At 66.2% G+C, this 43,001-nt stretch carries 42 protein-coding genes; 19 read left to right on the forward strand and 23 right to left on the reverse strand.

Annotated elements, in window-relative coordinates; translation table 11 throughout:
• From PO768_RS11930 to PO768_RS11945, 4 genes are all read right to left on the reverse strand, one after another.
• Positions 1-209, reverse strand: a 209-nt coding sequence (locus tag PO768_RS11930; protein WP_272646241.1) for a DUF4880 domain-containing protein, incomplete at its 3' end; no start/stop codon positions are given.
• Entirely contained in the window at positions 206-754 is a 549-nt protein-coding gene (locus PO768_RS11935; RefSeq protein ID WP_272646242.1) for a sigma-70 family RNA polymerase sigma factor, read from the reverse strand. The genes PO768_RS11935 and PO768_RS11930, both read right to left, overlap by 4 nt.
• 171 nt (positions 755-925) lie before the next feature.
• Positions 926-3,154, reverse strand: a complete 2,229-nt coding sequence (locus PO768_RS11940) for a PhoX family protein (RefSeq protein WP_272646243.1) — start codon at positions 3,152-3,154, stop codon at positions 926-928.
• Between the two features lie 178 nt (positions 3,155-3,332).
• Positions 3,333-5,735: a UvrD-helicase domain-containing protein gene (locus PO768_RS11945; RefSeq protein WP_272646244.1), complete on the reverse strand. Its 2,403-nt coding sequence runs from the start codon at positions 5,733-5,735 to the stop codon at positions 3,333-3,335.
• A 65-nt stretch (positions 5,736-5,800) separates the two neighbouring features.
• Between PO768_RS11945 and PO768_RS11950 the strand changes: the two genes are divergently transcribed.
• On the forward strand, positions 5,801-6,754 hold the full coding sequence (locus PO768_RS11950; protein WP_272646245.1) for a bifunctional helix-turn-helix transcriptional regulator/GNAT family N-acetyltransferase: 954 nt from the start codon (positions 5,801-5,803) through the stop codon (positions 6,752-6,754).
• Between the two features lie 5 nt (positions 6,755-6,759).
• On the forward strand, positions 6,760-7,158 hold the full coding sequence (locus tag PO768_RS11955) for a YchJ family protein (RefSeq protein WP_272646246.1): 399 nt from the start codon (positions 6,760-6,762) through the stop codon (positions 7,156-7,158).
• On the opposite strand, the gene PO768_RS11960 is transcribed toward PO768_RS11955, so the two are convergent.
• On the reverse strand, positions 7,151-7,282 hold the full coding sequence (locus PO768_RS11960; RefSeq protein ID WP_262969680.1) for a hypothetical protein: 132 nt from the start codon (positions 7,280-7,282) through the stop codon (positions 7,151-7,153). The two genes, PO768_RS11955 and PO768_RS11960, sit on opposite strands and share 8 nt — an antisense overlap.
• Positions 7,283-7,469: 187 nt before the next feature.
• Between PO768_RS11960 and PO768_RS11965 the strand changes: the two genes are divergently transcribed.
• Positions 7,470-8,195, forward strand: coding sequence for a pseudouridine synthase (locus PO768_RS11965; RefSeq protein WP_272646247.1), 726 nt, complete (start codon positions 7,470-7,472; stop codon positions 8,193-8,195).
• Here PO768_RS11965 and PO768_RS11970 read toward each other — a convergent pair.
• Positions 8,174-9,259, reverse strand: a complete 1,086-nt coding sequence (locus PO768_RS11970; RefSeq protein WP_272646248.1) for a WD40/YVTN/BNR-like repeat-containing protein — start codon at positions 9,257-9,259, stop codon at positions 8,174-8,176. The genes PO768_RS11965 and PO768_RS11970 overlap by 22 nt on opposite strands.
• A 5-nt stretch (positions 9,260-9,264) precedes the next feature.
• A complete protein-coding gene (locus tag PO768_RS11975) occupies positions 9,265-9,534 on the reverse strand; it encodes a MoaD/ThiS family protein (RefSeq protein ID WP_272646249.1) in 270 nt (89 codons plus the stop codon).
• A 159-nt stretch (positions 9,535-9,693) separates the two neighbouring features.
• Between PO768_RS11975 and rarD the strand changes: the two genes are divergently transcribed.
• On the forward strand, positions 9,694-10,596 hold the full coding sequence (gene rarD, locus PO768_RS11980; protein ID WP_272646273.1) for an EamA family transporter RarD: 903 nt from the start codon (positions 9,694-9,696) through the stop codon (positions 10,594-10,596).
• Positions 10,597-10,704: 108 nt separating this feature from the next.
• Here rarD and PO768_RS11985 read toward each other — a convergent pair whose 3' ends face one another.
• From PO768_RS11985 to ahpC, 4 genes are all read right to left on the reverse strand, one after another.
• A complete protein-coding gene (locus PO768_RS11985) occupies positions 10,705-11,601 on the reverse strand; it encodes an HNH endonuclease (protein WP_272646250.1) in 897 nt (298 codons plus the stop codon).
• Positions 11,598-13,154 (reverse strand): AAA family ATPase, encoded by a 1,557-nt coding sequence (locus PO768_RS11990; protein WP_272646251.1) that lies wholly within the window; start codon positions 13,152-13,154, stop codon positions 11,598-11,600. The genes PO768_RS11985 and PO768_RS11990 overlap by 4 nt, the downstream gene beginning before the upstream one ends.
• Positions 13,155-13,506: 352 nt before the next feature.
• The gene (ahpF, locus tag PO768_RS11995; RefSeq protein WP_272646252.1) at positions 13,507-15,060 is read right to left on the reverse strand and encodes an alkyl hydroperoxide reductase subunit F; all 1,554 of its coding nucleotides are present in this window, start codon (positions 15,058-15,060) and stop codon (positions 13,507-13,509) included.
• 160 nt (positions 15,061-15,220) lie between these two features.
• Entirely contained in the window at positions 15,221-15,784 is a 564-nt protein-coding gene (gene ahpC, locus PO768_RS12000; protein WP_272646253.1) for an alkyl hydroperoxide reductase subunit C, read from the reverse strand.
• A gap of 606 nt (positions 15,785-16,390) precedes the next feature.
• Here ahpC and PO768_RS12005 point away from each other — a divergent pair.
• The gene (locus PO768_RS12005; RefSeq protein ID WP_272646254.1) at positions 16,391-17,584 is read left to right on the forward strand and encodes a trypsin-like serine protease; all 1,194 of its coding nucleotides are present in this window, start codon (positions 16,391-16,393) and stop codon (positions 17,582-17,584) included.
• 5 nt (positions 17,585-17,589) lie between these two features.
• Here the strand turns inward: PO768_RS12005 and lysA are convergent, their stop codons facing one another.
• Positions 17,590-18,831, reverse strand: coding sequence for a diaminopimelate decarboxylase (gene lysA / locus PO768_RS12010; protein ID WP_272646255.1), 1,242 nt, complete (start codon positions 18,829-18,831; stop codon positions 17,590-17,592).
• A gap of 107 nt (positions 18,832-18,938) precedes the next feature.
• Between lysA and PO768_RS12015 the strand changes: the two genes are divergently transcribed.
• Positions 18,939-19,844, forward strand: coding sequence for a LysR family transcriptional regulator (locus tag PO768_RS12015; RefSeq protein WP_272646256.1), 906 nt, complete (start codon positions 18,939-18,941; stop codon positions 19,842-19,844).
• Here the strand turns inward: PO768_RS12015 and dxs are convergent.
• The 3 genes from dxs to PO768_RS12030 are packed head-to-tail and all read right to left on the reverse strand — an operon-like array spanning position 19,841 to position 22,920.
• The gene (gene dxs, locus PO768_RS12020) at positions 19,841-21,733 is read right to left on the reverse strand and encodes a 1-deoxy-D-xylulose-5-phosphate synthase (protein ID WP_272646257.1); all 1,893 of its coding nucleotides are present in this window, start codon (positions 21,731-21,733) and stop codon (positions 19,841-19,843) included. The genes PO768_RS12015 and dxs overlap by 4 nt on opposite strands.
• A gap of 42 nt (positions 21,734-21,775) precedes the next feature.
• The gene (locus PO768_RS12025) at positions 21,776-22,663 is read right to left on the reverse strand and encodes a polyprenyl synthetase family protein (protein ID WP_272646258.1); all 888 of its coding nucleotides are present in this window, start codon (positions 22,661-22,663) and stop codon (positions 21,776-21,778) included.
• 2 nt (positions 22,664-22,665) lie between these two features.
• Positions 22,666-22,920 (reverse strand): exodeoxyribonuclease VII small subunit, encoded by a 255-nt coding sequence (locus PO768_RS12030; protein ID WP_137941672.1) that lies wholly within the window; start codon positions 22,918-22,920, stop codon positions 22,666-22,668.
• A gap of 329 nt (positions 22,921-23,249) precedes the next feature.
• Here PO768_RS12030 and PO768_RS12035 point away from each other — a divergent pair, with 329 nt between their 5' ends.
• The 4 genes from PO768_RS12035 (at position 23,250) to PO768_RS12050 (ending at position 26,798) form a co-directional block, all read left to right on the forward strand.
• Entirely contained in the window at positions 23,250-24,365 is a 1,116-nt protein-coding gene (locus PO768_RS12035) for an aromatic ring-hydroxylating oxygenase subunit alpha (RefSeq protein WP_272646259.1), read from the forward strand.
• Between the two features lie 168 nt (positions 24,366-24,533).
• Positions 24,534-25,427: a DMT family transporter gene (locus tag PO768_RS12040; protein WP_272646260.1), complete on the forward strand. Its 894-nt coding sequence runs from the start codon at positions 24,534-24,536 to the stop codon at positions 25,425-25,427.
• Positions 25,424-26,269, forward strand: a complete 846-nt coding sequence (locus PO768_RS12045; RefSeq protein ID WP_272646261.1) for a sulfurtransferase — start codon at positions 25,424-25,426, stop codon at positions 26,267-26,269. Before PO768_RS12040 ends, PO768_RS12045 begins: the two co-directional genes overlap by 4 nt.
• Before the next feature lie 94 nt (positions 26,270-26,363).
• The gene (locus tag PO768_RS12050; protein WP_137941668.1) at positions 26,364-26,798 is read left to right on the forward strand and encodes a universal stress protein; all 435 of its coding nucleotides are present in this window, start codon (positions 26,364-26,366) and stop codon (positions 26,796-26,798) included.
• Positions 26,799-26,831: 33 nt separating this feature from the next.
• Here PO768_RS12050 and PO768_RS12055 read toward each other — a convergent pair whose 3' ends face one another.
• The gene (locus PO768_RS12055) at positions 26,832-27,608 is read right to left on the reverse strand and encodes a ZIP family metal transporter (RefSeq protein WP_137941667.1); all 777 of its coding nucleotides are present in this window, start codon (positions 27,606-27,608) and stop codon (positions 26,832-26,834) included.
• 73 nt (positions 27,609-27,681) lie between these two features.
• Positions 27,682-28,557, reverse strand: coding sequence for a dienelactone hydrolase family protein (locus PO768_RS12060; RefSeq protein WP_269840617.1), 876 nt, complete (start codon positions 28,555-28,557; stop codon positions 27,682-27,684).
• Between the two features lie 96 nt (positions 28,558-28,653).
• Here PO768_RS12060 and ppx point away from each other — a divergent pair, with 96 nt between their 5' ends.
• Complete coding sequence (gene ppx, locus PO768_RS12065) at positions 28,654-30,162, forward strand: exopolyphosphatase (protein WP_272646262.1); 1,509 nt, start codon at positions 28,654-28,656, stop codon at positions 30,160-30,162.
• A gap of 74 nt (positions 30,163-30,236) precedes the next feature.
• Here ppx and ppk1 read toward each other — a convergent pair whose 3' ends face one another.
• Both ppk1 and PO768_RS12075 read right to left on the reverse strand, forming a co-directional pair.
• On the reverse strand, positions 30,237-32,303 hold the full coding sequence (gene ppk1, locus PO768_RS12070; RefSeq protein WP_137941664.1) for a polyphosphate kinase 1: 2,067 nt from the start codon (positions 32,301-32,303) through the stop codon (positions 30,237-30,239).
• A complete protein-coding gene (locus PO768_RS12075; protein ID WP_269840619.1) occupies positions 32,300-33,166 on the reverse strand; it encodes a UDP-2,3-diacylglucosamine diphosphatase in 867 nt (288 codons plus the stop codon). Before PO768_RS12075 ends, ppk1 begins: the two co-directional genes overlap by 4 nt.
• A gap of 87 nt (positions 33,167-33,253) precedes the next feature.
• Between PO768_RS12075 and PO768_RS12080 the strand changes: the two genes are divergently transcribed.
• From PO768_RS12080 to PO768_RS12095, 4 genes are all read left to right on the forward strand, one after another.
• Complete coding sequence (locus tag PO768_RS12080) at positions 33,254-34,183, forward strand: hypothetical protein (protein WP_272646263.1); 930 nt, start codon at positions 33,254-33,256, stop codon at positions 34,181-34,183.
• Positions 34,180-35,925, forward strand: a complete 1,746-nt coding sequence (recJ, locus tag PO768_RS12085) for a single-stranded-DNA-specific exonuclease RecJ (RefSeq protein WP_272646264.1) — start codon at positions 34,180-34,182, stop codon at positions 35,923-35,925. The genes PO768_RS12080 and recJ overlap by 4 nt, the downstream gene beginning before the upstream one ends.
• A gap of 119 nt (positions 35,926-36,044) precedes the next feature.
• Positions 36,045-36,296, forward strand: coding sequence for a type II toxin-antitoxin system Phd/YefM family antitoxin (locus PO768_RS12090; protein WP_272646265.1), 252 nt, complete (start codon positions 36,045-36,047; stop codon positions 36,294-36,296).
• A complete protein-coding gene (locus PO768_RS12095; protein WP_272646266.1) occupies positions 36,293-36,547 on the forward strand; it encodes a Txe/YoeB family addiction module toxin in 255 nt (84 codons plus the stop codon). Before PO768_RS12090 ends, PO768_RS12095 begins: the two co-directional genes overlap by 4 nt.
• A gap of 90 nt (positions 36,548-36,637) precedes the next feature.
• Here PO768_RS12095 and PO768_RS12100 read toward each other — a convergent pair whose 3' ends face one another.
• Positions 36,638-37,096: a GNAT family N-acetyltransferase gene (locus PO768_RS12100; protein WP_272646267.1), complete on the reverse strand. Its 459-nt coding sequence runs from the start codon at positions 37,094-37,096 to the stop codon at positions 36,638-36,640.
• Between the two features lie 59 nt (positions 37,097-37,155).
• Here PO768_RS12100 and PO768_RS12105 point away from each other — a divergent pair, with 59 nt between their 5' ends.
• Entirely contained in the window at positions 37,156-37,284 is a 129-nt protein-coding gene (locus PO768_RS12105; protein WP_272646268.1) for a hypothetical protein, read from the forward strand.
• Positions 37,285-37,366: 82 nt separating this feature from the next.
• On the opposite strand, the gene PO768_RS12110 is transcribed toward PO768_RS12105, so the two are convergent.
• Positions 37,367-38,200, reverse strand: coding sequence for a hypothetical protein (locus tag PO768_RS12110; RefSeq protein ID WP_272646269.1), 834 nt, complete (start codon positions 38,198-38,200; stop codon positions 37,367-37,369).
• 452 nt (positions 38,201-38,652) lie between these two features.
• Here PO768_RS12110 and PO768_RS12115 point away from each other — a divergent pair, with 452 nt between their 5' ends.
• The 3 genes from PO768_RS12115 to PO768_RS12125 are packed head-to-tail and all read left to right on the forward strand — an operon-like array spanning position 38,653 to position 41,108.
• A complete protein-coding gene (locus PO768_RS12115; protein ID WP_272646270.1) occupies positions 38,653-39,534 on the forward strand; it encodes a 3',5'-nucleoside bisphosphate phosphatase in 882 nt (293 codons plus the stop codon).
• Positions 39,531-40,472 (forward strand): DMT family transporter, encoded by a 942-nt coding sequence (locus PO768_RS12120; protein ID WP_336297764.1) that lies wholly within the window; start codon positions 39,531-39,533, stop codon positions 40,470-40,472. The genes PO768_RS12115 and PO768_RS12120 overlap by 4 nt, the downstream gene beginning before the upstream one ends.
• A gap of 9 nt (positions 40,473-40,481) precedes the next feature.
• On the forward strand, positions 40,482-41,108 hold the full coding sequence (locus tag PO768_RS12125; RefSeq protein ID WP_137945841.1) for an L-threonylcarbamoyladenylate synthase: 627 nt from the start codon (positions 40,482-40,484) through the stop codon (positions 41,106-41,108).
• Here the strand turns inward: PO768_RS12125 and PO768_RS12130 are convergent, their stop codons facing one another.
• Together PO768_RS12130 and PO768_RS12135 are read right to left on the reverse strand one after the other, a co-directional pair.
• Positions 41,109-42,581: an NAD-dependent succinate-semialdehyde dehydrogenase gene (locus PO768_RS12130; protein ID WP_272646271.1), complete on the reverse strand. Its 1,473-nt coding sequence runs from the start codon at positions 42,579-42,581 to the stop codon at positions 41,109-41,111. It lies immediately after the preceding gene.
• A gap of 10 nt (positions 42,582-42,591) precedes the next feature.
• Positions 42,592-43,001: isocitrate/isopropylmalate family dehydrogenase (locus PO768_RS12135; RefSeq protein WP_272646272.1), on the reverse strand; the 410-nt coding region annotated here is incomplete at its 5' end.

The following is a 43,001-nucleotide window of genomic DNA, read 5'->3' on the forward strand; positions in this document are numbered from 1 at the left end:
AAGGCGTCAAGCGAGCGCCAGTCGCCCTGCCAGCGCGCCAGCGCCGCCGCATGGGCGGCATCGGCCGCCAGCCAGGCCTGCAAGGCCGCCCGCTCGGCCGCGTCCAGCGGCGTGCCGCCGGCGCTGCGCACGAACCAGTGCAGGGCAAGGCGCTCGATCTCGGCCAGCGGCGGATCGGCTGGCAAGGAAGCTGGCAGCTCGGTTCTCATGGCGTGCTTTTTTTCTTCGGCAGCGGCGCCTTGGCCCGCAAGTCCTGACCCTCGCGGCAGCGCCGGCAGGCCTGCAGGGCCAGCGCAATATGCTGCTCCACCATCTTGCGCGAGATGCCCATGCGCTGCGCCACCTCGGCATGAGGCAGGCCGTCGAACTTGTGTAGCACAAAGGCCTCGCGGCAGCGCAGCGGCAGGTTTTCGATGGTGGCCAGCAAGGCCTCGACCGCCTGGCCCGAGGCCAGCACGGTCTCGGGCTCGCAAGCCGTCGGCGCGGCGAACTCCCTCGTCGGCTCGTCGGCCTCGTCCACGGCCTGCCATGTGCTGCTCAACTCGGCGCGCACCGCGCCGCGCCGGTGCTGGTCGATCTGCAGATTGCGCGCCGTGCGGTAGAGCAAGGCACGCGGCTCGGGCACCGGCTGGCCGGACTGCTGGAGGGCCAGCACCCGGGCATAACTTTCCTGCACCAGATCGGCGGCGGCCTCACGGTCGCGCAAGGCACGGGTGCAGAAATTCAGCAGTTCTTGGTAGTAGCGCTCGAACACGGCTCGACCATGGATTGACGGAGGCCCTGGCAGACGGGCGTCAAGGTATGGCGGCGGCGAACCTGATGCAATTAACAATAATTCTCATTATTAATCAAGCGAGCGACAGAAATAAGAAAGCCCTCGGGTCCCGACCCGAGGGCTTTCTTCATTGCAATCGATGTTGGCCGCTCAGCTGCCGATCACCCCGCCGTCGGGCTTGGTGATCACGATGGTGGCGGAGCGCGGGCGGGCATTCGGACCGCCGGCGCCGTAGCCGGCATTGCCGGGCCAGTGGCTCAGGTACTTGGCTGGATCGCTCACCGTGGCCGATGTGATGGTCTCGCCCGGGTGCTGGATGTTGACGAACAAGGCCTTGCCATCGGGCGTCTCGGCGCAGCCGGTGATCTCGCAATCGCGTGGGCCGACCAGGAAGCGCTTCAGCGTATCGGCCGTCGGCGCCTTGCCGATATAGGTGTCAACTTTCTTGCTGGTGTAGTCCAGGGTCTTCTTGGCACCGTCGCCGACGCTGCCGGGGATGCCGGCCAGCATCATGCAGTTGCTCTTGTCGGTAAAGGCGCCATCGTCGGTCTGGATCCAGCACAGGCCGGTGGCGCGGCTGAACCACAGGCCGTCGGGGCTGGACATGTCCTGGTCTTCGGTCAGCGAGGACAGATTGACCAGGCCCTTGTCGGCGCCAGCCTCGGCACCGAACAGATAGACGTCCCACTTGAAGCTGGTGGCTGCGGCGTCGCCGGCGACTTCGGCCACACGGATGATGTGACCGTTGATGTTGCCTGGAGAGCCTTGGGCACCACCGTTGTAACTGTCGCTGTAGACGCGCGGATTGGCTGAATCAACGCCAAATTCCTTGTCATCCTTGGGTTGCACCTTGCGATGGCTGTTATTGGTCAGCGTGAAGTAGACCTCGCCGGTGACCGGGTGGCTGGCGCACCACTCGGGGCGGTCCATCTTGGTCGCGCCCACCGCGTCGGCGGCCAGGCGGGCATTGACCACCACATCGGCCTGGTCGGCGAAGGCGTAGTTGGTCGCGGCCTTGATCACGGCGTTGCCGATCGCCAGTTCGATCCACGTGCCCGTACCGTCGGCGTTGAACTTGGCGACGTAGAGCTTGCCGGCGTCCAGGTACTTGTCGCCGGTGGCGATGCGGTCGGTCGGGTTGGCATCTGCGGCGGCCCAGTTGGCGGCCGACACCCATGTGTAGATGTACTCGCCGCGCGAGTCGTCACCCATATAGACGGCCAGGGGCTTGCCCTCGACCAGCTTGCTGAAGGCCGCGCTCTCGTGCGCGAAGCGGCCCAGGCTGGTGCGCTTCTTGATGGCGCTGGTCTTGCTGTAGGGATCGATCTCGACCAGGTAGCCGAAGGTGTTCAGCTCGTTGCGGTAGTCGTCCGTGCCGTCGGCGGAGGCACCCTTTTTCGAGATATCCCAGCGCGCGTATTTGTCGTCGGCGCCGCCGGTCTCCCAGCCATGGCGGCTCGCGGCGCCCTGGTTGCGGCCATAGCGCTTCAGCGAGGCAACGCTCTTGTCATTGCCGCGCGCCGCATCGTCCGCTGCGCCACGGGTGAAGTAAAGAGACCAGTTCTCTTCGCCGGTCAGCGTCGTGCCCCAGGGGGTGGAGCCGGTGCCGCAGTTGTTCAAGGTGCCGCGTGCGGTCTTGCCGTCGGCCGAGTACTTGGTCTTCATCAGGCCCGAACCGGCGCCCAGGCCGGACAGCGTGACCGGGGTCAGCGGCGTGATGCGGCGGTTGAAGGCCGAGTCCTTCACATAGGCGAAGGCGGCGCCGTTCTTCCTGACCTCGACGACCGAGACGCCGTGCAGCGGCACTTCGCGGTCCACCTCGGCGGCCGGGCGCGGCAGCGTGTTGGTGCCGCCGTTGATGTGAACAAAGGCCGAGGCGCGCTCATTGTTGTTGTGGCTGGTCGCTTCATGGTTCATCACCAGCAGGCCGCGGGCCGAGGCCTTGGCATCGGGCTTGCCGTCGGCGGACAGGCCGTAGTACTCCATGCCGTCGTGGTGGTCGCCGGCGCGGTTCTCGAAGTCGGCATCGCTGCCGTCGTTCTTGTAGGCGGTGGCGGTGGCGGTCAGCGGATCGCCCAGCGCATAGATCACGCTGGCGGTGTAGCCGGCGGGCACGACCACCTGGTCGGCCAGGCTCTTGGCCGCGGCGGTAAAGCCCAGCTTCTCCAGCGGCTTCAGCGGTGCTGGTTCATCATCGTCGCCACCGCCACAGGCCGACAGCGTGATGCCGCCGAACACCGCCGTTGCCGCGCTGCCGATGGCGCCGCGCAGGATGGAGCGGCGCGCCAGGCGTGCCTGCAGCACGCTCTGGAAGCTCTCGTTGGCGCTGTTGTTGTGGTCGATCTCGTCGGGGTCGACGTAGCGGGTGTCTTGGGACATGGGGGACTGCCTCTGGTGCTTGCTTGAAGCCGCGCAGTCTGATCATGGCCGGTGAAAATTCCGTGACATATCAAAGACTCGACTGTGACAGCACGACGCGGCGCAGGCCCCGATCCGGACTTGGCCGGCAAAGGCGGGGCTCAGACCAAGCAGCGCGCGTGCGCCCAGCGCCCAGCCCTCAATCGATAGGCGTCAGCTTGGCCACGCTCAGCGCCAACCACTTCATGCCATGCCGCCCGAAATTGACCTGGGCGCGCGCATCCTGGCCGCTGCCCTCCAGGGTCACCAGCACGCCCTCGCCGAACTTGGTGTGGAACACGCCCTTGCCGACCTTCAGGCCGCCGTGTTCCTTGTCTTCCTTCTTCTGCATCGAAGGGGGTACCGGTGGCTGGGCCCAGGCGGCCTTCTCGTGGTTGACACGACCGGCGCCGACCATGGACTTGAGCCCCGAGCCGCGCGACCAGGCGTCCTGGTATTCCTTCGCAAAGCCCGAGCCGAAGCCCTGGTTGCGTGGCGTCAGCCATTTCAGCGCGGCCTCGGGCAGCTCGTCGAAGAAGCGGCTCTTGACGTTGTAGCGGGTCTGGCCGTGCAGCATGCGGGTCTGGCTGAAGCACAGGTACAGGCGCTGGCGCGCCCGCGTGATCGCCACATACATCAGGCGCCGCTCCTCCTCCAGGCCGTCGCTGTCGGACAGCGAGTTCTCGTGCGGGAACAGGCCCTCTTCCAGCCCGGTGATGAAGACCGCATCGAACTCCAGGCCCTTGGCCGAGTGCACGGTCATCAGCTGCACCGCGTCCTGGCCGGCCTGGGCCTGGTTGTCGCCGGCCTCCAGCGAGGCATGGGTCAGGAAGGCCGCCAGCGGCGACATGATTTCGCCGGTCTCGGCATCGGGCGTGAAATTGGCCGGGGCCACCGCTGCGGGCAGGCCTTGCGCGATCGCTCCGGGCGCCAGTTCGTCGACCGGCAGCGCCACCGCATCCTTGCCAAAGCCCTCCTGCGTCACGAAAGCCTCGGCCGCGTTGATCAGTTCGCCCAGATTCTCCAGCCGCTCGGCGCCGTCCTTGTCGTTGCGATAGAACTCGTTCAGGCCCGAGACCTCAAGGATCTGCTCGATGATCTCGCGCAGGGTCAGGCCTTGCGTAGAAAAGCGGGTCGAGTCGATCAGCGCCGTGAAGCCCTGCAGATTGCTGCCGGCCTTGCCGGCCACCGCGCTGACGCTCTGGTAGAGGCTGCGGCCCGAGGCCCGCGCCGCATCCTGCAGGAGCTCGATCGCCCGCGCACCGATGCCGCGCGTCGGGAAGTTGACGACGCGCAGAAAGCTGGTGTCGTCGTTCGGGTTCTCCAAGAGGCGCAGGTAGGACAGCGCATGCTTGACCTCGGCCCGCTCGAAAAAGCGCAGGCCACCGTAGACGCGGTACGGGATGCCGGCATTGAACAGCGCCGACTCGATCACCCGCGACTGCGCATTGCTGCGGTAGAGCACGGCGATTTCCTTGCGCTCAATGCCACCGCGATGCATGGCCTGGGCCTCCTCGATCAGCCACTGGGCCTCGGCGAAATCGCTGGCCGCCTCGTAGACGCGCACCGGCTCGCCGGGGCCTGCGTCCGTACGCAAATCCTTGCCCAGGCGCTTGGTGTTGCGGCTGATCAGCTCGTTGGCCGAGTCCAGGATGTTGCCGAAGCTGCGGTAGTTCTGCTCCAGCTTGATCACGCGCTTGACGCGGTACTCACGCTCGAAGTCGGCCATATTGCCGACCCGCGCGCCACGGAAGGCATAGATGCTCTGGTCGTCATCGCCGACCGCCAGCACGCTCTGTCCCCGCCCCGGCGGCGCAAACATCTTCAGCCAGGCGTACTGCAGCTTGTTGGTGTCCTGGAACTCGTCGACCAGGATGTGCTGGAAACGGCGCTGGTAGTGCTCGCGCACCGCCTGGTTGTCGCGCATCAGCTCATAGGAGCGCAGCATCAGCTCGGCGAAGTCGACCACGCCCTCGCGCGCGCACTGGTCCTCGAAGGCCTGGTAGATCAGGACCTGGGTCTTCATCTGCTCGTCGTAGGCTTCGATGTCCTTCGGCCGCAGCCCGTCCTCCTTGGCGCCGGCGATGAACCAGCTGACCTGCTTGGGCACGTAGCGCTCCTCGTCCAGCTTCATCGCCTTGATGACCCGCTTGATCGCCGAGACCGTGTCGCTGGAATCGAGGATCTGGAAGCCCTGCGGCAGGCCGGCCAGCTTCCAGTGCGCGCGCAGGAAACGGTTGCACAGGCCGTGGAAGGTGCCTATCCACATGCCGCGCACATTGACCGGCAGCATCGCCGACAAGCGCGTCTGCATTTCCTTCGAGGCCTTGTTGGTGAAGGTCACCGCCATCACGCCGCCCGGCGAGACCTGCCCCGTCTGCATCAGCCAGGCGATGCGGGTGGTCAGCACCCGGGTCTTGCCCGAACCGGCGCCGGCCAGTATCAGGGCCGGCTCGGCCGGCGCGGTGACGGCCGCGTACTGCTCGGGGTTGAGGTTCTTCAACAGTCCGCCGGCCGCCTCGGGCGGCGGCGCGAACAACTCGTCTTGGGGGTGCTGACTCATCGTGGCATTCTAGTTGTCCGACCAGATACTTGCCAAAAGCAAGTATCTGGTCAATCATAGCCGCCATGGACACAAGCTTGACCGAGCCCGCCGGCGCCGTGCGCGCCTTCAACCGTTTCTACACCCGCCGCATCGGCGTGCTGGACGAGGGCCTGGCCCATAGCGAGTTCTCGCTGACCGAGGCCCGCGTGCTGTGGGAGCTGGCGCATCAGCCCCAGCTCAGCGCCGTCGAGCTGAGTCGCGAGCTGCGCCTGGACGGCGGTTATCTGAGCCGGCTGCTGCGCGGTCTGCGCGAGCGTGGTCTGGTCAAGGCCCGCGCCAACCCGGCCGATGCGCGTCAGAGCCTGCTGAGCCTGACGGCGGCCGGCCGGCGCGCTTTCGCGCCCTTGGACCAGGGCTCGCAGGCGCAGACGGCCGAGATGCTGGGCAAACTCAACAGCGCCCAGCAGGCGCGGCTGCTGCGGGCCATGGGCGAGGTGCAGCACTTGCTGGAGGGCGGTCCCACCGCAAGCCCCCGGCTGCGTGCGCTGGTGCCCGGCGATCTGGGCTGGGTGGTATCACGCCACGGCGCCCTCTATGCGCAGGAATTCGGCTGGGATCTGAGCTTCGAGGCCATGGTGGCTCGCATCGCCGCGCAATTTGTCGAGCAATGGCAGCCGCAGCGCGAGCGGGGGTGGATTGCCGAACGCGAGGGCGGCGAGGGCCAGCGCCTGGGCTGCGTCTTCCTGGTCCAGGCCCGCGACGAGCAGGGCGCCGAGCGGCCCGGCGTGGCCCAGCTGCGCCTGCTGCTGGTCGAGCCCGAGGCGCGCGGCCTGGGTCTGGGCAAGCAGTTGGCGCAGGCCTGCACGGCCTTTGCTCGCGAAGCCGGCTACCGGCGCATCACGCTGTGGACCAATCAGCGGCTCAGCGCCGCGCGCGGCATCTACCAGGCCGAGGGCTACCGGCTGACGCACAGCGAAACCCATCACAGCTTCGGGCATGATCAGGTCGGAGAGACCTGGGAGCTGGATCTGGAATGACGAGCATGGCCGCTGATGACCGCTGCCCCTGCGGCAAGAACTCGAACTATCAAGACTGCTGCGGCCGCTGGCACGCCGCATTTGCCGCCGGCCAGGGCCTGCAGGCGAGCGATGCCGAGGCCTTGATGCGCTCGCGCTACAGCGCCTATGTGCGCGGCCTGAGCGCCTATCTGCTGGCCAGCTGGCACGCCGACAGCCGGCCGGCGGCGCTGGCGCCCGATGAGCCGGGGCTCAAATGGCTGGGCCTGGAAGTGAAAAAGCATCTGCGGCAGGACGCCGACCATGCGACAGTGGAATTCGTCGCCCGCAGCAAGCTGGGCGGCCGCGCCCATCGCCTGCATGAAACCAGCCGCTTCGTGCGCGAGCACGGCGCCTGGTACTACCTGGACGGTGAGCTCAGCTGAGCAGGGAGCGGGTCACGCGCTGCCGCGGCGGCCAGGCCTCCGGCTCACGACCCAGTTTTTGCAGCAGCCAGGCCCGGGCCGAGGCAAGCAGCGAGCGGTGTCCGACGGGCAGGATTTGCGGCATGGTGAACTCCAGGAGGCTGGCGGTAGATCAATGATGAAGACAAGCAATGACAGAATTCTTTCGAGGACCCTCCTCGCTGTCATGCCCCCCTTTTGGGGTTAATCCTAGTAAGCGACCGTTTCTCGCCCGAATCAATGCCTTGTGCCCCGCAAGCCGGGGACAAGCGCGAACTCCATCACGCCTCTTGATGTTGCAGATCCTCCACATCGACGAGCACCTCGTCGCCATCGACAAACCGGCCGGCCTGCTGGTGCACCGCACGGCGCTCGATGCGCAGGAGCAGCGCTTTGCGCTGCAGATGCTGCGCGACCAGTTGGGCCGGCCCGTCTGGCCGGCGCACCGGCTGGACAAGGGCACCTCGGGCCTGCTGCTGTTCGCGCTCTCCGGCGAGATGGCCTCGCTGCTGGGCCAGGCCTTCGAGAGCGGGGCGATGAAGAAGCGCTATCTGGCCCTGGTGCGGGGCTGGCCGGCCGAGCAAGGGCTGATCGACCACGCGCTGGCGCGCGACCCCGAGCGCGCCTCGGCCGGCCAGGAGCTGCTGGCGGCGCGCACCGGCTGGCAGCGGCTGGCCCGGGTGGAATGGCCGCTGGCCGTCGATGCCCGTTTCCCGAGCAGCCGCTATGCGCTGGTCGAGGCCCATCCCGAGAGCGGCCGGCGCCACCAGATCCGCCGCCACCTGAAGCACATCGCCCATCCCATCATCGGCGACGCCACCCATGGCAAGGGCCCGTTGAACCGCGCGGTGGCCAGCTTCATCGGTCTGCAGCGGCTCTGGCTGCACGGGCTGGAGCTGCGCTTCAGCCACCCCATCAGCGGTGAGACGCTGTGCCTGCAGGCGCCGCCAGGGCCGGATTGGCAGGCCCTGCGCGAGCGCGGCGACTGGCTCGTCGATCAGCCGAAGCGCAGCGCGTAGATAGTCGGCAGTCCACGCGAGACCTCGGTCCAGCTGTCGCCGGCGTTATCGCTGGACCACAGGCCGCCGGTGGTGCTGCCCATCAGCAGGCGGCTGCCGCTGTCATCCACCGCCAGACCATGGCGGTAGATCAGCTCGTAGCAATGGGTTTGCGGCAGGCCCTCGCGCAAGACCTCGAAGCTCTTGCCGCCGTCGCGGGTGCGGGTTACGCACAGCGCGGCATCGACCGGCACGCGCTGCTCGTCTTTGACGGCCGGCACGAACCAGGCCGTGCCCGGATCCTGCGGATGGGCCGCGACCGCGAAGCCGAAGCTGGAGGGCCGGGCCTTGAGCTCCTGCCAGGAGGCGCCGTTATCGGCCGAGCGCCAGATGCCGCAGTGATGCTGGCACCACAGCACCTCGGGTGCGCCCGCGCAGCGCTGGATGCGGTGCGGGTCCTGGATGTTCTGCTCGTCCAGGCGTTCGGGCGGCATGAAGTCGGCCCGCATGCCGGCGGCGCGCAGATCCCAGTTCGCGGCGCCGTCGGTGGTGCGCCAGGCGCCGCCGCAGGAGATGCCCAGCAGCAGCTCCTCGGGCCGGCCGGGATAGGGGCAGATCGAGTGGATGCCCGGCGAGTCGTAGCCGCCACCGAACCACTCCAGGCGCTCGGGCCGGTTCCACAGCGACTCGACCAGCTGCCAGCTCGCCCCCTCGTCATCGCTGCGGAACAGCCCGCCGGGATTGGTGCCGGCCCACAGGGTGCCGCCGACCCGCTCCAGCGACCAGATCTGCTGCAGCTTCCATGCCGGACCCTCGGCGCCCTCGGGCTGGGGCGGGTAGCTCGGCACGGCCAGCTCGGTCCAGGTCTTGCCACCATCGTCCGAGCCCTGCAGCTTGGTGCCGAAATGGCCCAGATTCAGCGCCGCGAACATGCGGCCACCGCCGGGGGCTGGCGGCAGCAGCATGCTGACCGGCTCGGCCAGAAAGCTGATCCGCGCGATCTCCCAACGGCGGCCGCTGTGGCGCAGCTCGAACAGGCCTTTGCGGGTAGCGACCCAGGCACGATCACTGGTGGCATGACTCATGGCGACTAACCTCCGGACAGGGCTTGAAACACATGGACCTGGCTGGCCGGCCCCAGCGGATCACTGAGGGCCTGCAGATCGCGCAGCCGCCGGCCATCGATGAAGATCGTGACATTGGCGCGCAGATGGCCCTGCTCGTCCAGCACATAGCCGCGCAGCCGCGGGTTCAGCGCAAACGCCGCCTCCAGCCCCTCGCGCAGGCTGGTGGCATCGGTCTGGACCTCGGGCGCATCGACAAAGCGGCGCAGCTGGGGGGTGAAGACGATATGGGCCATGGCCTGCATGGTGCGCCTGCCGGACGGGTCGCAACAGAGGGAAGATGGGGAGGAAATAGCATGATGCGGCTGTCGAAAAGCGGCTGGCTGAAACGTGTACCGCCCTGGCGCGACAGCTCGAACCGAGCAGACACGCGCACCCACAAGGAATCTCACCCGATGAATCCCGGCATCGTCTACGCCGCCCTCGCCTATCTGTGCTGGGGGCTGTTTCCGCTCTACTTCAAGCAGTTGGTCGAGGTGCCGGCGCTGGAGGTGGTGGCTCACCGCACGCTGTGGTCACTGTGCTTTGTGGCCCTGCTGCTGACCGGGCTCAGGCGCTGGGCCTGGGCGCCGCAGGTGCTGCGCCAGCCGCGGGTGCTGGGCACCTTCGCGCTGTCGGCTGCACTGCTGCTGGTCAACTCGCTCACCTATGTGTGGGCGATCCAGCATGGCCGCGTGCTGGAGGCCAGCCTGGGCTACTTCATGAATCCGCTGGTCAATGTGGCGCTTGGCTTTGTGTTCCTGCGCGAGCGGCCACGGCCGCTGCAGTGGGCAGCCGTGGCGCTGGCCGCTTTTGGCGTGCTGTGGGTGACAACGCACACCGGCCAGGCCCCCTGGCTGGCGCTGATCATCGCGCTGAGCTTTGGCTTCTACGGCCTGGTGCGCAAGACCGCGCCGCTCGGCGCGCTGGAAGGACTGACCCTGGAAACCCTGCTCGTCGCCCCGCTGGCCGCCGGCGCACTGCTACTGTGGACCGCGCAAGGCCATAGCGCTTTTGCCGTCGGCTCGCCCTCGTTGATCGCCTGGCTGCTGCTGGCCGGTCCGCTGACAGCGATCCCGCTGCTGCTGTTCGCCGCCGGTGCCCGGCGCCTGCCCCTGACGACGCTGGGCCTGGTGCAATACATCTCGCCGTCAATGCAGTTCGCGCTGGGGGTGTGGCTGTTCCGCGAGCCGCTGGAGCCGGCGAGGCTGGTGGCGTTTGGGTGTATCTGGGCGGGGTTGGCGGTTTACAGCATGGAGGGGGTGTGGCGGAGCAGGCGGGTGGCGGCGATGGCTGAGGCTGGGGCAGACAGTGGCTGACTTGAGTGGCTGTTGCAGGCTGATTGCGGCCGTTCGCAGATGCGCCGGCCACTGGCAACTTCGGTCCCCTTACATGTCCCGGCCTACGTCGCTCTAGCAGATTCGATCCTATGCCGACGGTGGCCGCCTTCCTTGCCGCGCGGCCAGGGCATCGAGGTGATCTGCCCACTCCACCGCGCCTCCAGCGACGAACCATTCCGAAGCGGCCAATGCTCGATACAGTGCCGCAGCCCACGAATGCGGATCCCCTTTAGCGCGGGACGCGGCCTGCCGCTCCAAATAAGCCTTCAGTCCCTTGTACCCGTAGATCTTGAATTCATCGCGAGAATAGTCAGCAATCTGCGAAAGTTCGGAGGACGCTTTCGCGATGTAGACATCGTTGAGTCCAAACGCGATGAAATGATTCTTGACGCGCTCTTGGAGTCCAGCGTCCCAATGAGTTGGCGGCGTTGCATGAAAGGCAGCCGACAACTTGACACCCTCCACGATCTCCGCGGACAGCCACGGCTGATCGGTCGGCAGCACGTCGTAGTACGGATGAAACGTCTGCGCTACCAGCGAATCTGCCACGCCGGAAAGTTTGATCTTGTTGCAAGCTTCGCAGGCTGGAACTAGGTTGAGCGGGGTCAGGACGTAGTCTGCATGCTTGGCTTGCGGCAGGTAGTGATCGAGAGTGCCAACCACCCGCGAGTTGCAAAGCGGACACATCTTTGCTCCGCGACGCAACTCGTCATAGATTTCACGACACGGCTGCCCCAGCTTGGAGAATTTGTTTTTGTATAGCCACTTCATTTCCTCTCGTGCGACGAGACTGGCAACGTCTATGGACTCTGCAATCGAGAACAGCTGAGAAGCCTGCGCCAACGCGTGATAGCCCGTCTCCTTACCAGCCAGATGAACCTCAATCGCAATGACGCGGTTGGCAAGATCCTGATTCTCGACGTTTGAGACGCAAAGGCGTGCGGCCTGGACGACGCCCTGATTGGGCTTCGGAAGGGAGATCATCCTCGCGCCGCTTTCGTCTTCGCCGCTTCCGCGGCTACAAGGCCGCGGGCAAGAAGGATGGCCTCAGTCCCAAGCTGACCGTCAAAATGCGCAAGTACCTCTTCGAACGTCTTGCCCGACTTCACCTGGGCGCTAACGAGCGCGTGGAATCCTGAGTAGGTCACCTCCAAACCAAAAACGTCTCGAGTTAGGCGGCCGACGGCTTCGCCGAACGTCTCCACGGGTGGCCTGTCGATACTGCTGTATCTGCCATTTCTACTCAAGATTGAGACACACGATGCCGGCACCTCTTGGAGCACAACAGGCGAATGAGTGGCAATAATGGCCACGCCGTTGCGCCGAATCAGCAGGTCGCTAACGGCGCGAATGAAGGCCGACAACAACGGCGGGTGAAGATGACCCTCAGGTTCGTCAAGCACTACCAACGTTCGCTCATCGACAAGTTCGACAAGCCGGGTCGTTGTCAGCAACACGATCGCATGCCCTGAACTAAGCCGCTTGAAGAGGGAAAGTGCTTGTTCCCGCCAGTCGTCGCCGCTATCGAGAAGCCCCAAGATGTCCGCATCTCGAAACATTGGATCGGAACAGAGGGTCTCCACCGCTCGACGCCATCTTTCGGCGCGCAATCCTGTTCTGCAGTGTTCCAAACTCTCGGAGAACTTTTCTCCGAGAACTGCCTTCAGTCGCTTCTCCTGGCTGTCGCCAGGCTTGAAATTGATGTCTGACAACCCTACAAACGTGCCCTTGACGCCGCCCTGACGTTCCACAGGAGGAAATGCAAAGCTATCAAACGCACTAAATGCGACATGTACAAGGCCAGAAAACGCCCACTCGCCTGCGTTCGGCCCGATTTTCCTCAAGGTCCCTCGTACTACATCAGCTAGATCCAGATCGAGGGCGGCTGCAGTGAGTCCCTGAATGGATCGAGACTTGCCCACTCCGTTCCTACCGATGAGTACGTGCACATTTGTTGGTGGATCAGAATGCGGGCTCACTGAGAAATCGATGATCGGCCCCGGATCGTCTCCCTGCACTGGAATTTCGTACTGGAAATGGAAGCGTGTGAGGATCAAATTTCCGTGCGCGAGCCGGTGAAAGCGAAACCTAAGGTTCTCCTCGGTGACATAACGCATAAGCGATGACGTCATTACGGATTCCCGCCGGTGCCTTTCGTAGCGCGCAAGATCGTAGGCACAGTCGCGCATTCCCTCGAGAACTTCAATCCGCGCCTTAGCAGGCATCGTGTTCAGCGTCTCGTAGTAGTCATCACCTTGTCCGACCGAAAAAAAGTCCTCAGAGAGACTTCCGCTGTTGTCGAACGCGAGGGCTGGCGTACGAGTCGGCGGCGATGTCTTGACTTCGCGGCCTCCCAGAAGACCGATTTGACCGACCTTCACACTTCCGCATGCATATCGCTTGCCGGCTTCATCGAATGCCACCAAGTTGAAGCGAGTGTCGAAATCGAACCAGTCGTCCCAGTGATCAGGAATCAGGAAGGCCTGCGATGTCGCATGCTGCGGCAACTGCACAGCTGATATCAAGCTGAATTTCACGAGATTGCTCCCTGAGCGAGTTGAGGACGCTCTTCTATGGCGCGAGATGCTACCTGCTGTTTGACGGCACCTGACCTGTCCCCGGGGAATCGCAGAGCCCCCTGGATTGATTCACGTGATCGCTGCCGGACGGTGGGAACCGACGGTCGCTTTGCCTTCGACGCCTCTTCACTGCCCTGCGCTGACAGGCGAGCCAACGACGGCTTCAGGCTCCAGACCGTGAGCTCGAATCCCAACCGCGTACGACCGCTGCAAAAAAGCCAGTCCCGCATCCTACGACAAACAGGCCGACCGATACAAATCGGCCGGCCTGCGGCGAGGAAAGATGTCGCGGCGTAAAGCCGCCCCGATCTCAGCTGCGCATCAGGTGATCAAAAGCTCCCAGCGCCGCCTTGGCGCCATCGCCGGCGGCGATGATGATCTGCTTGAAGGGCACGGTGGTCGCATCGCCGGCGGCGAACACACCCGGCACCGAGGTCTGACCCTTGGCGTCGACGATGATCTCGCCGTGCTTGCTGAGCTCGACCACGCCCTTGAGCCACTCGGTATTGGGCACCAGGCCGATCTGCACGAACACGCCCTCGAGCTCGATGCGCTTGGCCTCGCCGCTGGCGCGATCGATGTAGTTCAGGCCGCCCAGCTTACCGGCCGCGCCGGTGAATTCGCTGGTCTGGGCCTGCTTGATGATGGTGACATTGGCCAGGCTCTCCAGCTTCCTGACCAGCACCGCATCGGCACGCAGCTGATCGCCAAACTCAAGCAGCGTGACATGGGCGACGATGCCGGCCAGGTCGATCGCGGCCTCGACACCGGAATTGCCGCCGCCGATCACCGCGACGCGCTTGCCCTTGAACAGCGGGCCGTCGCAATGCGGGCAGTAAGCCACGCCCTTGTTCTTGTATTCCTGCTCGCCGGGCACATTGACGTTTCTCCAGCGCGCGCCGGTCGACAGGATCACGGTCTTGCTTTTCAGCGAGCCGCCATTGGCCAGTTGCACCTCGATCAAGCCGCCGGGCACGCTGGCCGGGATCAGCTTGTCGCCGCGCTGCAGATTCATCACGTCGACGCCATAGGCCTTCACATGGGCCTCCAGGCTCATCGCGAACTTCGGGCCATCGGTCTCCAGCACCGAGATGTAATTCTCGATCGCCAGCGTGTCATTGACCTGGCCGCCGAAACGCTCGGCCGCGATGCCGGTGCGTATGCCTTTGCGCGCCGCATAGACGGCCGCCGCCGCGCCGGCCGGGCCGCCGCCGACCACCAGCACATCGAAGGCGTCCTTGGCCGACAGCTTGGCGGCGTCCTTGTCCGCCGCGCCGGTGTCGAGCTTGGCAACGATCTCCTCGACCGTCATGCGGCCCGAGCCGAAAGGTGCGCCGTTCAGCCAGACGCTGGGCACGGCCATGATCTCGCGGCCATTGACCTCGTCCTGGAACAGGCCGCCGTCGATGACCACCGTCTTGACCCGGGGGTTCAGCACCGACATCAGCGACAGCGCCTGCACCACGTCCGGGCAGTTGTGGCAGGTCAGCGACATATAGACCTCGAAGGCGTAGTCGCCGTCCAGGGCCTTGATCTGCGCTATCACCTCGGGCTCGACCTTGGGCGGATGGCCGCCGGTCCACAGCAGGGCCAGCACCAGGGAGGTGAACTCGTGGCCCAGCGGGATCGCGGCAAAGCGCAGGCTCTGATCGGTGCCGGTGCGCTTGAGGCTGAAGGACGGCTTGCGGGCGTCCTGGCCGTCGATCTTCAGCGTGATCTTGTCGGACATCGCGGCGATGTCCTGCAGCAGGGCCAGCAGTTCCTGCGCGCTGGCGGAATCGTCCAGCGAGGCTTCGATCTCGAAGGGCTGGGTGACGCGCTCCAGATAGCTCTTGAGCTGGGTCTTCAGACTGTCGTCCAACATGATGGTCATCCTTTGCTGTTTTCAGGTGTGGCGATACATGCCACTCTGAAAACGCCCATGGAGACCGGGGACGCTTTCAGCGGGGCTGTCTGAGCCTTGGGGGTACCGCAAGCCCTCCCGGGCCTGCGGTTTTCTTGCCGATCAAATCAGCGCAAGCGCTTTAGATCTTGCCGACCAGATCCAGCGACGGAGCGATGGTCTTGGCACCTTCGTTCCACTTGGCCGGGCAGACCTGGCCGGGGTTCTTGGCGGTGTACTGGGCAGCCTTGAGCTTGCGCAGGGTTTCCTTGACGTCGCGGGCGATCTCGTTGGAGTGGATCTCGGCGGTCTTGATCACGCCGTCCGGGTTGATCACGAAAGTGCCGCGCAGCGCCAGGCCTTCTTCAGGGATATGCACGCCGAAGGCATTGGTCAGCGAGTGGGTCGGGTCGCCAACCAGCGGGAACTTGGCCTTGCCGACGGCCGGCGAGGTTTCGTGCCAGACCTTGTGCGAGAAGTGGGTGTCGGTCGTGACGATGTAGACCTCGGTCTCGGCCTTCTGGAACTCGGCGTAGTGCTCGGCCGCGTCTTCCACTTCGGTCGGGCAGTTGAAGGTGAAGGCAGCCGGCATGAAGATCAGGACCGACCACTTGCCCTTCAGCGACGCTTCGGTCACTTCAACAAACTTGCCGTTGTGGAAAGCCTGGGCCTTGAACGGTTGAACTTGGGTGTTGATCAAAGACATGGGAAAACTCCGCTAAGGGTGGATGGGAATGGACTGAATCATATCGGCCCCTATCGGCCCTTAGTTTTGATTAATCAAATCGGAGTCATTGCCTGAGCCTATTGATAAAGGCTATTGCACTGAAAATGTGCGATAGCAACATGCATGCCTTTTCTGCAACAGCCCTGACATCAGAGCCACTCAAGAGACGGCACGCTCGAAGCAGGCCAAGTCCAGCATTGCGCAAAATTGGTATCAGACCACTTTCGCACACCATCAGCTGGCAGAGTTCTAGCCTTTTGTTGCCCATGCCATTCAGGCCGGAAATTAAAGGGTTTACTCTGATGAAAACTCTTACAGCCCCCAGCCCAAACAGCTCATATCCGCTCACCCTGGCGAGCAAGCCTCGGGTTAACGATAGCCAATTTAAGACCAGTTTGTTCGAGGATCGCCCCGCGCAGGATGCATGGCGATCCCATGCTGTGGCGCATCAAGGGGCCAGACAGCACTGCCAGACCCCGTTCATCCATGTTCTACACAGGAAAACCCTAGGAAGTGGAGACAAGCATGACAACTGCATCGACACATCACCGCAGGCTGCTGCGCGCATCAGCCTTGATGGCTCTGATGGCGCTGGTCACAGCAACCCAGGCCGCCGAGCCCGGCGCCACCGCGCAACACGGCGGCATCAGCCCGCAAATCGTTGGCGGCACCGTGACCACCCCCTATTCCCGCCCCTACCAGGTTGCCTTGCTGATGAACGGCCGCCAAGGTTGCGGCGGCACCCTGATCAGCCCCAACTGGGTGCTGACCGCTGCGCACTGCCTGGACGGCGCGTCCACCGCCTCGCTGACCGTGCAGGTGGGTGCGCACAGCATCAGCCGGCGCGATGGGCAGAACATCCGTGTCAGCCAGATCATCAGCCATGAGAACTGGCGCGGCGCCCAGGGCATACGGTCGGGCTGGGACATCGCCGTGCTGCGCCTAGCCAGCCCGGCGCCGGCCTCGATCACGCCGGCCAAGCTACCGACCCCGGCCATCGAGGCCCAACTGGCCGGCGTCGGCCGCTATGTGACGGTGTCGGGCTGGGGCCTGACCCGCAACCAGGGCAGCCCCAGCGATGTGCTGCGCGAGGTCAATCTGCCGGTGCTCAGCAATCAGAGCTGCAGCAGCGAGCTGGGCTTCAATCTGCCCGGTTCGGTGATCTGCGGCGGCGGGGCCGGCGGGGTCTCGGCCTGCAATGGCGACAGCGGCGGCCCCTTCGCCGCCAGCGCCAACGGCAGTTTCTACAGCTTCGGCACCGTCAGCTGGGGCAATGCCTGCCGGGGTGCGACCGCCTTCACCCGCACCTCCAGCTATCTGGATTGGATCGCGCAGAAGACCGGGGTCCGGCCCGATGACGGTCAGCCCAACGACCTTCCGCCGGTGGCCCGCTTCAGCGCCAGCGTCATCGGTCTGAATGCCAGCTTCAGCGACGGCTCCAGCGATGACCGCGGCATCAGCCGCTGGGCCTGGAACTTCGGCGATGGCAGCAGCTCCAGCCAGGCCTCGCCCAGCCATGCCTATGCCAGCGCGGGCAGCTACACGGTGACACTGACCGTCACCGACACGGCCAACCAGAGCAGCAGCAGCTCGCAGATCGTCCAGGTGGGCGGCACCGGCGGTTGCGGCAATGCGCCAGCCTGGGATGCCAACCGCAGCTATGCGCTGGGCGAGCTGGTCAGTTACAAGGGCAAGAAGTACGAGGCCATCTGGTGGTCGCGTGCGGCCCAGCCCGACATCTTCAGCAACGTCTGGAAGCTGCTGGGCAGTTGCAGCTAGGTCACTCAATCCTCCAGCGCCAGCAGTTCCTCGACCGTCTGGCGGCGCCGGATCAGCCGGGCCGAGGCCGGGTCGTCGCCGTCCACCATCACCTCGGCGATCAGCGGCCGGCTGTTGTAGTTGCTGGACATCGAGGCGCCATAGGCGCCGGTGTCATGGATCACCAGCAGGTCGCCGACCTGGGCTTGCGGCAGCTCGCGCGGCACGACCACGCCGCCATCTTCCTGGGTGAACACATCGCCCGACTCGCACAGCGGGCCGGCCACCACGCTGGGCCGACCGGGGCGCGGCTGCCCGTCCTTGGCCAGCAGGCTCATCGCGTGATAGCTGCCATACATGGCCGGGCGCATCAGCTCGTTGAAGCCGGCGTCGACCAGCACGAAGTGATTGCGGCCGGCATTCTTGGTGGCCCGCACCTCGCTGAGCAGCAGGCCGGATTCGGCCACCAGGAAGCGGCCCGGCTCGATCTCCAGCCCCAATACATGGCCGACAATGCCCTCGGCCTGCTGGCGCGCGGCATCCCAGAGGCCGAAGTAGTGGGCGGTGTCGATCACCGCCTCGCCGTCACGGTAGGGAATGGATAGGCCGCCGCCGGCCGAGATGGCCTGCAGATCATGGCCGGCCGCACTGGCCTGGCGCACCAGCTCGACCATCGCGCCGCAGACTTGGCTCAGATGGCTGTAATCGACACCCGAGCCGATATGCATATGCAGGCCCACCAGCCTAAGGCCATGGGTTCTGACGGCCGCCAGCGCCGCGCCCAGCTCGGTATGCCAGATGCCGTGCTTGCTGTGCTCTCCACCGGTATTGGTCTTGTTGCTGTGGCCGTGGCCGAAACCGGGGTTGATGCGCAGCCAGACCGGATGGCCGGGCGATGCGGCGCCCAGCTGACCCAGCATATCGATCGAGCCGGCATTGACCGGCACGCGGTGCTCGACCACCGTGGCCAGCGTCTCGCGGTCCAAGAGGTCGGCGGTGAAGACGATCTCGTCGCCGCCGGTCTCGAAACCGGCCCTCAACGCTCGCAGGATCTCGCCGCGCGACACCGCATCGACCTTCACCCCCTGCTCTCGCATCAGGCGCAGCACATGGGTGTTGGAGCAGGCTTTCTGGGCGAAACGCACGGTGTCGAAGGCCTTCAGCTCGGCAATGCGCTGGCGGATCAGCGCCGCGTCATCCACCCACAACGGGGTGCCGAAGCGCTCGGCCAGCGACCAGAGCAAGGGGGCGGAATGGGAACGGGGCATGGCGTGCTCGTAGGCAGTCGGGATATGGCAGGCAGCATGCCAGCGCCCATCCATTCATTCAAATGCTTTCATTTCTAGAACCCATTCAATCCTGATATGGTTCGGTGATGTTGACCCATCGTCATATCGAGGTGTTCCGTGCCGTGATGACGGCCGGCAGCGTCACCGGCGCGGCCGGCCTGCTGCACAGCTCACAGCCCACCGTCAGCCGCGAGCTGGCCCGCATGGAGCAGTTGCTGGGCTATGCGCTGTTCGAGCGCCAGCAGGGCCGGCTGCGCGCCACCGCCCGGGCGCTGGCCCTGTTCGACGAGGTCGAACGCAGCTATCAGGGCCTGTACCGGGTCACAGAGCGCGCAGCCCAGCTGGGCCGGGCCGAGCAGACCCGGCTCGCGGTGCTGTGCCTGCCGGCCTTGAGCCATGCGCTGCTGCCCGGCGCCTGCGCCGCCTTTGTGCAGCGTCACCCGGCGGCCGAACTGTCGATCACGCCGCAGGAGTCGCCGCTGCTGGAGGAATGGATGACGGCACAGCGCTTCGATCTGGGCCTCAGCGAGCAGGCCCAGGCGGCGGCCGGCACACGGCTGGAGCCGCTGTGGCAGGGCGATGAGGTGTGCGTGCTGCCGGCCGGTCACGCGCTGTTGGCCAAGACCGTGCTCGAGCCGGCCGATTTCGAGGGCCAGGCCTTCGTCAGCCTCTCGACCGAGGATCCGTACCGGCTTCAGTTCGATGCGATTTTTGCGGCCGCCGGCGTGCGGCGCCGGCTGGCCATCGAGACCCACAGCGCGGCCGCCGTCTGCGCGATGGTGCAGGCCGGCCTGGGCCTGGCCATTGTCAATCCGCTGACGGCCCTGGCCTGCGCCGGGCCGAGTCTGCAGCTTCGGCGGTTTGCGGTATCGGTGCCGTTCCGGGTCAGCGCGCTACTGCCCCAGTACCGCCCAGCCCAGCCGCTGGTGCAAGACCTGCTGGACTGCCTGCGCAGCCATGCGGCCGCGCTGCAAGACCGCTTGCCCGTTTAGCTGTTAGCGGCCCGGGCCAGCGTGGGCCGCGCACCGAAGCGCTTCAGGATGCTCTGCTCGATGCCGGCGGCATCCAGCCCGCACAAGGCCATCAGCTTGGCCGGGTCGCCATGCTCGACAAACTCGTCGGGCAGACCCAGCTGCAGCACCGGCACCGCCAGCCCGGCGGCTTGCAGCGACTCCAGCACGGCCGAGCCGGCACCGCCCATCAGGCAACCATCCTCCACCGTCACCAGCGCGTCATGGTTGCGCGCCAGTTCGGCGACCAGCTCATGATCGAGCGGCTTGGCGAAGCGCATATTCGCCACCGTCGCGTCCAGCGACTCGGCCGCCTTCAACGCCGGGTACAACAGGGTTCCGAAGCTCAGGATCGCGATGCGCGAGCCGTGCCGGCGTAGCTCGCCCTTGCCCCAGGGCAGAGCCGACATGGCCTTCTCGGGCACGACGCCCGCCCCGGCACCGCGCGGGTAACGCACCGTCACCGGACCGTTGTGCTGGAAGGCGGTGAACAAGGCCTGGCGGCACTCGTTCTCGTCGGCCGGCGTCAGCACGGCCATATTGGGGATGCAGCGGGTGTAGGCGATGTCGTAGTTGCCGGCGTGGGTGGCACCGTCGGCGCCGACCAGGCCGGCGCGGTCCAGCGCGAACACGACCGGCAGATTCTGGATCGCCACATCGTGCACCATCTGGTCATAGGCACGCTGCAAGAAGGTCGAGTAGATCGCCACCACCGGCTTCAGCCCCTCGCAGGCCAGGCCGGCCGCGAAGGTGACCGAATGCTGTTCGGCAATGCCGACGTCGTGATAGCGGGTCGGGAAGCGCTTGTGGAAGTCCACCATGCCCGAGCCCTCGCGCATCGCCGGCGTGATGCCGACCAGGCGCTTGTCCAGCTCGGCCATATCGCACAGCCAGTCGCCAAACACCTGGGTGAAGGTGGTCTTGGGCGGCGTCACCGGCTTGACGAAGCCGACGGCGGGATCGAACTTGCCCGAGGCGGCGTGGTACTTGACCGGATCGGCCTCGGCCAGCTTGTAGCCCTGGCCCTTCTTGGTCACCACATGCAGGAACTGCGGGCCCTTCTTGCCGCGCAGATTCTCCAGCGTGGGAATCAGCGAATCGAGATCATGGCCGTCGATCGGGCCGACATAGTTGAAGCCGAACTCCTCGAAGATCGTGCCGGGCACGACCATGCCCTTGGTGTGCTCCTCGAAGCGGCGCGCAAACTCGTACAGCGGCGTGTTCTTCAGCACCGATTTGGCGCCCTCGCGCGCAGTGGCGTAGAACTTGCCGCTCATCAGCCGCGCCAGATACTTGTTCAGCGCGCCGACCGGCGGGCTGATCGACATATCGTTGTCGTTCAGGATCACCAGCACATCGCCGAGCAGGCCGCCATGGGCGACGCCGGCGTTGTTCAACGCCTCGAAGGCCATGCCGGCCGTCATCGAGCCATCGCCGATGATGGCGACGACCTTGCGGTCCTCACCCTTGAGCTTGGCGGCCATGGCCATGCCGTGGGCCGCCGAGATCGAGGTGCTGGAGTGGCCGGTGCCAAAGGTGTCGTACTCGCTCTCGTCGCGGCGGGGGAAGCCGCTGATGCCGTCGAGCTGGCGCAGCGTGCCCATGCGCTCGCGCCGGCCCGTCAGGATCTTGTGCGGGTAAGTCTGGTGGCCCACATCCCAGACCAGGCGGTCCTGCGGGGTGTTGAACACATAGTGCAGGGCCACGGTCAGCTCGACCGTGCCCAGATTCGATCCCAGATGGCCACCGGTCTTGGACACCGAGTCCAGCACAAAGGCGCGCAACTCATCGGCTAAGCGCGCCAGATCGCTGCGCGGCAATCGGCGCAAATCGGCGGGGCTGTTGATTTGGTTCAGCAGGGTCTTGTTCATGGTGTTCCCCAGCTCTCAGTGGTAGCGTAACTGGCTCTCAAGTCAGTTATCCCGCTCGACGACCTTGTCGGCCAGCAGGCTCAACCAAGCCGTGTTGGGCAAGCCGCTGGCGATCAGCGCCTGATGCGCCTCGTCCCGCAACTTGTCCGCATAGCGACGCGCAGCCTCCAGGCCCAACACCGACACGTAAGTCGGCTTGTTGGCATCCTGGTCCTTGCCGGCCGTCTTGCCCAGCACTTCGGAATCTTGCGTCACATCCAGGATATCGTCCACCACCTGGAAAGCCAGGCCGATGGCGGCACCATATTTGGCCAGCCCGTCCCAGGCCGCCGGCGTAGTCACGCCGCAGGCCGCGCCCATCAGCACGCTGGCCTGCAGCAACACGCCGGTCTTGCGGCGGTGCATATCGCGCAGCTCGGCCTCGTCCAGCGCCTTGCCAATACTGGCCAGATCGATGGCCTGACCGCCGGCCATGCCGGCATGGCCCGACGCACGGGCCAGCAGCGCGCACAGCCGCGCCTGCAGCGCCGGTGCCACACCGCTGTCGGGCGTCAGCACCTCGAAGGCCAGGGCCTGCATCGCATCGCCGGCCAGCATGGCCTGGGCCTCGCCGAAAGCCACATGGACGGTCGGCTTGCCGCGGCGCAGCACGTCGTTGTCCATGCAGGGCATATCGTCATGCACCAGCGAATAGGCATGGATCAGCTCGACCGCACAGGCCGCACGCATCGCCGCCTCGGACTCGCCCTGCACCGCATCGCAAGCGGCCAGCACCAGCAGGGGACGCAGGCGCTTGCCGCCTTCCAGCACCGCATAGCGCATGGCCACACCAAGGCCGGCCGGGGCCGATTCCGGCACCCAGGCGTCCAACGATTCTTCATAAGAGCACAGCGAACGCTGCACCCATTGTTCAAAAACTCCGGCATCCACGCTTAAGAGTCCTCCCATGGCTTCAATTCCCCACCCTCCAGAACCTTGACTTGTTGTTCTACGGCCTGCAGTCGAGTGCGGCAGAAACCAAGCAACTCCGCGCCGCGCCGGTAGCTGTCCAGCAACTGATCGAGCGGCAACTGACCCGCTTCCATCGTCGCCACCAAACGCTCCAGTTCGCCGAGCGCCTGCTCGTAACTGGCTGAAACCGCGTCCGTGGTGGACGCCTTCTTGGCGGCGGCAGAGGTCTTGGTCATTGCAAAACGCGAAACCGCCATTGTATCGGGTCAACCCTCGGTGCCCATTCACCCCCAAGAGGGCTGTCAGCTACCCGCCACAACAGGCCTCTCTGAGCTTGCCTTTACCCGCTCTTTACCTTCATTGCGCCCGCTCAAGGCGGGTACGCACCGAGCTGGGTACAATGCGCCCCTCGCTCCCGGCCATCATGGCGTGGCAGCGTGCCCCTCCCGAGCCCGGCACCACCGGGCTTTTTTGACACAAACCCGGTCTCACGCGCGCAGCCCTGTGCTGCGCACGGCAACGAGCCGGGGGGTTGACATTGGTTTCTTGGAGACCCTCTTGGATCATGTCCGACCTGAGCCTCACTCTCTCGGTTCTTGAACGCAGCGCCAAAACTCAGCTGCCTGTTACGTCCTACTTCGATGAGGGCCTGTTCCGCAGGGAGCAGGAACTGATCTTCCAGCACGGCCCGCGCTATCTGGGACACGCGCTGGCCGTGCCCGAGATCGGCGACCACTACGCCCTGCCTCAGGAGGGCGAGGGCCGCGCGCTGGTGCGCACGCCGCAAGGCATCGAACTGCTGTCCAATGTCTGCCGGCATCGCCAGGCAGTGATGCTGCGCGGGCGCGGCAACACCCGCAGCAATATCGTCTGCCCGCTGCACCGCTGGACCTATGACCTGAAAGGCGAGCTGATCGGCGCACCGCATTTCGAGCAGGACCCCTGCCTGAACCTGAACCGCTACAAGATCCGCGAGTGGAATGGCCTGCTGTTCGAGGACAACGGCCATGATGTGGCCGCCTCGCTGGCCAAGCTGGGCACGGCCGGCCAGCTGGACTTCAGCGGCTATGTGCTGGACAAGGTTCATGTACATGAGTGCGACTACAACTGGAAGACCTTTATCGAGGTCTATCTGGAGGACTATCACGTCGGGCCCTTCCACCCGGGCTTGGGTCAGTTCGTCAGCTGCGAGGACCTGGCCTGGGAGTTCGGCCGCCACCACTCGGTGCAGACCGTGGGCATCAAGCAGGCCCTCGGCAAGCCCGGCTCCAGCACCTATGCCAAATGGCATGAGCAGGTGCTGCAGTTCGGCAATGGCGCGCCACCCGAGCAGGGCGCGATCTGGCTGACCTACTACCCCCACATCATGGTGGAGTGGTATCCGCATGTGCTGGTGGTCTCGACCCTGCACCCTAAGGGTCCGCAGAAGACCACCAATATCGTCGAGTTCTACTACCCCGAGGAAATCGCCGCCTTCGAACGCGACTTCGTCGAGGCCCAGCAGGCCGCCTATATGGAAACCTGCGTCGAGGACGACGAGATCGCGCTGCGCATGGACCAGGGCCGGCGCGCGCTGATGGAGCGCGGCGACAATGAGGTCGGCCCCTACCAGAGCCCGATGGAAGACGGCATGAAGCATTTCCACGAGTGGTACCGCCGCGAAATGAAGTTCGTCGGCTGATCAACGTGAGCCCCCTGCCCTGAGTACAGGGACACCCCCCCGAGGGGGTCACGCCGCTCTTGGGAGCGGCCCGGCGCGCGACTTGCCGCCTTCAGCTCGCATACGCCAAACGCCCCGCGCCGCCTGCTGCCGGGGCGTTTTTTCTGCGTCTGCCGCGACAATCGGCCGATGTCTGCCCCCTTGCTGATGATTTGCGCCACCTTTCTGTTCGCCACGATGGGGGTCTGCGTCAAGCTCGCTTCCGCGCACTATGACGCCAGTGAGATCGTCATGTACCGGGGCCTGATCGGCGTGCTGATGATGGCCGCGCTGTGCCGCTGGCAGGGTCAGACCTTGCGCACCCGGGTGCCGGCCATGCATTTCTGGCGCAGCCTGTCGGGCGTGCTGGCGCTGTCGCTGTGGTTCTACTCGATTGGCAAGCTGCCGCTGGCCACCGCGATGACGCTGAACTACATGTCCTCGGTCTGGATGGCGCTGTTCCTGATCGGCGGTGCGGTGATGCTGGGCAGCGCCCGGGTCGACGGTCGCCTGGTCGGGGCGGTGCTCCTGGGCTTTGTCGGCGTGGCGCTGGTGCTGCGGCCGACGCTGGACCAGCAGCAGCTCTGGCATGGCCTGGCCGGCCTGCTCTCGGGCATGTTGTCGGCGCTGGCCTATCTGCAGGTCACCTCGCTGGGCCGGGCCGGCGAGCCGGAAGACCGCATCGTGTTCTATTTCTCGCTGGGCGGCGTGCTGGCCGGCGCACTGGGCACCCTGGGTTTCGGCGAGCTGCATGCCCACAGCCTCGAAGGCGCGGCCCTGCTGCTGGCGGTGGGCCTGCTGGCCACCGCCGCCCAACTGATGATGACGCGTGCCTACGGCCGCGGCAGCACCCTGGTCAATGCCAGCCTGCAGTACCTGGGCATCGTGTTCTCCTTCATCTACGGCGCGCTGCTGTTCCGCGACGCGATCACCTGGACGGCCCTGGCCGGCATGACGCTGATCATCGCGGCCGGCCTGGCCGCCACCGTGCGGCGGGCCCGCAGCACCCCCAAGGACAGGCAACACTCGGTCACAGAATCATGAGCCATCACACCCTGGTTTCCGCACTGCAACTGCAAGCCCTGCTGGCCCAGGCCGAGCGCCCCGTGCTGCTGCTGGATCTGAGCTTCGATCTGGCCGACACCGGTGCCGGCGAGCGCGCCTACGCGCAAGGCCATCTGCCCGGCGCCCACTATCTGCATCTGGACCGCGATCTCAGCGCCCCCAAGACAGGAAGCAATGGCCGCCACCCGCTGCCCGAGCGCCAGGCCTTTGCCGAGCGGCTGGCGACGCTGGGCCTGAGGCATGACAGCCAGGTGGTCTGCTACGACGCCCAGGGCGGCATGTATGCGGCGCGCGCCTGGTGGATGCTGCAGTGGCTGGGCCATGCCGATGTGGCCGTGCTGGACGGCGGCCTGCAGGCCTGGCTGGCCTCGGCCGGCGCGCTGAGCACCGAGCTGCCGCCGCAGCGGGCCGGCGATTTCAAACCCGGCCCGCCGCTGGTGCAGGCGCTGGATGCCGATCGCCTGCAGGCCAGCCTGGGCCGGGTGCGCCTGATCGATGCCCGCGCCGGCGAGCGCTTTCGTGGCGAGGTCGAGCCGCTGGACGCCAAGGCCGGTCACATCCCCGGCGCCAGCAACCGCCTGTTCAAGAGCAATCTGGGGCCTGATGGCCGGTTCCTGCCGGCCGAGCAACTCAGGCAGGAATTCAGTGCCCTGCTGGCGCCCTATGCGCCGGCCCAGACGGTGCACCAGTGCGGCTCAGGCGTCACCGCCTGCCACAACCTGCTGGCGATGGCGCATGCGGGCCTGGTCGGGTCCGCGCTCTATCCAGGTTCGTGGAGCGAATGGTCGTCCGACCCGCGGCGCCCGGTGGCCCTGGGCTGAGCCGAGCTTGAGATAGCGCAAGACAAGCCGGGCGCGGCAAGGCAAGATCAACCCAACCCCGAACCCCGGGGTGCCAGGCACAAGGAGGATCGCCATGTTCAAGCGCATCATTGTCCCGACCGACGGCTCCGAAATCACGGCCAAGGCCGTCGGCACCGCCGTCCAGCTGGCCAAGATCCACGGCGCCCGCCTCTATGCGGTCAGCGTCAAGGAGCCTTTCCCCTACAGCGCCGTCTCCGAGATGCAGCCGACCCCGCCGCAGGAGTTCTTCGATGCCCAGGAGCGCATCGCCAGCGCCCGGGTCAAGGAGGTCGTGGCCGCGGCCGAAGCCGCCGGCGTGCCCTGCGAGGGTCACACGGTCGAGGCCCTGCACGCCTGGGAAGCGGTGATCGAACACGCCAAGACGCATGAGGCCGATCTGGTCGTGATGGCCTCGCATGGTCGGCGCGGCTTTCAGGCCATGCTGCTGGGCAGCGAGACCCAGAAGTTGCTAACCCACTGCACGATCCCGGTGTTGGTGGTGCGCTGATGGCCCCATGCTAAGGGCCCGTGCAGCAGCCGCTCAATGCGCGTGGCTGCCGCCCACCAAGACCAGAACCAGCCCCAGGCCCGCCGCCAGCCAGGCCAGCTGGGCGGCGGTTTCGCGCCAGGGCAGGCGGCGCTGCAGCTGCGGGATCAGATCGGCCACCGCCACATAGATGAAGCTGCTGGACGCCGCCACCAGCAGGTAGGGAAACAGGTCCTGCCAGGGGCCGACCACGAAGTAGCCCAGCACTCCGCCGACCACCGCCGCCAGGCCCGAGATCGCGTTGTAGAGCAGGGCCTTGGCGCGCGAGAAGCCGGCGTTCAGCAGCACGATGTAGTCGCCCACCTCCTGCGGAATCTCGTGAGCGATGATGGCCATCGCGGTGACGAAGCCCAGATGGGTGTCGGCCAGAAAGGCCGCGGCGATGATGATGCCGTCGCAGAAATTGTGGATCGAGTCGCCCACCAGCACGGCCAGCCCGCCGCGCCCCGCCTGCTCCGAATCGAAGTGGTGGTGATGGTGGTGGCCGTCGCCCTCGTGGTGATGGGTATGGCGGTACAGCTCGGCCTTCTCCAGCAGGAAGAAGAACATCAGCCCGCCCAGCAGCACCAGGAACAGCTCATGCGGGCTGGCCTGGCCCTCGAAAGCCTCGGGCAGCACATGCAGCAAGGCCGTACCCAGCAGCACGCCGGTCGACAGGCTGACCAGGTGCTTGACCACGCGCCCCAGCAACCCGACGGTCAGGCTGGCCGCGATCAGCACCGACAGCAGCCCGCCCACCAGGGTGGCGAGCACGATGTAGAAAAGAGTCATGAAAATCCAGTGAACAAAAACAAACCGCGCCCGATCGAGTCTCGGACGCGGTTCGCCGCCAGGCCGGCGCGGCTCAGCCCGCGCCGTTCGCCTTCAGCCAGCGCAGACAGCGCTTCCAGCCATCCTCGGCCGCTTCCTTGCGGTAGCTGGGGCGGTAGTCGGCATGGAAGGCATGCGGCGCCTCGGCATAGAGATGGAACTCGCTGCGCTTGGCGGCCGCCGAGCCTTGGGCCAGGGCAGACTTCATCTTATCAACCGTGTCAAGAGGGATGCCAGCATCCTGGCCGCCGTACAGGCCCAGCACCGGGGCATGCAACTGGCCGGTGACATCGATAGGAAACCTGGGCTGCAGCGGCACCGACTGCCCCACCAGGCGCCCGTACCAGGCCACGCCGGCCTTCACGCCCGGGTTGTGGGCCGTGTAGAGCCAGGTGATGCGGCCGCCCCAGCAAAAGCCGGTGATGGCCAGCCGCGAGGTATCGCCGCCCTGGGCTTTGGCCCAGGCCACGGTGGCATCCAGATCGGCCATCACCTGCGCGTCCGGCACCTGGTTGATCACCTCGGCGATCAGCTTGGCGGTCTCACCGTAGCTGCCGGCATCGCCCTGGCGCACGAACAGCTCCGGCGCAATCGCCAGATAACCCTGCTTCGCGAAACGCCGTGCCACATCGGCGATGTGCTCGTGCACACCGAAAATCTCGCTGATCACCAGGATCACTGGCGGATTCTTGGCGCCGGCGGGCTGGGCGCGGTAGGCCGGCAGCTTGAAGTCGCCCGCCGTGATCATCACCTCGCCAACCTCCAGGCCCTGGCTGTCGGTCTTGATCACGGTCTGGGCCATCACCGGCAGCACGGCGGCGGCAAAGCCGCTGCCGACCGCGGTGTGGACGAAATCGCGGCGGTTGAAGTCGCGTCCCGGATGCAGGCTCTCCACATCTTCCTTCGGCATTTCAGACTCTCCTGTGACAGGTGTTGCGTTGCAGGGACAGCGGATTCTAGGTGGCTGCCATCGGCGCGCCTTGGTTTGCCGCGACAATCCCCCGCCATGAGTTTGCCCGCCACCCTGAACGCACCGTCCACGCTTGCCGCCATCGACATGGGCTCCAACAGCTTTCGCCTGGAGATCGCCCAGCTGCACCGAGAGCAGTACAAGCGGCTGGAGTATCTGAAGGAGACCGTGCGCCTGGGGGCAGGTCTTGATGCCGAGGGCCGGCTGACCGAGGCGGCCATGCAGCGCGGCCTCGATTGCCTGGCCCGCTTTGCGCAACGGCTGCAGGGATTCGCGCCGCAGCAGGTGCGCGCGGTCGCCACCCAGACCCTGCGCGAGGCGCGCAACCGCGACGAGTTCCTGCGCCGCGCCGAGCAGCTGCTGGGCTTCGCTATCGAGGTGATCTCCGGCCGCGAAGAGGCGCGCCTGATCTATGCCGGCGTGGCGCGTCTGCAGGCCTCGGACAAGCCGCGCCTGGTGATCGACATCGGCGGCCGCTCCACCGAGATGATTCTGGGCCAGGGCCGCACCCCCATCACGGCCGAGAGCTTCCAGGTCGGCAGCGTCAGCCTGTCGATGCGCTTTTTCCCCGAAGGCCTGTTCACGGCCGAGGCCTTCCGCGCCGCCCAGGTGGCGGCCGGCGCCGAGCTGGAGGAGGCGCTGAGCCTGTTCGACCGCACGCTGTGGCGCGAGGCGCTGGGCTCCTCCGGCACGGTGGGCGCGGTCTCGCAGCTGCTGGCCGGCAGCGGTATCACCGACGGCCGCATCACGCCCGAGGCCTTGCGCTGGTGCATCGCCCAATGCCTGCAGATGGGCCATGTCGACAAGCTCAAGCTGCCCGGCCTGAAGGAGGACCGCCGCGCGGTGGTCGGCGGCGGGCTGTGCATTCTCTACACCTTGCTGACTCAGTTCGGCATCGAGGAGCTGCTGCCCACCAAGGGCGCGCTGCGCCAGGGCGTGATCTTCGATCTGGCCGAGCGCCTGGAGGCCGAGCGCCATGCGACGCTGGGCGATATGCGCGACCACTCGGTCACGGCGCTGCAGCAGCGCTTCGGCGTCGACACCGGGCAGGCCCAGCGCGTGCGGCAGCTGGCCCTGGGCCTGTACAAGCAGCTGCAGCCGCAGGCGCCGCGCGAGCTGCAGCGCGAGCTGGGCTGGGCCGCCGCGCTGCACGAGATCGGCATGATGGTGTCGCACCACGACCATCACCGCCACAGTGCCTATCTGCTGTCCCATGTCGACGCGGCCGGCTTCTCGCAAAGCCAGCTGCGCCGCCTGGCCGATCTGGCGCTGGGCCAGCGCGGCGGCCTGCGCAAGCTGGAGGCCAAGCTGCCCGATGCCGACTTTGTCTGGCAGCTGCTGGCCCTGCGTCTGGCCGTGCTGGCCTGCCATGGGCGCAGCGCCGTCAGTCCGCAGGCGCTGAAACTGACGCGCGACAAGCAAGGCGTGCTGCTGAGCCTGACCCAGCGCTGGGCGGCGCAGCAGCCGCGCGCGGTCTACCTGCTGCGCGAGGAGGCCGAGGCCTGGACGCGCAACGGGGCCCTGAGCCTGCGACTGCAGGCGTGATCAGCGCTTGCCTGCGGCTGCAGGCGTGACCAAGGGCGTCCTGCGCTTGCAGGCCTGAGTGCCCCGGGGCCGGCTCAGTCCGGCCCGAAGTGCCGCATCAGCACCTGCTGGGCGCTGACGCCGCTGTCGGAGATGCGGTTGGAATGGCCGTCGGGGCCCAGCTGCCAGGCATCCAGGCTGTCGTGCAGATAGGGCTGCAGCGCCTCGTCGATGACGCGCTGGCGCAGCTTGGGGTCCAACACCGGCCAGGCCACCTCGATGCGGCGGAACATATTGCGGCTCATCCAGTCGGCGCTGGACAGGTACAGCGCCTCCTGCTCCTCGCCATCGCCCCAGCGGAAATAGCTGACGCGCGAGTGCTCTAGAAAACGCCCCACCACCGAGCGCACCAGGATGTTCTCGCTGACGCCCGGCAGCCCCGGCGGCAGCATGCAGGCGCCCCGCACGATCAGATCCACCCGCGCGCCGGCCTGGCCGGCCGCGAGCAGACCGCCGATCAGCTCGGCATCGGTCAGCGCATTGATCTTCAGCACCACCCGCGCCGCATAGCCGGCGCGCGCGGCCTCGGTGACCTGCTGCAGGAACTCCATCATGCGGCTGTGCATATTGAAGGGCGCCAGCAACAGGCGCTTGGGCGCCTTGATCTTGCCCAGCGAGGCAAGCTGGCGGAACACCGTGTCGGCATCGGCCGTGATGTCGGGGTCGGCGGTCAGATAGCCCAGGTCGGTGTAGAGCCGCGCGGTCTTGGGGTTGTAGTTGCCGGTCGACAGATGGGCGTAGCGGCGCAGCACCGGCTTGCCACCGTGCATCTCGCGGCGCATCACCATCAGCAGCTTGGCATGGGTCTTGTAGCCGACGATGCCGTACACCACCTGGGCGCCGACCGCCTCCAGCCGCTCGGCCCAGTTGATATTGGCCTCCTCGTCGAAGCGCGCCTTCAGCTCGACGACCACCATCACCTCCTTGCCGCGCCGCGCCGCCTCGATCAAGAGGTCCATCAGCTCGGACTTGCTGCCGGTGCGGTAGACCGTCTGCTTGATGGCCAGCACATCGGGGTCATGCACCGCCTCGCGCAGGAACTCCAGCACCGGCTCGAAGCTCTCGAAGGGGTGGTGCAGCAGCACATCGGCCTTCTTGATGCGGTCGATGATGGACTTGCCGCGCGGCAGCCGACCCTCGGGCCAGACCGGCTCGTGCGGCGCAAAGCGCAGCGCGGGCGCGTCGGTCTGGTCGATCAGCTCGTTCAGCCGCACCAGATTGACCGGGCCGTTGACACGGTAGAGCGCCGCCGGCGGCAGCACGAACTGCTCCAGCAGAAACTGCGACAGCTCCTCCGGACAGGTGTTGACCACCTCCAGCCGCACCGCGCGGCCGAAATGCCGGGTCGTCAGCCCCGAGCGCAAGGCATGGCGCAGGTTGGCGATCTCCTCCTCGTCGACCTCCAGGTCGGAATCGCGGGTGACGCGAAACTGCGAGAAGGCCTCGACCTGGCGCCCCGGAAACAGCTCCTCCAGATGGGCGCGGATCACGCTGGTCAGCAGCACAAAAGCCTGCTGGCCACCGCTGATCGCCTCGGGCAGCTTGATCACGCGCGGCAGCACGCGCGGCACCTTGACGATGGCGATGCGGTTGTCGCGGCCGAAGGCGTCCTTGCCCGACAGGCGCGCGATGAAGTGCAGCGACTTGTTGGCCACCTGCGGGAAGGGGTGGGCCGGATCCAGGCCCACCGGCATCAAGAGCGGCCGCACCTCGCGCTCGAAGAACTTGCCGACCCAGCGGCGCTGCTCCTCGTTGCGGTCGGCATGGTTGAGGATGCAGATATGCTCCTTCAACAGCACCGGCATCACCTGCTCGTTGAAGATCGCGTACTGCTGGTCGATCAGCACATGGGCGGCACGGCCGACCCGCTCGACATCGCGGCTGCTGACCTGGCTGGCCGGGTCGCGGGCCGCCTCCAGCATGTCGGCGAAGCGCACCTCGAAGAACTCGTCGAGGTTGGACGAGACGATGCAGATATAGCGCAGCCGCTCCAGCAGCGGCACATCGTCGCGCTGGGCCTGGGCCAGCACACGCCGATTGAATTCGAGGATGGCCTGCTCGCGATTGAGCAGGGCGAGCGAAGGCGTAGCCGGCAGCGTCATTGAATGATTTTATGAACGGTGGATGACATTTTCATGACGGACACCAGTCGCTTTGTGACGGGTTCTGGGGCCGCCGCGCGCAGCGCGCTCCAGTCCAGGATCTCGAGCCGGCCATCGGCATGTTCGACCAGGGCGGTCAGGCTCTCGACCCAGTCGCCATCGTTGGCGTAGAGGATGCCGTCGATATCGCGCAGCTCGGCATGGTGGATATGGCCGCAGACCACGCCCTGCACGCCGCGCTTGCGCGCCTCGCGGGCCAGCGCCTCCTCGAAATCGGACACATAGCTGACGGCGCGCTTGACCTTGAGCTTCAGGTATTTGGACAGGCTCCAGTAGGGCAGGCCCAGGCGCGCGCGCAGTGAGTTCAGATAGCGGTTGAGCTTCAAGGTGAACTCGTAGGCCGTGTCACCGACATGGGCCAGCCATTTGGCGCACTGGATCACGCCGTCGAACAGATCGCCGTGCGTGACCCAGAGCTTGCGGCCATCGGCCGTCTCGTGTATCCACTCCTCGGCCACCTCGATGCCGCCGAAGCTGTGCTGCAGATACTTGCGGGCGAACTCGTCATGGTTGCCGGGGATGAAGACCACGCGGCAGCCCTTGCGCGCCTTGCGCAGCAGCTTCTGCACCACATCGTTGTGCGCCTGCGGCCAGTACCAGCTGCGCCGCAGCTGCCAGCCATCGATGATGTCGCCGACCAGGAAGAGCTGCTCGCATTCGACTTCGCGCAGGAAGTCGAGCAAGGCCTCGGCCTGGCAGCCCGGCGTGCCCAGATGCAGGTCCGAAATCCAGACGGTGCGAAAGCGCAGGCTGCCGCGCTCGTCGGGGGCATCGCTCGGGTCCATGTCGTGGGCTCGCTTCATGGTCCTTCAGCATGGGCACCGCCGATGTCGGCGCCGTGGCGAGGCCGTGAAGAATGGGTGACAGCGGCCGGCCTCGATAATCGCGCCATGCATCTGATGATTCCCCACGCCAGCGCCCTGGGCGAGGCCGGCCGCCACGCCGCCCAGACCCTGGCCCTGCCCCGCCTGGCCGCCCTGCTGGGCCGGCTGGCCCCCGACAGAAGCCTGGGCAGCGACGAATACAGCCCCCACACCCCGCTGGAGCTGGCCCTGGCCGCCCACTGGGGCTGGACCGCCGACACCCCGCTGCCCTTTGCGGCGGCCCAGGCCGCCGATGACGGCATCGCGGTCGAGGCCAAGGCCTGGGCCTTGCTGACGCCGCTGCATCTGTCGGTCGGCAGCGACCAGATCACCGCCTTCAACCCGCAGGCGCTGAAGCTCAACGAGGCCGAGTCGCGCGCCTTCTTCGAATCGCTGGCCTGGCTGTTCCCTGCTGATGAGGGCTGGACCATGGCCTGGGGCGCGCCGACCCGCTGGTATGTCGCGCATGAGAGCCTGGCCGACTTGCCGAGCGCCAGCCTGGAGCGCGTCATCAACCGCAATGTCGACCCCTGGATGCCCGAGGCGCGGCGTCTGCGCAGCCTGCAAAACGAGCTGCAGATGTTGCTGCACCGCCACGCGCTGAACGAGGCCCGCGAGGCGCGCGGCGCGCTGCTGCTGAACTCGGTCTGGATCTCCGGTTGCGGCCGCGCACGGCCGCGCGCGCCGCAGCCGGATCTGCTCATCGACGCCCGGCTGCGCGAGCCGCTGATCAACGAGGACTGGGCCGCCTGGGCCGACGCCTGGGCCCAGCTGGACGCCGGGCCGCTGCGCGAACTGCTGCAGCGCGCCGAGGCCGGCCAGCCGGTCGAGCTGACGCTTTGCGGCGAACGCTTCGCGCGCCACTACCGGCCCCAGGCCAGGAGCGGCCTGAGCCAGCTCTGGCACAAGCTCGCTGCGCCCAAGGGCGATGTGCTGGCCGCTCTGGAGGCCCTATGAGCGCGCCGCAGCTGCTGACCCGCGAGGTCTCGCCGCGCGCCAGCTGGGCGCTGGAGCAGGCCGGCCTCTCGCCGCTGCTGGCCCGGCTGTTCGCGGCCCGCGGCGTGCGCACGGCAGATGAGCTGGACGACGGCCTGGCCCGGCTGCTGCCGCCCGAGGGCATGAAGGGCATGGCCGCAGCCGCCGTGCTGCTGGCCGACACGATAGAGGCAGGCGCGCGCATCTGCATCGTCGCCGACTACGACTGCGACGGCGCCACCGCCTGCAGCGTCGCGCTGCGCGGCCTCAGGATGCTGGGCGCAAGACCTGACACCGTCGGCTATGTGGTGCCGGACCGCGCCGTCCACGGCTACGGGCTGACGCCCACCATCGTCGAGCTGGCCATGCAAGGCCCTGAAAGTCAGCGCCCCGCCCTGCTGATGACGGTGGACAACGGCATCGCCAGCCTGGCCGGCGTCGCCCATGCCCAGGCCCTGGGCCTGAAGGTGCTGGTGACCGATCACCATCTGCCGGCGCTGGTCGATGGTGTCACCGTCGTGCCCGAGGCCGAGGCCCTGGTGAACCCGAACCAGCCGGGCTGCAGCTTCGAGAGCAAGAACCTGGCCGGCGTCGGCGTGGCCTTCTATGTGCTGCTGGCGCTGCGCAGCGAGCTGCGCCGGCGCGGCCGTTTCGACGCCGCGAGCCAGCCGCGGCTGGACGGCCTGCTGGACCTGGTGGCGCTGGGCACGGTGGCCGATGTCGTCAGACTCGACGCCAACAACCGACGCCTGGTGGCCCAGGGCCTGCGCCGCATGCGCGCCGGCCGCATGCAGCCCGGCGTCGCGGCCCTGTTCAGCGCCGCCGGCCGCGATGCCTCGCGCGCCAATGCCTTTGACCTGGGCTTCGCCTTGGGACCGCGCATCAATGCGGCGGGCCGCTTGTCCGATATGACCTTGGGTATCGAATGCCTGTGCACCGATGACCCGGCGCGCGCGCTGGAGCTAGCCCGCCAGCTCGATGCGATCAACCGCGAGCGCCGAGAGATAGAAGCCGGTATGCGCGAGCAGGCCGAGGCCAAGCTGGATGAGCTGATGCAGAACCCGGCACTCAAGGGCGACGCCCCGCCGGCCCTGTGCATTTACGAGGCCGAGTTCCACGAGGGTGTGATCGGCATCGTCGCCGGCCGGCTCAAGGACCGGCTGCACCGCCCCACCTTTGTGTTCGCCACCGGCGCTGACGGCCAGCTGAAGGGCTCGGGCCGATCGATCCCCGGCTTTCATCTGCGCGATGCACTGGACCTGGTGTCCAAGCGCCACCCCGAGCTGCTGAAGAAGTTCGGCGGCCATGCGATGGCGGCCGGCTGCACCTTGGTCGAGCACGGCTTCGAGGCCTTCGACGCGGCGATGCAGCAGGTCGCCCGCGAGTGGCTGGACGCCGCCGCGCTGACCCGCACCTTGCGCACCGACGGCCCCCTGCCCGCCGAGGCCTTCACGCCCGAGACCGTGCGCGAACTCGACGCCCAGGTCTGGGGCCAGGCCTTCGAGGCGCCGCTGTTCTGCGACGAGGTGCAGGTGATCTCGCAGCGCATCGTCGGCGAGCGCCATCTGAAGCTGCGCCTGCGCCAGGGCGGTGTGCTGCGCGACGCGATCTGGTTCGGCCACATCGACCCGGTGCCCGAGCGCGGCCTGCTGGCCTACCGGCTCAGCCTGGACGAGTACCAGGGGCAGCAGCGGGTGCAGATGATTGTGGAGGCGATGGCGTAGCGGGCCTGGCCCGGCGGCTTCGTGACGCCGGGCGTCATGCAGCTCTTGGGCTTTTCTGTCCGTGGTAGACCTGACTTGCTTCGACTTGTACAATAAAATGTACTTCTCGAAAGCTCGCCATGGATGCCATCACCTACTCTTCAGCTCGCGCAAACCTTGCTCGCACGATGGATCGCGTCTGCGAAGACCACGAGGCGCTGATCATCACCCGCAATGGCGAGCAGTCGGTGGTGATGCTCTCGTTGGAGGACTACCAAGCCCTTGAAGAAACGGCGTACCTGCTTCGCAACCCCGCCAATGCCAAGCGATTGCTTTCGGCCACCACGCAACTGGGTGCCGGCAAGGGTGTGGAGCGGAAGCTGTCCAAGTGAAACTGATCTTCGCTGACGAGGCCTGGGAGGACTACCTCTTCTGGCAGAAGCAGGACAAGAAGATGGTCGAGCGTATCAACAAGCTCATCGCCGAAGTGGAGCGCGAACCGTTCTCTGGAGTTGGCAAGCCTGAACCCCTCAAGCACGCGCTTTCTGGCTACTGGTCGCGGCGCATCAATGATGAGCACCGCATGGTCTACAGGATCGAGGGCGAGTCACTTCTGCTTGCTCAGCTCCGATATCACTACTGAGCGCCACCGAGTCAAAGGATGCCCCCGTCCCTAGCCAGCCGCGATGCCGCGGCTACTGACGGGCTCAAGCTGGCGGCTGGCCCGGCCGGCTCAGGCAAGACCCGGATGCCTCAACTCTGAGACCGTCACCGCGAAACTCTCGTTGCCGGGCATGCGCCCATGGGCCTGACCCGTCTCGACAAAGCCGGCCTTCTTGTAGGTCGCCAGTGCGGCCCTATTGCCGTCGAGCACCTCGGCGCTCAGTGCCGCCCCCGTCTCGCGAAGCGCCGCCTGTATCAGGGCCGAGCCGACGCCCTTGCCAGAGGACAGCGGGTCGACGTAGAGCCAGGCCAGTTCGTCCGGCGAGAAAGCCACGAACCCCAGGACATGCCCGTCGTCGCGCTCGGCGACACGAATCTCGTACTCATGGAAGCCTTCGTTATTGGCCGTCTGTGCCAGCGTCAGATAGGCATCGCCAAGCCCGGCTGCGGCCAGCTCATCGCGGCGGGCTGCGTCGTGGATCTCGCATACGCGAGACCAATCGGTGGGGGTGTAGGGGCGGATGTTCATTTTGTTGTCTAGACAGGATGGGTTCGCGGCCCTGGATGGTCAAGGTGAGGCCGACAGCGATGACCAAAGGCGAGGAGTACACCGATGCGGGAGGGGACTACTGCGAAGAGCGCTCCCGAGAACTCGTGCTGCGCAAGCTCACCGAGCGGGCCAGGAAGCTCGACTTGCAGATCATCCCCGCTGTTTAAACCGACTGAAAACACCATTGCAGATCAACTGCTTGGGTGGTGTTTCTTGAGAGGCACAGATAACCACCCTTCGCACACAATTTCAAGCGGGCCGGCCATTTAGCAACGCCACCCACGAACTCTCTCGCATCGTAAAATATGGTGAGTTATCAACCCAATCAATATCCATCATTGCCAGAGCACACAATCCCGCAAGGATTCCAAGCGCTTCGCTCTCGGTTACGTTCAGACGTTTTGCGGCCTCTTTCGCGTCGATTCTGGTGCTGTCGTCGGAGCGCATTGCCATAAAAAGCTCTGCCCACTTTTCAGGAATTCCATATTTACCGAGGAATTCATTCTGCTCAGGCGTACCCGCAACTGTACGGCCATGCTCTGGCTTTCTAATCGGACCCTTCCAGTTTGGAGCGATTTGCAAGCTCTCGAAGAGTGTTGGCATTAGAGCACTGAACAACTTGACCACGTTTTCGCGTGTGCTGCGGGATGTATCAATGCGAGCGGCAATTGCATCTTGGGCTTCCTTGTGGGCTTTCTCAACGATGAGCGCAGCCTCCCTCCTTATTTCGTCCCGTTGTTTGGACGTTATTGTTATTTCTCGCAGTGCGCTTGTGCGTACATTGGAGTGCAGCCGCTCGTATGTGCTGCTTGCCCATGTGGATAGAAGCGCGACTCCAGGGAGGACGAAAACATACACAGCGGAGAATAGTATTGGGATGATGAAAAGCTGCAAAGTTGAATTGACTGAATCCGCATATAGAGTGCGTTCAATGTACTCAAACTTCTTGGTGTAGTGTTCATCAGCGAGCAGAACAAGAATTAGCTTGTAGTTGAGTATGACCCACGCGATCACAAAGCCCGTAAGGATTGGATTTCGAACGCGATCAACCAATGACTCCCAGAACTCTTTAATGGTTTGCATGCCGTCTTCTTGATGCTAACGTGTTACGAGGATACCGCCCAGCCACTTATTAATGCAGTCTGTGTGCTTATCAAGGCTGCCCGAATTGGCTTGGAGGCCACGCCAGCTCTGGCTTGTCGTTGTATCGCTGTGTATTTGCATAGCAGTATCGGGTCTGGCAAAAGCAACACATGACGGTTGCGACCCTTGCGGACAGCCACGAGTACCGGATTTTGCGTGCTGCCGATTGGAGGCCAGCATGCGCAGCCCGTCAATCATCCCTGCGGGGGGATCCGACCCGGGTGCGCGGCTATCGCTCGCTGCCTTCTTCCCTGCTGATGCCCTTGCAGGCGAAGCTGCCGGACCGGTTGAGCGAGCACATTCGCTATGTGCTCACCCGACACAGCCCAGGTCTGACGCCCCCCAAAGCCCCGCCACCCCGCCCAAGTTCCCCGCCCACCTAAAATGCCGGGGTGAACACCACCACCCCCCTGACCAACGCCGACCTGCATTGCCATTCCAAGGTCTCGGACGGCACGCTGGAGCCCGAGGCTCTGGCCGCGCGCGCCAAGGCCAATGGGGTGGAGCTGTGGGCGCTGACCGACCATGACGAGATCGGCGGCCAGCAGCGTGCGCTGGACGCGGCGCTGGCCCTGGGGATGAGCTATCTGACCGGCACCGAGATCTCGGTCAGCTTTGCCGGCCGGGTCGTGCACATCGTCGGCCTGGGTTTCGATCACCGCAACGAGACCTTGATCGCCGGCCTGCGCGCCACCCGGGGCGGGCGCGAGCAGCGGGCCCGAGAAATGGCGGCCGGTCTGGCCCAGGTGGGCATCAAGGGCGCTTACGAAGGCGCGCTGACCTATGTGGGCAATCCGGAGCTGATCTCGCGCACCCATTTCGCGCGCTTCCTGGTCGAGGCCGGCCATTGCAGCGATGTCAGCGAGGTGTTCCGCCGCTACCTGACCGAGGGCAAGCCCGGCTATGTCGAGCACCGCTGGGCCGGCCTGGGCGAGGCGGTGCGCTGGGTGCGCGAGGCCGGCGGCATCGCGGTGATCGCCCATCCGGCCCGCTACGGCTTCACGCCGACCGAGGAATACGCGCTGTTCACCGAATTCATCGCCCATGGCGGCCGCGGCGTCGAGGTCGTGACCGGCAGCCACTCGGCCGCCGATGCAGCCAAGTACACCGAGACCGCGCTGGAGTTCGAGCTGCTGGCCTCGCGCGGCTCCGATTTCCACTCGCCCGAAGAGAGCCACACCGACCTGGGCCGGCTGGCCGATCTGTCGGGCCGGCTGAGCCCCGTCTGGCAGGCGCTGGAGCACCGCATCCACCGCCCCGCCGCTCCATCTTGAGCGTCGCCCGTCACCGCCCGCTGCTGGGCATTGCGCTGATCGTGCTGATGGCCGCGTGCTTCGCGTCCATGGACAGCACGATCCGCTATCTGGGCGCCTTCCTGCCGGTGCTGCTGATCCTGTGGGCGCGCTACAGCTTCCAGGCCCTGACGATGGCTATCTGGCTGGGGCTGCAGCGCGCGCGCGGCGATGCCGGCGCCTTCCGCTCGGCCCATCCGAAGTTCCAGGCGGTGCGCGGCCTGCTGCTGCTGGCCACCAGCGCGATGAGCTTTTACGGCGTGCAATACATGCCGGTGGCCGAGTTCACCGCGATCAATATGCTGACCCCGGTGGTCGTGACCCTGCTGGCGGCCCTGGTGCTGCACGAGCGCGTCTCGCGCCTGCGCTGGGCCCTGGTGATCGGCGGCTTTGCCGGCGCGCTGATCGTGATCAGGCCCGGCAGCGGCATGTTCGGCTGGGCCGTGCTGTTCCCGCTGGCCGGCGCGCTGACCTATGCGAGCTTCCAGGTGCTGACCGCCAAGCTCTCGGCGCTGGAAAGCCCCTACACCACCCATTTCTACACCGGCCTGACCGGCATGCTGCTGCTGAGCCTGCTGCTGGCGCTGGGCCCCTTCCCGGTGCTGGAGCCGCTGCGCGCCGCCACGGGCGGGCAGCTCGCGCTGATGGCCTTCATCGGGCTGCTGGGCACCCTGGGCCATCTGCTGCTGATCCTGGCGCTGGGCCTGGCGCCGACCGGTACCTTGATGCCTTTCGTCTATGTGCAGATCGCGGTCGCAGCGGCGATCGGCTGGCTGTTCTTCGACCATGTGCCGGACGGCTATGCCTGGCTGGGCATGGGCGTGCTGTCGGCCTGCGGCGCGGCCTCGGCCTGGCTCAATGTCAGGCGCTCGCAACGCCCACCCCCCTCGGCGGTGGCCATGGACACCATTGCCGACTGAGAATGGGCCATGGCCCAACTCTTCGAAGTCCACCCCGACAACCCGCAGGTCCGCTTCCTGAAGCAGGCGGCGCAGATCCTGCACAGCGGTGGCATCGCCGCGATCCCGACCGACTCCAGCTACGCCCTGGTCTGCCATCTGGACGACAAGGCCGCCGCCGAGACCTTGCGCCGCATCCGCGGGGTCGATGACAAGCATCACCTGACCCTCTTGTGCCGCGACCTCAGCGAGCTGGCCAGCTATGCGCGGGTCGACAACAAGCAGTACCGGCTGCTGAAGTCCGCCACGCCGGGCGCCTTCACCTTCATCCTGGAAGCCACCAAGGAAGTGCCGCGCCGCGTCTCGCACCCCTCGCGCCGCACCATCGGCCTGCGCGTGCCCGATCACCGCGTCACGCAGGAGCTGCTGGCCATCTTCGGCCAGCCGCTGCTGGCCACCACCTTGATCCCGCCCGGCGAGAGCGAGCCGCTGAACGACGCGCAGGAGATCGCGGCGCGCTACGACAAGCTGCTGCAAGTCATCATCGACGCCGGCGCCTGCACGATGGAGCCCACCACCGTGGTCGATATGACGGGCGATGAGCCGGTGCTGGTGCGGCGCGGCTGCGGCGACCCAGCCTGCGTGGGATTGGAATGACTAAAGTCCGCCCTGGCAGAGGTATTTCATCTGCAGATAGTCGTCCAGACCATGGCGTGAGCCCTCTCGGCCGTAGCCCGATTCCTTGACGCCGCCAAAGGGCGCGGCCTCGGCCGCCAGCGCGCCTTCGTTGATGCCGACGATGCCGGTCTCCAGCGCCTCGGCCACGCGCCAGATGCGCGCGACATCGCGCGAGTAGAAGTAGCCGGCCAGACCGAAGGGCGTGTCGTTCGCGGCGGCAAGCACCTCGGCCTCGGTCTCGAAGCGGGTGATCGGAACCACCGGGCCGAAGGTCTCCTCGCAGGAGCAGGCCATGGCCGCATCGGCACCGATCAGCACAGTCGGCGCATAGTAGTTCGGGCCCAGCGCCGAGCGCTGGCCGCCGACCACGACGCGCCCTCCCCGTTGCACCGCATCGGCCACATGGCGGGCGATCTTGTCGACCGCGCGGGCATTGATCATTGGCCCGATCTGCGAGTCCGGCGCACTGGCCGGCCCCAATTTCAGCGCACCGACGCGCGCCGCCAGCTTCTCGACAAAGGCGTCATGCACGGCCGCCTGCACGAACACGCGGTTCGGGCAGACGCAGGTCTGGCCGCCATTGCGGAACTTGGCCACCATCAATCCGGCCACCGCCGCGTCCAGATCCGCATCGTCGAAGACGATGAAAGGCGCGTTGCCGCCAAGCTCCAGCGAGAGCTTCTTCAAGGTGGCGGCCGACTCGCGCGCCAGATGCTTGCCCACCGGCGTCGAGCCGGTGAAGGTGATCTTGCGCACCCGTGCATCGGCCAGCCAGACATCGGCCACCTCGGGCGTGCGCTCGCGCGAGGCGCTGACGATATTCAGCACCCCCGCCGGCAGGCCCGCCTGCTCGGCCAGCGCCACCAGGGCCAGGGCCGTCAGCGGCGTGTCCTCGGCCGGCTTGGCGACCACGGTGCAGCCGGCCGCCAGCGCCGGCGCGATCTTGCGGGCGATCATCGCGGCCGGGAAGTTCCAGGGCGTGATCGCCGCGACCACGCCGACCGGCTCCTTCAGCACCAGCATGCGCCGCCCCGCCACCGGTGGCGCGATCACATCGCCGCAGATGCGCGTGGCCTCCTCGGCAAACCACTCGACATAGCTGGCCGCATACAACACCTCGCCCAGGCCCTCGGCCAGCGGCTTGCCCTGCTCGCGCGAGATCAGCCGGCCCAGGTCCTGCTGGTGCTCGATGATCAGCGCGTGCCAGCGCTTGAGCAGCTGGGCACGCTGCCGGGCCGGGGTCGCGCGCCAGGCCGGCAAGGCCGCATGGGCGGCATCGACCGCAGCGCGCGCATCGGCGGCGCCGCTGTCGGGCACCTCGGTGAAGACCGTATCAGTGGCCGGGTCGCTGACCGGCAGGCGCCGGCCGTCCAGCGCCTCGCACCAGCGGGCATTGATGAAGTTCTGTGTGCGCTGCAGCTCGGGGCGGTTCAGAGTCAGGGCTTGCGTCATTGGATGCTCCTCAGGTCCGCACCAGAAGGCCGGCCAGCGCCTCACCCATCTCGGTCGTCGAGGCCTGGCCCCCCAGATCGCGCGTGCGCGGCCCCTCGACCAACACTGTCTCGATGGCCTTCAGGATCGCGTCATGCGCGGCCCGCTCGCCCAGGAAGTCCAGCATCAGCGCCGCCGACCAGATCATCGCGACCGGGTTGGCAATGTTCTGTCCATAGATGTCCGGCGCCGAGCCATGCACCGGCTCGAACAGCGAGGGAAACTTGCGCTCCGGGTTCAGATTGGCCGAGGGCGCCAGGCCAATCGTGCCGGTGGTCGCCGGCCCCAGATCCGACAGGATGTCGCCGAACAGATTGCTGGCGACCACCACATCAAAGCGCCCCGGCTGCAGCACAAAGCGTGCGCTGAGGATGTCGATGT

Source organism: Paucibacter sp. XJ19-41 (genome assembly GCF_028462495.1).
Taxonomy (GTDB): Bacteria; Pseudomonadota; Gammaproteobacteria; order Burkholderiales; family Burkholderiaceae_C; genus Roseateles_E.

Coding starts and splice junctions, on each gene's coding strand:
- PO768_RS11940 (WP_272646243.1), bottom strand. CDS start 3,154: ATGTCCCAAGACACCCGCTACGTCGACCCCGACGAGATCGACCACAAC.
- PO768_RS11945 (WP_272646244.1), bottom strand. CDS start 5,735: ATGAGTCAGCACCCCCAAGACGAGTTGTTCGCGCCGCCGCCCGAGGCG.
- PO768_RS11950 (WP_272646245.1), top strand. CDS start 5,801: ATGGACACAAGCTTGACCGAGCCCGCCGGCGCCGTGCGCGCCTTCAAC.
- PO768_RS11955 (WP_272646246.1), top strand. CDS start 6,760: ATGGCCGCTGATGACCGCTGCCCCTGCGGCAAGAACTCGAACTATCAA.
- PO768_RS11960 (WP_262969680.1), bottom strand. CDS start 7,282: ATGCCGCAAATCCTGCCCGTCGGACACCGCTCGCTGCTTGCCTCGGCC.
- PO768_RS11965 (WP_272646247.1), top strand. CDS start 7,470: ATGTTGCAGATCCTCCACATCGACGAGCACCTCGTCGCCATCGACAAA.
- PO768_RS11970 (WP_272646248.1), bottom strand. CDS start 9,259: ATGAGTCATGCCACCAGTGATCGTGCCTGGGTCGCTACCCGCAAAGGC.
- PO768_RS11975 (WP_272646249.1), bottom strand. CDS start 9,534: ATGGCCCATATCGTCTTCACCCCCCAGCTGCGCCGCTTTGTCGATGCG.
- rarD (WP_272646273.1), top strand. CDS start 9,694: ATGAATCCCGGCATCGTCTACGCCGCCCTCGCCTATCTGTGCTGGGGG.
- PO768_RS11985 (WP_272646250.1), bottom strand. CDS start 11,601: ATGATCTCCCTTCCGAAGCCCAATCAGGGCGTCGTCCAGGCCGCACGC.
- ahpF (WP_272646252.1), bottom strand. CDS start 15,060: ATGTTGGACGACAGTCTGAAGACCCAGCTCAAGAGCTATCTGGAGCGC.
- ahpC (WP_272646253.1), bottom strand. CDS start 15,784: ATGTCTTTGATCAACACCCAAGTTCAACCGTTCAAGGCCCAGGCTTTC.
- PO768_RS12005 (WP_272646254.1), top strand. CDS start 16,391: ATGGCGCTGGTCACAGCAACCCAGGCCGCCGAGCCCGGCGCCACCGCG.
- lysA (WP_272646255.1), bottom strand. CDS start 18,831: ATGCCCCGTTCCCATTCCGCCCCCTTGCTCTGGTCGCTGGCCGAGCGC.
- PO768_RS12015 (WP_272646256.1), top strand. CDS start 18,939: ATGTTGACCCATCGTCATATCGAGGTGTTCCGTGCCGTGATGACGGCC.
- dxs (WP_272646257.1), bottom strand. CDS start 21,733: ATGAACAAGACCCTGCTGAACCAAATCAACAGCCCCGCCGATTTGCGC.
- PO768_RS12030 (WP_137941672.1), bottom strand. CDS start 22,920: ATGACCAAGACCTCTGCCGCCGCCAAGAAGGCGTCCACCACGGACGCG.
- PO768_RS12035 (WP_272646259.1), top strand. CDS start 23,250: ATGTCCGACCTGAGCCTCACTCTCTCGGTTCTTGAACGCAGCGCCAAA.
- PO768_RS12040 (WP_272646260.1), top strand. CDS start 24,534: ATGTCTGCCCCCTTGCTGATGATTTGCGCCACCTTTCTGTTCGCCACG.
- PO768_RS12045 (WP_272646261.1), top strand. CDS start 25,424: ATGAGCCATCACACCCTGGTTTCCGCACTGCAACTGCAAGCCCTGCTG.
- PO768_RS12050 (WP_137941668.1), top strand. CDS start 26,364: ATGTTCAAGCGCATCATTGTCCCGACCGACGGCTCCGAAATCACGGCC.
- PO768_RS12055 (WP_137941667.1), bottom strand. CDS start 27,608: ATGACTCTTTTCTACATCGTGCTCGCCACCCTGGTGGGCGGGCTGCTG.
- PO768_RS12060 (WP_269840617.1), bottom strand. CDS start 28,557: ATGCCGAAGGAAGATGTGGAGAGCCTGCATCCGGGACGCGACTTCAAC.
- ppx (WP_272646262.1), top strand. CDS start 28,654: ATGAGTTTGCCCGCCACCCTGAACGCACCGTCCACGCTTGCCGCCATC.
- ppk1 (WP_137941664.1), bottom strand. CDS start 32,303: ATGACGCTGCCGGCTACGCCTTCGCTCGCCCTGCTCAATCGCGAGCAG.
- PO768_RS12075 (WP_269840619.1), bottom strand. CDS start 33,166: ATGAAGCGAGCCCACGACATGGACCCGAGCGATGCCCCCGACGAGCGC.
- PO768_RS12080 (WP_272646263.1), top strand. CDS start 33,254: ATGCATCTGATGATTCCCCACGCCAGCGCCCTGGGCGAGGCCGGCCGC.
- recJ (WP_272646264.1), top strand. CDS start 34,180: ATGAGCGCGCCGCAGCTGCTGACCCGCGAGGTCTCGCCGCGCGCCAGC.
- PO768_RS12090 (WP_272646265.1), top strand. CDS start 36,045: ATGGATGCCATCACCTACTCTTCAGCTCGCGCAAACCTTGCTCGCACG.
- PO768_RS12100 (WP_272646267.1), bottom strand. CDS start 37,096: ATGAACATCCGCCCCTACACCCCCACCGATTGGTCTCGCGTATGCGAG.
- PO768_RS12105 (WP_272646268.1), top strand. CDS start 37,156: ATGACCAAAGGCGAGGAGTACACCGATGCGGGAGGGGACTACTGCGAA.
- PO768_RS12110 (WP_272646269.1), bottom strand. CDS start 38,200: ATGCAAACCATTAAAGAGTTCTGGGAGTCATTGGTTGATCGCGTTCGA.
- PO768_RS12125 (WP_137945841.1), top strand. CDS start 40,482: ATGGCCCAACTCTTCGAAGTCCACCCCGACAACCCGCAGGTCCGCTTC.
- PO768_RS12130 (WP_272646271.1), bottom strand. CDS start 42,581: ATGACGCAAGCCCTGACTCTGAACCGCCCCGAGCTGCAGCGCACACAG.